The organism is Cupriavidus sp. SIMBA_020 (assembly GCF_046535395.1).
Lineage (GTDB): Bacteria > Pseudomonadota > Gammaproteobacteria > Burkholderiales > Burkholderiaceae > Cupriavidus > Cupriavidus campinensis.
The window spans coordinates 280,235-326,142 of the sequence record NZ_JAWRWU010000007.1; the positions used below are offsets into that span (position 1 = coordinate 280,235).

The following is a 45,908-nucleotide window of genomic DNA, read 5'->3' on the forward strand; positions in this document are numbered from 1 at the left end:
GGCGTGATCTTGATGCCGTACTTCTTGTCCAGGCCGAGCGTGGACGCCATGACCACCGAGGCGCAGTCCGTCAGCGGGATGAAGCCGATGCGGACTTCGGATTTCTCCGGGGCATCGGAGCCGGCCGCCCAGGCGCCGCTGCGCACCAGCGGATCTACCAGCGTCATCACGCCGGCCCCGGCGATGGTGGCCAGCACGCGGCGCCGGCTCTGGCTGGCTGGGGCTGCGTCGGGGATGACAGGGACCACGGCGGCGGGCAGGGGCTTGGCGTCTTTGAGGCGAGAGGGCATGGCGATGGCTCCGAAAAAAGAAAAAGGCGTCCCGACCCGCAGCCCGCCTTCGCCAGCTTGCAGTTCAGGACGCCGTTGTCCCGCCGCGCGTGCCATGGTCGGCAGCGCGGACGCGTTGTTCAGGTTGTGAGTTCGGGTGCTGCGAGCTTCGTGCTTCGGTACCACGCGGCCGTCGTTGGCCGTGCAGGCGATAACGCAAGCCACGTGCCAGCGCCGTTGCGGCGCACAAGCGCGCGGAAAAGTTGCCGGAAATCCCTATCGGGAGGCGGCGCGTGGCGGGTCCGCCCGGGGACGGTGCGGACGGTGGGCCGTGGCGGGGCATGGGGGATGGATAGGCCGGTGGCGGCCTGCGCGAACTAGTGCGGGCCGGCCCGCCCCGCAGCGCCACAGTTGTGCAATGCACCAGCCGCGTGCGGAGGGGCGGGCGCCGTGGCAACTGCCCGTCGCGACTGTATGCGGCCGTACGCATGGGTGTATGCTTTTGGCCTACCGCGCCCCGCCGGCGCGGATTCCATCAGAAAAACAGTCTGGAGAGTTTGGATGACCGAGTTCGTTTTCGAGCCGCAAGCCCCCGTTGGCGTCCCTGTGCGCGGCAGCCGCGCAAGCTTTCCCGTGCGCCGGGTCTATTGCGTGGGCCGCAACTATGCCGCCCATGCGCGTGAAATGGGCTCGGACCCGGATCGTGAACCGCCGTTCTTTTTCTGCAAGCCGTCCGACGCGGTGAGCTACGTGGCCGACGGCACCGAAGGCACCTTCCCGTACCCCCCGGGCACCAGCAACTGCCACTATGAAGTGGAGCTGGTGGTGGCCATCGGCAAAGGTGGCAAGGACATCCCGGTCGAGCAGGCCGCCAGCCACGTCTACGGTTACGCCCTCGGCCTGGACATGACGCGCCGCGACCTCCAGAACGAATCGAAGAAGACCGGCCGCCCCTGGGAGACCGGCAAGGCATTCGACAAGTCGGCGCCGATCGGCCCGATCCTGCCGGTGTCCGAGATCGGCCATCCGCAGAAGGGTGCGGTCACGCTGGCGGTGAACGGTGTGGAGAAGCAGCGCGGCGATCTGTCGGACCTGATCTGGTCGGTGCCCGAGATGGTGTCGTACCTCTCGAAATTGTTCGAATTGCAGCCCGGCGACCTGATCTACAGCGGCACGCCCGAAGGCGTGGGCCCGGTGGTGAAGGGCGACGTCATGCTGTGCCGCATCGAGGGTGTGGGCGAGCTGACCGTCAAGGTGGTCTGAGCCGATGCTGAAGCTCTACAGCTACTTCCGCAGCTCGGCGTCGTTCCGCGTGCGCATCGCGCTGGAACTGAAGGGCCTGCCGTACGAGTACGCGGGCGTGCACCTGCTCAAGGAAGGCGGCATGCAGCTGAAGCCCGAGTATCGCGCGCTCAACGCCGATGGCGTGGTGCCGACGCTCGTGGCCGACGGCAAGCCGCTGATCCAGTCGATGGCGATCATCGAATACCTGGACGAGACGCATCCCGAGCCGCCGCTGCTGCCGGCGAACGCGCTGGACCGCGCCATCGTGCGCGGACTGGCGCAGGAAATCGCCTGCGAGATCCATCCGCTGAACAACCTGCGCGTGCTGAAGTACCTCAAGCACACGCTGGGCGTGGCGGAGGAGGCGAAGGATGCGTGGTACCGGCACTGGATCGAGCAGGGCTTTGCCTCGCTCGAAGGCAACCTCCAGCAGATCGGCCGCGTGGGTCGGTACGCGTTTGGCGACACGCCGACGCTGATCGACCTGTGCCTGGTGCCGCAGGTGTTCAACGCGCACCGGTTCAACGTCGATCTGGACCGATATCCGCAGATCGCGCGCATTCACGCGGCCTGCATGGAACTGGAAGCCTTCCAGAAGGCCGCGCCGGCGGCGCAGCCGGATAGCGAGTAGTCGGCTTTTATCGGATGGTTCCGACGTTTGCAGGAAGCCCGGCAGCGATGCCGGGCTTTTTTGTTGCCGATTGGCCGGTTACGGGGCCAACGGCTTGCAGGCCGTACTACCTTGTCCGACGATACATCGCGTCAGGCGGTTGCTGACGCCGCCGGCCGTCCACTGAGCCATCACGTAGAGATAGTCACTGCTCCACAGGCCAGGCTGACCGGCCATGCCCGAGAGGCGCCCATCCGGCGTGAGCGTCGGCCGCCACGCTGTAGCGGGGCAGGATGCGCCACTTCTCGTCAGGCACACGAGGCTCCAGGTGACGGGGGCCGTGACATCGAGCGCGGGGGCGGTGCTGCGGACCGCAAGCTGGCCATCTTTGACCACGTATTGGCCGCTGGGAACGTCCACCCCGGACGCCGCCACGCTCGGCGTGGACAGGCCCACCGGTAAGTCGATGTCCACCTTGTCGCCCACCGGGTCTTCCACCGGCACCACCTTGAGCTGCATGACGCCACGCAGACCGGGTTTGTCCGGCGAGGTCGCGCGCAGCCAGAGCGACGGCACGGCGTAGCTTGCCCCGACGACGAGGTCCATCGTGTGATCGGGCGGGATGATGGGCGACACATCGGGCATGGTCAGCGTGCCGTCGGCGGCCATGGCAGCGCCCGGCGCCCACGGGGCGCAGTCGCTCACGCCGTAGTTGATGTCCATGCCGCACGAGAGCTCCCACTGCACCGACCGCAACGGATGGCCCGCATTGCCGAAGTAGGCCTGGAAGGCGTCGTCATGGAGGTTGTGGACCGGATAGGTCGGCAGGCTGTGCAGGCCGCTGTCATCGGTGTACGTGGTCAGGTCATCGCCGGTGCGGCCGCCTGCGCCATAGCGCCGTCCGGCGATGACGATCGACGGCGCTTCCAGCGTCACCCATGCCTGGCGCATGACCAGATGGTCGGCAGTGCTGCGCACGGTGATCAAGACCTGGCGGCCACCCGCATCCAGCGCGGCGTCGAGATTGGCGCCGCGCGGGGAGCGGTAGAGCCCGCTCGCCGAAATCGTGCCGACTGCCGGGTTGCCGCCGGGTACGCCATCGACCAGCCATTCCAGGGGCGTCGTGCCAAGGTTGCGGGTGGCGAGAGCGAACTGGATTGTCTTGCCGCCAGCCTTGTCGGCATCGAAGAACACCAGCGACGCGGTACCGGGCGTCAAGTCGATCTGGGGCAGCCCGGACAGGCGCACCACCACTTCGTTGGTCGCGCGCCATTGCAGCTTGTTCACGCTGGCGCCGCCGCCGAGATTGCCGATGCGGACCGAGAACCGGCCGTCGACCGCATCGTCCGGCACGGACACGGACGTGACCCCGCCGTCCAGCGTGATGACGGCCTGGCCGCTGGTGGCATAGCCACCGGGTGCCTCGGTGAACGTGGCAGTCAGGTACGCCGGGCCGGAAACCGGCGCGCCGGCTTCATCGAGCACCTTGATCCGCATGGCGCGGGTGGTCCGGAAGTAGTCGCAATTCCACCAGCTGAAATGATCCACGTCGGCTTGCATCGCCAGCCCGGTAGGGCTGTCGGCCGATGCGATCACCGTGCCCGCGATGCCGGTGGCCTGCTGCCACTGGCCAGTGTTGCTGTCCATGCTCCAGACCGGCACGGTATCGCCGGGCCTGAGCAGCTTGCCGTCCGGCGTGGTGGCGGCATAGAGCGGGACGGAGATCCGTGCGGTCTTGCCGGGCGCCAGTTGCAGCGGCTGGCCGTTCTGCGAGAACGAGAAATCGGCCATGCCCATGCTGACCATGATGCCGTCCACGCCCGCCTGGTTCAGGTAGGGCGTGCCCGGGAATCCATCCGGATTGCCGGCCGCGCTGTAGGGTGTGATGTCGATCTGCACGGTGCCGCTGACCGGCTGGCCGTCAGGGGTCAAGAACGACCCGGGGGCCACCGTGACGCTGGCGCCATCGCCGCCGGCAAAGGTGCCGCCGGACTGGAAGCCCGGCGCGGAGATGGCCGTGCCGACGGGCAGCAGCGTGGCCGCGATGCGTGCGTCGCGCGTGGCGGTCACCGGCACCACCTGCTCGACGTAGCCGGTCTTCGACAGCCGCACCACGGCATTGCCGGCGGGCACCGCGAGCGCGGCAAAGTCGCCGCTGGCCGAAGTGGCGCCCTGCGCGACCACGGCCTTGCCATCGGCATCGAACACCTTGACGGTGACATCGGCGGCATGGCCGTGGGGATTGTCCCCGCCGGCGGCCTGGTAGACCTGGCCCGACAGGGCGATGGTCTGGCGCGGCACGGGCGGCGGATCGACCTTGCCGGTGCCTCCGCCTCCGCCGCCATTGTCATCGCCGCCGCACGCCGCCATCAGCGTGGCGACGCAAAGCGATCCGAGCCAGGCGCGCATCCTGCGTGGCTTCAACGTTCCATTCATGGTTCTCGTCCTCAGGTGAGAAATGCCGGGGGCGAGCCATTGCAGCAGCCATCCCTGGGACGACGGTTGATGTCAGTCAACGTTGGCCACGCAGCTAGTCCGGCCCCTTCCGGCAGCCAAACGGGCCTGCCGGAGGGGCAAGTCGCAGCGAGGCGCTAGCGATAAAACGAGAATGGCGAGCCCGGGGGCTCGCCATGCTGGTTTTGCAGGGGAAGCTGGCCAAAGCCAGCCATGCTCACCCGAGTAGCGCTTCGGCGAATTCGTCCGCCTTGAATGGCTGAAGATCTTCCACTTTCTCGCCCACGCCGATGAAGTACACCGGCACCGGGCGCTGCCGGGCGATGGCGGCGAGGATGCCGCCCTTGGCCGTGCCGTCCAGCTTGGTCACGATCAGGCCGGTCAGGCCCAGCGCGTCGTCGAAGGCGCGGGTCTGGGACAGGGCGTTCTGCCCGGTGTTGGCGTCGATCACCAGCAGCACCTCGTGCGGGGCCGTCGGCATTGACTTGCCGATCACGCGCTTCACCTTCTTCAGTTCTTCCATCAGATGCAACTGCGTGGGCAGGCGCCCAGCGGTGTCCGCCATCACGATGTCGATCTTGCGCGCGCGCGCCGCGTTCACGGCATCGAAGATCACCGCCGCCGGGTCGCCGCCTTCCTGGGCAACCACGGTGACGTTGTTGCGCTCGCCCCAGATGGTCAGTTGCTCGCGTGCGGCGGCGCGGAAGGTGTCGCCGGCCGCCAGCAGCACCGACTGGTGGTAGGCCTGGAAGTGCTTGCAGAGCTTGCCGATGCTGGTGGTCTTGCCGGCGCCGTTCACGCCCGCGATCATCATCACCAGCGGCTGCTCGCGGCCCAGTTCCATGGTCTTCTCGAGCGGGCGCAGCAGGTCAGTCAGCAGCTCGCGCAGGGCGGTCTTCACGGCTTCGGCGGTCTCGAGGCGCTCGTTCTTCACGCGGCGGCGGAGTTCGCCGAGCAGGAACTCGGTGGCTTCGACACCAGCGTCGGCCATCAGCAGCGCGGTTTCGAGTTCCTCGAACAGGGCCTCGTCCACCTTGACGCCGACGAACAGCGTGCCGAGGTTCCGGCTCGTCTTCGACAACCCGGCACGCAGGCGCGTCATCCAGCCGCGCTTGGCCTCGGCGGTCTGGGCTGGCGGCGGCGTCAGTTCGAGTTCCTCGACAACCGGCGGGTCATAGGCGACCGGCGCCGGCGGCGGAGGCGGCACTTGGGCGGGAACCGGGACCGGCACGGGTACGGGCACCGGAGCAGGCGCCGGTGCGGGAGCCGGAGCCGGCGTGGGGGCTGGAACCGGGACGGGAACAGGGACTGGCACCGGAACCGGCACCGGCACGGGGACCGGAACCGGGGCAGGCGCAGGGGTTGGAGCAGGGGTTGGAGCAGGAACAGGCAAGGGCGCCGGCGCCGGGCTGGGCGACGGCTGGGGTTGGGGGACAGCGGTGGGCGAGGCCACCGGTGCCGGCGTGATGGCCGGCGCCGGCTCGGCAGCCGGCGGCTCGGCGGGCGCAGGGGCCGGCTCGGCCTTGCGCTTCTTCCAGAAACTAAACATTGGGAAAGGGGTCAATACCCCGGTAGAATCAATCGCCAAAATTCTAGCAGACGGGGTCGCATGAACCATTGCGCTGTCTTGTCCGGAGCGGGCGCCGCCCGAATCCGATCACTGTCCACCGCCCGCCTCTCGCGGCGCGTCCTTCCCACACTGGTTGCTGCTTTCGCCTTCTCCGGCCTGTCAGGATTGCCCGGATTTGGCGGATTCGCCGGATTTAGTGGCGCGGCAATGGCCCAGACCACCGCGCCCACGCCGCAGGGCCCGCCTTCCGGAGCGCGGACCGCTTCCGCGGTGGGCCAGCCCCAGGCGGGCACCACCGAATTCCAGCTTTCCAACGGCATGCGCGTGATCGTCAAGGAAGACCATCGCGCGCCCACCGTGGCGCACCAGATCTGGTACCGCACGGGCGGCATCGACGAGGTGAGCGGCACCACGGGCGTGGCCCACATGCTCGAACACATGATGTTCAAGGGCACGCCGAAGGTGCCGGTGGGCGAGTTCTCGCGCCAGATCGCCATGCTTGGCGGCCGCGAGAACGCCATGACCAACCGCGACTTCACGCTCTACTACCAGCAGATCGCCAAGCAGTACCTGCCGAAGATGATGGAGCTGGAGGCCGACCGCATGGCCAACCTCATCATCAAGAAGGACGAGTTCGATCGCGAGATGAAGGTCGTGATGGAAGAGCGCCGCCTGCGCACCGACGACTCCCCGCGCGGCACCGTCTACGAGCAGCTGCTGGCCACGGTCTACACCGCCGCCGCCTACCGGCATCCGGTGATCGGCTGGATGGACGACCTCGTCAACATGCGCGTGGAGGACGTGCAGGCCTGGTACAAGGCCTGGTACGTGCCGAACAACGCGCTGCTGGTGGTGACCGGCGACGTCAAGCCGGACGAGGTGCGCGCGCTGGCCGAACGCTACTACGGCAAGCTCAAGCCGCGCCCGCTGCCGCTGCGCAAGACCCAGCTCGAAGCCGCCCAGAAGGGCATCAAGCGCATCTGGGTCAAGGCGCCGGCCGAGAATCCGTACATGGTCATGGCCTACAAGGTGCCGCGCCTGCACGACGTGGAGAAGGACGTCGATCCGTACGCGCTGGAGGTGCTGTCCGCCGTGCTGAACGGCTACGACAACGCCCGCCTGACCCGCGAACTGGTGCGCGAGCAGCGTCTGGCCGATGACGTGAACGTGGGCTACGACAGCATCAACCGCGGCGAATCGCTGTTCGTGCTCGACGGCACCCCGGCCAACGGCCACACCACCGACGAGATCGAAAAGGCCCTGCGCGAGGAGATCCAGCGCATTGCGAAGAACGGCGTGTCCGAGGAAGAGCTGAAGCGCGTCAAGGCGCAGGTGGTGGCGGGCCAGATCTACAAGCGCGATTCGGTATTCGGGCAGGGCATGGAGATCGGCACGGCCGAGATCTCGGGCATCTCCTGGCGCCAGATCGACCGCATGCTCGACAAGATCAAGGAAGTCACGCCGGCCCAGGTGCAAGCCGTGGCGGCAAAGTATTTCAATGATGACAACCTGACCGTGGCCACGCTGGTGCCGCAACCAATCGACCCCAACAAGCCCAAGACCGCCGCCCCCGAAGGGCTGCGTCACTGAGGAGCCACGATGTCCTTGTCCGTCATGACGATTGCCTCGCCACGGATGGTGCGCCGGCTTGCGGCGGTGGCCTGCGGGGCGGTTGCCCTCCTGGCCGGCTCCGTGGCCCAGGCCGCACTGCCCATCGAGAACTGGACGGCCTCTACCGGCGCGAAGGTGTTCTTCGTGCCGAGCCCGTCGATCCCGATGCTCGATGTCAATATCGATTTCGACGCCGGCGGCCGCTACGACCCGCCCGGCAAGGCCGGACTGGCCACGCTGACCGCCGCGCTGCTCGACAAGGGCGCGGCCGCCCAGGACGGCCAGCCCGCGCGCAATGAAGCCCAGGTGGCCGATGCCTTTGCCGACACCGGCGCCGATTTTGGCGGCGCGGCCGGCGGCGACCGTGGCGGCATCGGGCTGCGCACGCTGACGGCCTCGCCGGAGCGTGAGCAGTCACTGCGGCTGGCCGGGCAGCTGATCAAGGCGCCGACCTATCCGGCAGCCGTGGTCGAGCGCGAGAAGCAGCGCCTGATCACCGCCATCCGCGAGGGCGACTCTCGCCCCGGCGTGATTGCCGACAAGACGCTGTCGAAGGCCGTGTATCCGAACCATCCGTACGGGGTGTCGGCCACGCCGGAATCGGTGGCGGCCATCTCGCGCGATGACCTGCTCAAGTTCTGGCGCGACAACTACACCGCCAAGCGCGCCGTGGTGACGCTGATCGGCGCCATCGACCGCAAGCAGGCCGAGCAGATCGCCGAGGACCTGACGCGCGGCCTGCCCGAAGGCGTGGCAGCGCCCAAGGTGCCGGACGTGCAGATGACGATTCCCGGCAGCGAGACGCGCATCCCCCATCCGGCGCAACAGGCCAGCGTGGCGATGGGCCAGCCGGCCATTGCGCGCGGCGATCCCGATTACTTCGCCCTGCTGGTTGGCAACTACGTGCTCGGCGGCGGCGGGTTCAGCTCGCGGCTGACCGACCAGGTGCGCGAGAAGCGCGGGCTGACCTACGGCGTGGACAGCTACTTCGCGCCGGCCAAGCAGCCCGGGCCGTTCGGCATCACGCTCCAGACCAAGAAGGAAAACACCGACGAGGCGCTGCGGCTGGTGCGCGAGATCCTGAAGCAGTACGTGCAGACCGGCCCGACCGACGCCGAACTGCGCGCCGCCAAGGACAACCTCGTCAATGGCTTCCCGCTGCGCATCGACAGCAACCGCAAGCTGCTGACCAATGTGGCGAACATCGGCTGGTATGGCCTGCCGCTCGACTACCTCGACACCTGGACGGCGCAGATCGGCAAGGTCACGCGCGAGCAGGTGCGGGCGGCGTTCCAGAAGCATGTGCATCCGGATGCCATGGCCACGGTCATCGTCGGCGGCCCGGCGCAGCCCTGAGTTGGCGCTAACTTGGCGCCAGGTTGGCGCTGCCTCGATCGTTGAGACGATTCTGATTGTGAAGCCGCGCAGCCGCCAGAGGGTGTGGCGGGGCGCGGCAGGCTCTACAATCACGGCATGAATTCGCGCACCAAACCATCGCCCGCACCGCGCGGGCGATCTGCATCTCCCTCCCCCCGCCAGGCGCCGGCGCAGGTCCGGATCATTGGCGGGCGCTGGAAGCGCTCGCTGCTGCCGGTCCTCGAGGCCGAAGGGCTGCGGCCCACGCCTGACCGCGTGCGGGAAACCCTGTTCAACTGGCTGGGCCAGGACATGTCGGGGATGACCTGCCTCGACCTGTTTGCCGGCTCCGGCGCACTTGGCTTCGAGGCGGCATCCCGTGGCGCGGCCGCCGTCACGCTGGTGGAGGCCAATCCGCGCGTGGCGCGCCAGTTGCGTGACAATCAGTACCGGTTCGACGCTGCACAGGTCAAGGTGATCCAGGGCGATGCCTTCGCCGTGGCCGCGCAGATGCCGGGCGCCAGCTTCGACGTGATCTTCCTGGACCCGCCGTTCGCCGAGGACTGGCTCGGGCCGGCGCTCGAGCATGCGGCACGGCTGTCGCGGCCGGGTGGGGCGGTCTATGTGGAGACCGACCACGCGCTGATCGGGCCCGATGCGCCAGTGCCGGCTTCGCTCGAGATCGTGCGGCAGGCCCGTGCGGGCGCGGTGTACTTCCACCTGCTCCAGCACAAGGTGCCGGGGCAGGGCGAGCCAGGGTAGTCGTACGACGAGTTGCCGCGCCGGGCAAGCGTTTGCGGGCGTGCTGCAATGCCGCAGAAAGCTCGTGGATGGCCTTCCAAATGCCGCATTTGGCGTTACACTACGCCGCTGTTGTTTGTTCAACGCTCGTCGCGCAGCCAGAATCCATCGATCGGCCACAAGGCCGGCAGCGGGCACCCCAAAGGAGGAAATATGGTCGTCGCGGTCTATCCCGGTACATTCGATCCCATGACCCGGGGACACGAGGATCTCGTCCGTCGCGCGTCGAATATCTTCGACGAGCTGGTGGTCGGCGTGGCGCATAGCCCCAACAAGCGCCCGTTCTTCTCGCTGGAGGAGCGCATCGGTATTGCGCGGGAGGTGCTCGGGCACTATCCCAACGTGCGCGTGGAAGGCTTCTCGGGCCTGCTCAAGGACTTCGTGCGCAAGAACAATGCGCGCGTGATCGTGCGCGGCCTGCGCGCGGTGTCAGACTTCGAGTACGAGTTCCAGATGGCCGGCATGAACCGCTACCTGCTGCCGGACGTGGAAACCATGTTCCTGACCCCCTCGGACCAGTACCAGTTCATCTCGGGCACCTTCGTGCGCGAGATTGCCGTGCTGGGCGGCGATGTCAGCAAGTTCGTCTTCCCCTCGGTGGAGCGCTGGCTGCAGGAGAAGATCGGCAAAGCGGAATAGAATGGAGCCTTCGAACCCGCCGACGCGGCCAGTCGGGCGCGGGCGGGTCGCAGGAAGGAAATATCATGGCGCTATTGATCACTGACGACTGCATCAACTGCGACGTTTGTGAGCCCGAGTGCCCGAACGAAGCGATTTCGATGGGGCCCGAGATCTACGAGATCGACCCCAACAAGTGCACCGAATGCGTCGGCCACTTCGACGAACCGCAATGCCAGCAGGTATGCCCGGTGGCTTGTATTCCGAAGGACCCGAACCGCGTGGAGTCCCACGAGGTGCTGATGCAACGCTATCGGCTGCTGACCGCCGCGCGGCATGCAGCTTGAGCATTATTCGGCACTCAGGCCACTTCGTTCCGGGTTGTCCGGCAAATAAGAAACCCCGCACTGCGGGGTTTCTTATTGTCTGCGGCCGGCGAGGCCGTTACATCGCCCCTTATTTGCCGGTGTGCAGTTCCATCATCGCGCGCTCGTTCTCGCCACGCGCCAGCAGGCCCAGCGGGCCGATGCTACGGTCGATGGCGGTGTCGATGGCTTCCTGCTCTTCCTTGCGTGGCGGCTTGAGCACATAGTTGACCACATCCTCGCGGCCCGCCCCGGCACCGCCCGGCGCATTGCGGGGATGGCCCACGCCAAGCCGCAGGCGCCAGTACTCCTGGGTGGTCAGGTGTGCGGCAATGTCCTTGAGACCGTTGTGGCCGCCCGCGCCGCCGCCGCGCTTGAGCTTGACCGCGCCCGCGGGCAGGTCCATCTCGTCGTGCGCGACCAGGATCTCGTCCGGCAGGATCTTGTAGAAGCGCGCCAGCGACACCACGGCGAGCCCGGAGCGGTTCATGAACGTGGACGGCTTGAGCAGCCAGATGTCCTGGTCCCAGAGCCGGGCGCGTCCGGCCAGGCCGTGGAAGCGGCCCTCTACGCGTAGCGTTGTGCCGCCCATGCGGGCGAGCTGGTCGACGAGCCAGAAGCCGGCGTTGTGCCGCGTGGCCTCGTATTCCGCCCCGGGATTGCCGAGGCCGACGATGAGCTTGATCATGCGATGAATCGGGAAGGTCGGGAGGGTCTGGCGCGAGACAGCATACGTCAAAACGCTGGCGAAAATCCCGCGCGAAAAAAAACCGCCGGCGAACCGGCGGTTTCTTCGATGCGGGAGAAGGCTTAGGCAGCCGGCGTTTCGCCAGCGGCTTCGCCACCTTCAGCAGCTTCGGACACACCGCCGGCCGGCAGCGAGATGCTGGCGATGGCGGGGTTGTCGTCACCGTGGGTGATGGCGGTCACGCCCTTCGGCAGCTTCACGTCCGACAGGTGCAGGGTCTGGCCCAGTTCAGCCTGGCCCAGATCCACTTCGATGAACTCGGGCAGGTCGGCCGGCAGGCACGACACTTCCAGGTCGTTCAGGATGTGGTTCACGATGCCGTGGCCCAGCTTCACGCCAGGAGCGGATTCCTGGTTCATGAAGTGCAGGGGCACCTTCACGTGGATCTTGTCGGTGGCCGACACACGCTGGAAATCAACGTGCAGCACCAGCGGCTTGAACGGGTGCATCTGGAACGCGCGCAGCAGCGCCTTCTCGGACGAACCGCCCACTTCCAGGTCCAGGATCGACGAGTGGAACGCTTCCTTCTTCAGGGCGTGCCACAGCGCGTTGTGATCCAGTTCGATCATCTTGGGCTCGGCGGCGCCGCCATAGATGATGCCGGGGGTCTTGCCGGAATTGCGCAGGCGGCGGCTCGCACCCGTTCCCTGTACGCTACGCTCGAAAGCGATGACTTTCATGGTGTACTCCAAATAGTAAGAAGGCTGTCCGCGACCAGACAGCCTCGACTGAAGCGGCACGACGAAAATGTTATGCCGCTTGAAGCACATTGGCCGCCAAACCTGGCAGCCAATGCGGTAAAGCCCAAAATTCTAGCAGGTATCGCTATGCAGCGGCTACCCAGCGCGCATCAGTGGTCGGCAAACAGCGACATGATCGAGTCGCCCTTCACGATCCGGGTGAAGGTCTCGGCCAGCAGCGGGGCGGTGGAGACCTGGCGGATCTTGCCGGACTGGCGTGCCTCGTCGGACAGCGGGATGGTGTCGCACACCACCACTTCGTCCAGCTCGGACGCCGCGATGCGGGCTGCGGCGCCGCCCGACAGCACCGGATGGGTACAGTAGGCGAAGACCTTCAGCGCGCCGCGCTCCTTGAGCACCTGGGCAGCCTTGCACAGCGTGCCGCCGGTGTCGATCATGTCGTCCATGATCACGCAGTTGCGGCCCGCCACTTCACCGATGATGTTCATCACCTCGGCCACATTGGCCTTGGGACGACGCTTGTCGATGATCGCGAGGTCGCAGTTCAGTTGCTTGGCCAGCGCACGGGCGCGGACCACGCCGCCAACATCGGGCGAGACGACGAGCAGGTCGCCGTAGTTCTTCTCGCGCAGGTCGCCAAGCAGCACGGGCGACGCGTAGATGTTGTCGACGGGAATATCGAAGAAGCCCTGGATCTGGTCGGCGTGCAGGTCCATCGTCAGGACGCGCTCCACACCGGCCACTTCGAGCATGTTGGCCACGATCTTGGCCGAGATGGCCACGCGCGCCGAGCGCGGGCGGCGATCCTGGCGGGCATAGCCGAAGTACGGCATGGCGGCGGTGATGCTGCGGGCCGAAGCACGCTTGAGGGCATCGACCATCACCATCAGTTCCATCAGGTTGTCGTTGGTCGGCGCGCAGGTGGACTGCAGCACGATGACGTGCTTGCCGCGAACGTTTTCCTGGATTTCGACCTGGACTTCGCCGTCGGAGAAACGGCCTACCAGCGCCTTGCCCAGCGGAATGCCGAGGTGCTGTACGACAGCCTCCGCGAGTTTGGGGTTGGCGTTGCCGGTAAATACCATCAAGCCTTCGCTGCTCATTCGGGGCACCTGTCTTGCTGCTGGGGGAGATTTTTGGGCCGCCGGCCAGTGCCGGCAGCCGATTCTGCGAGTGTTCGTCAGAACACTATAGGAAGTAATGGCAGGGGAGGAAGGATTCGAACCCTCGCATGCCGGAATCAAAATCCGGTGCCTTGACCAGCTTGGCGACTCCCCTACACAACCTTTATCGACCGTCGCGGCGCCAAACTGAAGCACCTCGCCAGACGAAAACTTGCTATGCGAACGTTGCGAGCGGGTGATGCGACAAACTACTCACACACCGGCCATCCCATTCCGATGGCACCTGTTCCACAACCTGCTGCGCAGTTTGCTGATCGTCGAAACGGGCAAACACGCAGGCTCCGGAACCGGTCATCCTTGCATGCGGACAGTATTGTCTCAGCCATTCAAGGGCTCGGGCAACTTCGCCGAATTTCGCTGTTGCTATCGCTTGCAGGTCGTTGCGACCGAAAGCGAATTTGTTTGTGCAAGCAGCGAAGTCCGTAATTATGGAGATAGGCGTATCCCTTGTCAAGCGTTCGTCCGAAAATATTGCAGCGGTGGGCACATGCTGGCGCGGGTGGATGACGACGAACCAGCTGGACGGCAAATCCACTGCGGTCAACTCCTCGCCCACCCCTTCCGCGAAGGCGTTCTGGCCGAAGACGAACACCGGCACATCGGCACCCAGCGAGAGGCCGATCCGCATTAGTTCGGCACGCGGCAGCCGCACGCCCCAGAGGTGGTTCAGCGCCAGCAGCGTGGTGGCGGCGTCGGACGATCCGCCGCCGATGCCACCGCCCATCGGCAGTTGCTTGTCGATGGCGATGTCCGCGCCGAACTGCGTGCCGCTGGCCTGCTGCAAGGCACGCGCCGCGCGCACCACAAGGTCGGTGTCGGCGGGCACGCCGGGGATGTCGGTGGTGCGGGCAATCACGCCGTCGTCGCGGCGGTGAAAGTGCAGGGTGTCCGACCAGTCGACCAGTTGGAATACGGTCTGGAGCGTGTGGTAGCCGTCCGGGCGGCGCCCGGTCACGTGCAGGAACAGGTTGAGCTTGGCCGGCGCCGGGCAGTCGCGCAGGTCCGGGGGCGGCAGCAAGGTCTCGGCGGTCATTGGCGCGCCTCCGGGTCGATCACGAGCCGCACGGTCAGCGGCGACGGGCCGCCATCGCGCGCCATGTCGATGCGGCGCGGCCGGGCGGTGGCCACGGTGGCGTCTTGCGGCGGTTCCTGCCAGTCCACATAGCGGACGGTCCAGCCGGCTTGCGTGAGGGTGTCCAGGCGCCCGCGCACGTCGCGCGTGGCGTTGGCCGGCGCGCCCGGTGCGGGGCGGCCGTGCAGCCAGTCGCGCATGCCCGAGACGGGCAGCGAGAAGCCCAGCGCCTGTTCCATCAGCGCGTCCACCTCCGGGGCGTTGCGCGGCGCTTCATTGGGCAGGTCGAGCGTGGCGCCCGAGGGTGTGGAAGTCACCACGGCCAGCGTCTGGCCCAGCGGCGAGACCAGGTCCAGCCGCACGTTGCGCCCCTGTTCCTCCCAGCGGAAGCTGCCCTGCACGCCTTCGTTGCGGCCATAGCGGGTGTAGTTGGCGGCGAAGCGGCCCGAGTAGTGCTCGCTGCGGGCGGTCTCGCTGGCGTCGAAGCCGCGCGAGGGCGCCACGCTGGCGCAGCCGGCCACCCAGAGCGGGGCGGCAAGGCAGAACAGGGCCAGGCGACGGGATCGGAGCATGGTCATGAGTCGTCGGTCGGAAAAATCGGGATGTATGACGATGAGTGGCGATGTGGGGCGATGTGTGGCAATGGCCGCCGGGGCGGCAGCCTGCGCACGACAGCGCCCGGCGCCTTCCATCGCACGGTATTGCATCGGATGGAAGGCCGCCCGGGCCGGTTGGCAGCTTACTTGGACAGCAGCACGTTCTGGTTGTAACGGCGCAGCGTGTCGATCAGGGTCTGGTTCTCGGGCTCCGCCTTGGCGGCCTCGGTCCAGGTGCGGCGCGCCTCGTCATGCTGGCCCAGTTGCCAGAGCACCTCGCCCAGATGCGCGCCGATTTCGGCCTCGGGCGCCTTCGAGTAGGCGTTGCGCAGCAACTCGGCGGCCGGTTGCAGCTCACCCTGGCGATACTTCACCCAGCCCAGGCTGTCCATGATGTAGGGATCGTCCGGGCCCAGTTCGGACGCGCGTTCCAGCAGCTTGCGGGCCTCCGCCAGCCGCTCGTTGCGGTCGGCCAGCGAGTAGCCGAGCGCGTTGTAGCCCTGCTTCTGCTCAGGCTGCATGGCAATGACCTTGCGCAGCCCGCGTTCCATGCTGTCGTAGCGCTTCTCGCGCTCGTCGAGCATCGCCAGTTCGTAGACCCAGTCGGCATTGTCCGGCTCCACGCGCACCCGTTCCTCCAGTGACTTGCGCGCGCGGTCGTAGGCCTTGGCGTCGATCAGCGTGGCGACTTCGGCCTGGCGGATCGCGGTCATGCGCTGGCCGCGCTGGCCAGGGTCGGCGATGTCCTCGGCATCGGCCAGCATGTCGCTGAACACGGCCTGGGCGTCGTCGAGCTTGCCCATGCGCGCCAGCAGCTGCGCGCGCTTGGCCTGGGCGGCCGGCGCCAGCCGGCTGTCCTCGATGCGGTCGAGCCACTGGATGGCCTGCGCATAGTCCTTCTTTTCCTCGGCGATCTGCGCCAGGTACTGGAAGGCGACGTCCGGATTGGCGGCCGGGGATTTCTCGGCCATGCGCAGGTATTCCTGCAGGTAGCGCTCGGCGTCGTCGTAGCTGCGCGCCTGGAGGCTGGTCAGGCCCAGCGCCAGCGGCACGCGCGGGTCGTTCGGGGCGACCTTGCGCAGCGCCTCGAACTCGGCGCGCGCGGCTTCCATGTCGTTCTTCTGCAGGTACAGCCGGGCCAGCGTGATATGGCCGTTGACCGAGGCCGGCGCCTTGGCCAGGAAGCGCTTGAGCAGGGCGATGGACTTGTCCGGCGCGCTTTCGGCCTGGAGTTCGGCGGCCATCAGCGCGGCGGCTTCGAGGTCGGGCTTGATGCGCAGCGCCTCGTCCAGCTCGGCCAGCGCGCCGGTGTTGTCGCCGGCTGCTTCCTTGGCGCGGGCGAGGGCCAGGTGCGTCTCGGCGAATTTGGTGTCGTTGGCGGTCACTCGCTGGAGCACGGCCACGGCGCCGGCCGGGTCGCTGGTGCGCGAGATCTGCTGCTGCATCTGCAGGATGGCTTCCGGGCGCTGGCCCGGGGGCGAGCTGGCCAGCTGCTGCACCAGCAGCGGCTCGGCCTCGTCCCAGCGGCCGTTCAGCACCAGCAGGGTGGAGAGCACCTGCCGCGCGGCGGGCGAGCTGGGCGCCAGTTCGGTCCAGAGCCGGGCGGCGTCCAGCGCCTGCTGCGAAATCCGCGCGTTGAACGCGATTTCCGTGGCGCGCTGGGCCAGGCGCGGGTCGCGCGTCTGGCGCGCGAGGTCCATGTAGGTGCGGTAGGCGGTGCCGACCAGGCCACGCTGGAGCGAGATCTCGGCCGCCAGCACCCGGTAGAGGATGTCTGGCGTCAGCGACACATTCGGCAGCGGCGTGCGCGGCGCGCGGGGCTTGGTCAGGGAGGCCGGCGGCGGCACCTCGATAGCTTCTTCATTGCCCTGCGCCAGCCGGGGCGGCGCGGCTTGCGCCACGGTGGCAAATGCGCCAAATGCAAGGCAGGCAGAGACGGCCAGCGCACGCGCATGGCGGCGCAAGCCGCTGGCGGGGCCTGCTGGCGCGGCGGGAAATGCAGTCATCGGAAAGAGGTCCGGGCGCATGGCCTGAAGGGACGAACGGAAGTCCGGCATGAAATCGATGCTCCGGGCGCGCGGGGGCGTAGGAATGGATGAGAGGCATTGTAGCCTGCCGCTACAATGCCCTGCTTGCCGCGAGGGGCCATTGCGTTTGGGAACCCGCACAGCGCGCTGCGCGCGCCACCGGTTCTTGCGAGATTGGAGCGCCGAACCGGGCAAGAGGTTCTGATGCGAAGGCCAAAGGAAGACGCGAAGGAGGTTTTGGGGCGATGCCGGAATTGCCGGAAGTGGAAGTCACGCGGCGCGGACTGCTGCCGCACGTGGTGGGGCGGCGTATTGTCGACGTGACGGTGCGTCACCGCGGCCTGCGCTGGCCGGTGGAGCCGGAACTGGAGGCGCGGCTGGCCGGGCGCGTGATCGGGCGCATCGAGCGGCGTGGCAAGTACTTGCTGCTCGAATGCCTGCCGGCGGCCGGCACCGGATGTGGCGCAGAGGGCATGGAAGGACTGGAGGACGACAGCGCCATCGGCTGGCTGCTGATTCACCTCGGCATGACCGGCACGCTGCGGGTCTATCCCGATGCACCACCCCCGGGCACGCACGATCACCTCGACCTGGTCCTGGCTGCGCCCGACAACCCCCCCGGCGCCTCCCCGGTGGTCCTGCGCTTCCGCGATCCCCGCCGTTTCGGGGCGATCATCTGGAGCCCCCTGCCCGAGGCCACCCTCGGAGAACATCCGCTGCTGCGCAAACTTGGCCTCGAGCCGTTCGATCCGCGCTTCGACGGCGCCTGGCTCCATCGCCATACGCGGGGCCGGTCCGTGGCGATCAAGACCGCGCTGCTGGCCGGCGAGATCGTGGTGGGCGTGGGCAATATCTATTGTTCGGAGAGCCTGTTCAGGGCCGGCATCCGGCCGACCACGGCGGCGGGCCGGCTCAGTGCCGCCCGCTGCGACAAGCTGGCCGTGGCCGTGCGCGAGACACTGGCCGAGGCCATCGCCCGGGGCGGCAGCACGCTGCGCGACTTCGTCGGCAGCGACGGCAGCAGCGGCTACTTCCAGCTGGACTGCTTCGTCTACGACCGGGCCGGCGAGCCATGTCGCGTTTGCGGCACCCCGATCCGCCAGATCGTGCAGGGCCAGCGCTCTACCTTCTACTGCCCGCATTGCCAGCACTGACGGGCGTTTCGGCGGCGTGGCGAGCGTGACGATCCAATGTCCATACATTGTCGTCCGGCAATGCCGATGGCTCCGCGCAACACTCTGTGACGGCGGCGCGCGCAAGGGGCGCGAATTCCACAAAATCCGACACAAACCATGTATCGTGTGCGCAGACATAAAAAGTTACAAAAAGCGCCGAATCTCCCACCAATGTGGCATTGATCCGGCGCGCGTCTCGTGGCGGGGTCCGAGGGTCAACGGGTAGCCTTGCGCGAGGCGGGTCGTACGAGTTCGAACCAATAAATCCGAGCCGAAACAGCGAACGCGCACAACTCCATGACGAGCCTCGCCCATCAATTCGAACAATATGGCGCCTGGAGAACCGGGGTCCTCAAGTCTCTCGCCGAATTCCAGTCGTGGCTGCAACAGTACGACCTTTATGACGCCACCGCGGATGACCGCGTCCAGCGCATTCAGAACGTTCTCAAGAGCGACCGCCTCAAGGTGGCGTTCATCGCCGAGTTCTCGCGCGGCAAGAGCGAGCTGATCAACGCCATTTTCTTTGCCGACTACGGCCGGCGCATCCTGCCGTCGTCGGCGGGCCGGACCACGATGTGTCCGACCGAACTGCGCTACGACGAGAACGAGCAGCCGTGCATCCGCCTGCTGCCGATCGAGACGCGCCTGCACGACGCCTCCACGGCCGATTTCATGGAGCCCGGCGCGTCCAACTCGCACTGGACCACGGTGCCGCTGGACCCGTCGTCGCCCGAGGGCATGCTGGCCGCGTTCCAGCACGTGGTGGAAACCACGCGCGTGACGCCGGCCGTGGCCGAGTCGCTCGGCCTCTATAACGAGAACGACCCGGACGCCGCGTGGTCGGTCGATGCCGATGGCATGGTCGAGATCTCGCGCTGGCGCCATGCGGTGATCAACTTCCCGCACCCGCTGCTGCGCCAGGGCCTGGTCATCCTCGACACGCCGGGCCTGAACGCGATCGGTACCGAGCCGGAGCTGACGCTGCGGCTGATCCCCGATGCGCACGTGGTGGTCTTCGTGCTGGCCGCCGACGCCGGCGTGACCAAGAGCGACCTCGAACTGTGGCGCAGCCACGTGGGCGCCGGCCATCGCCGGGGCTGCCTGGCCGTGCTGAACAAGATCGACGGGCTCTGGGACCCGCTCAAGTCGTCCCCGGAGATCGCCAGCGAGATTTCGCGGCAGGTCCGCTCGACGGCCCAGATCCTCGGCATCGAGGAGCGCCGCGTCTACCCGGTCTCGGCGCAGAAGGGCCTGGTCGCCAAGGTCACCCACGACCAGCCGATGCTGGTGCGCAGCAACCTGCCGCAGTTCGAGCACGTGCTGTCCGACCAGCTGATTCCGCAGCGGCGCGAAATCGTGTCCGATCAGGTGCAGCGCCTGGTGCAGGACATGTCGCGCGGTGCCCAGCAGTTGCTGCAAAGCCGCCGCCGGGACATCGTCGAGCAATTGTTCGAGCTGCGCGGCCTGCGCGGCAAGAACCACGCGATGGTCAAGCACATGCTGCTGCGCGTGCAGGGCGAGAAAGAGGAATTCGAGCAGAGCATCTCGAAGTTCCAGGCGTTGCGCCTGGTCTTCGGCCGCCACAGCGCGGACATCATCAAGAGCCTGCAGTTGCGCGACGTGCGCCGCACCATGCGTGACGCCCGGGAGCAGATGAAGGAGCGCTTCTTCTCGCGCGGCCTGCGCGAGGACATGGAGGCGCTGTTCGGCCAGCTGACCGGCCTGATCCACGATGCCGACCAGAAGATCGCCGGCCTGCATCAGCTGGTGGACAGCATGTATCGCCGTTTCAACGCCGAGCACGGCTTCACGCTGCCGGCGCCGATGCAGTTCGTCACGGCGCGCTACGCGGTGGAGCTGCAGGAAACGCTGCAACTGGTGAACAACCACTTCGGCACGGTGAACATGCTCACCCGCTCGCGGCCGCAGCTGGTGCAAAACGCATTCGCAACGATGGCGAGCCGGGTTCTGGAGAATTTCCGAGACCTGAACCGCGACATCGAGATCTGGCTGAAGTCCGTGATGACGCCGCTCGAGGCGCAGGTGCGCGAGCATCAGAAGCAACTGCGCCGCCGGGTGGATTCGATCGAACGCATCCACGAGGCCACCGACACGCTGGAGAGCCGCATCGCCGAACTCGAACAGGTGCTCAACGGCCTGGACGAGCGCAGCAACAAGATCGAGGCGTTTGCCAAGGTTCTCGTCGAACCGCCAGTCGAGCAGGGCGTGCGCGCGGCCTGACCGGGCACCGCATCGCGGTATCATGTGGCGCCGCCTTCGAGCGGCGCTTTTCTTTTCCCCATCGCCGCAATGCCCCGCAAGTCAGCCGCCGCCCCCACACTTCCAGCCAGCCCCGACATTGCCGTGCCCGACGACTTCGGCGCCCGCGTGGTGACGTGGCAGCGCACGCATGGCCGGCACGACCTGCCGTGGCAGAACACGCGCGACCCGTACCGGATCTGGCTGTCCGAGATCATGCTCCAGCAGACCCAGGTGGCGGCGGTGATCGAGTACTTCCAGCGCTTTGTGACCGCGCTGCCCACCGTGGCCACGCTGGCCGCCGCGCCGGCTGACGCCGTCATGGCGCTCTGGGCCGGCCTGGGCTACTACTCGCGGGCGCGCAACCTGCACCGCTGTGCGAAGGCGGTCATGGGCGAGCACGGCGGCGTGTTCCCGACCGATCCGGCCGTGCTGGTCACGCTGCCCGGCATCGGCCGCTCGACGGCGGCGGCCATCGCCGCGTTCAGCGCCGGCGTGCGCTCGCCCATCCTCGACGGCAACGTGAAACGCGTGTTCGCGCGCGTGTTCGGCATCCCCGGCTATCCGGGCGAGCGGGCCATCGAAACGCGGATGTGGGCGCTGGCCGAGCGCGCCTTGCCGCCCGCCGGCCCGCATCAGGCCGAAGACATGGTGGCCTACACGCAAGGCTTGATGGACCTGGGCGCGACGATCTGCTCGCGTGGCAAGCCGGCCTGCCTGGCCGATGCGGCGGCCTGCCCGCTGTCCGACCAATGCGTGGCCCGCCGTGAGGGCCTGACCGGCACGCTGCCGACGCCGAAGCCGCGCGCCGCGATTCCCGAGCGCAGCACGGTCATGCTGATCATCCGCCACGGCCGCGACGTTCTCGTCAATCTACGACCCGACAGTGGCATTTGGGGCGGCCTGTGGAGCCTGCCCGAAATGCCCGTCGACACGGTGCCCTTCGATGCGGACGCCGCCGAGGACGCCGCGCGCGAAGTCGCCCGGCAATTCGGCGTGCCGACGTCCGCGACGCTGGCCGGCGAGCTGACGCATGTGTTCACACACTTCCGCCTGTTGATCCGCGCGGTGCGGGTGGACCTTGGCGCGCTGGCGCTGCACAGCGGCGCGGACGACGGCGTCAGCCGACGCTGGTTGTCGCTCGACGACCTCGACGCGCTAGGCACGCCCGCACCGGTGCGGCGGCTGCTCGAAGATCAGGCGCGCGGCGGCTTGTTCTAGGAAAACTCAGGAAATGGCGAGGGGCGTCAGACGATGTGATGCTGGCGCATGTAGCGGTGGACGATCTCGATGCGCATGCCGGCATCGGGCAGCGCCATCAGCATCTGCTTGGCTTTGAGTGGCACCGGCAGCAACTCGCAGAGCCGGTTGGCGACCCAGCTCGGGTCGTCCCAGAGATACGGCTCGTTGAAGGGCAGGCGCGATTTGTCGGCCTGCTCGGCATGGATGGCGCTGACGATGCGCCGCAGCGCCGACAGGCATTCGCCGAGCAATTCGAGCTTGCAGTCGATCTCGTCGGGCGGCAGCAACGCCACCCGGGCCACGATCAGGCCGTCATCACGCGTGCTGTGGGAAAGGATCTGGAAGCGTTGCCGGCCGCGCGCCTCGATCAGCAGCACGCCCAGTTGTTCCATATTGCAGTCGACGATATCGGCCAGGCAGCCCACGTCTTCGGGCACGGTGGGCTGGTCCGGCTGCGCCACCTCGTTGCCACTCGCGATCAGGCAGACGCCGAACGGCGTGCGGTCGCGCATGCAGTTGCGCACCATGTCCACATAGCGCGCCTCGAACACGCGCAGCGGCAGGCGGCCATCGGGAAACAGTACCGTGTGGAGCGGAAACAGCGGCAGCGCGTCCAGATCAGGCGCGGGATGCGTCGAATGACCAGTGTCTGGTGGATGTGACGACATGCGATGCCGACTCCGGTTCCACTGCCAGGGAGGGACGTTGCGCGTCAGCCTGCCGGGGCAAGCTCGCGGTGTCTGACCAGCACATTACCATGTGCCCGGAAGTAGTTGGCAAGTCTTTCGGCGATAAACACCGAGCGGTGCTGACCGCCCGTGCAGCCAATCGCCACGGTCAGGTAGCTGCGGTTATCGGCAATGAAACTCGGCAGCCACTTCTCCACGTAGGCGCGGATGTCCTCGGCCATCGCCAGCACCATCGGCTGGCTTTGCAGGAAGTCGATTACCGGCACGTCGCGGCCCGTGAGCGGGCGCAGCGCGAGGTCGTAGTAGGGGTTGGGCAGCGAGCGGACGTCGAAGACCATGTCCGCGTCACTCGGCACGCCATGCTTGAAGCCGAACGATTCAAACAGCAGGGTGAGTTGCTGGCTGTCGCCCCGGATCAATTCCTTGATCCAGCTGCGCAGCGTGTTGGTACGGACGTTGCTGGTGTCGATGCGGTGCGCCGATTCGGCCAGCGGGCTCAGCAATTCGCGCTCCATCTCGATGGCTTCGATCAGCGAGGTGTCGTGCGGTGCCGCATCGGCATTGGCGCTGCCGGGCAGGGCGGGTGCCTCGGCCACGCGCCCGGAGAGCGGGTGACGGCGGCGTGTCTCGGAGTATCGCTGCACCAGCGCGTCGGTGTTGGCGGTCAGGAACAGCACCTGCACCTGGTGGCCGGCGGCGGCGAGCTGGCGCACGGTGTCCGGCAGCCGCGCCAGCGACTCGCGACTGCGAATGTCGGTGGCCACGCCGAGGTGGGTGTAGCCCTGCTCGGCCAGGTAGCTGGTCAGCTCGGGCAGGAATTGTGCCGGGAGGTTGTCGACGCAGTAGTAGCCTGCATCTTCCAGGACATTGAGGGCGACAGACTTGCCGGAGCCGGAGATTCCGGTGATGAGGAGGATCCGCATAGCCCTGCAAGGATAGCACCGGGTGATGGCTGCGTCATGACACCCGGCGCACAAAAAGTGACGATCAGGCCGCAGGCTTGGACAGGCAGTCGCTCATGAACTTCTTGTAGTCGTCGCCCTTCTTGCCCTTGCCCTGCTTGCTGCAGGCGGACATCTTGTCCTGCTGGGTCTTGGGTTCCGCGGCGGCGGCCGGCTTGTTGGAGAGGCAGTCGCTCATGAACGCCTTGCGTTCGTCGCCCTTCTTGCCGGTGGCCTGCGCGTTGCAGGCCTTCATCTTGTCCTGTTGGGCGTTGGCGGCCTTGTCGCCGGCCGCGGCGGGGGCCGAGGCACTCTGGGCAAACGCGCCCGTGGCAAGCAGCGGGGTCACCAGCACACACATCGCGATCAGCTTCTTCATGCTTCTCTCCTTGGCTGTGGAAACACTACGAATGGGTCCGATCCTTTGGCTCGATGCCCATTACAGCACAAACGATGGAGTGCCGGGGCGCGTTGACGCGCCCCCGCGTCAGAGCAGGCGGCCCTGGCCGCGCGAGACCACGTCCGCCTGCATGGCGGCGCGCTGGCGGTCCATGAAATCGCGCAGGGTGTCGATGCCGCGCAGGCGCAGTATCGTGTTGCGCACGGCCGCCTCCACCAGCACGGCAAGGTTGCGGCCGGCCGCAACCTGGATTTTCACCATGTGGATCGGCAGGCCCAGGACATCGAGATATTGCGAGTCCAGCGGCAGGCGCTCGAACTCGCCGTCGTTGCGGCGCACCAGCTGCACCACCAGCTTGAGCTTCATCTTCCGCCGCACGGCCGTCTCGCCGAAGATCGTCTTGATGTCGAGCAGGCCCAGGCCGCGCACTTCCAGCAGGTTCTGCAGCAGCGGTGGGCAGCGGCCCTCGATGAAGTCGGGCCCAAGTCGCACGAAATCGACGGCATCGTCGGCCACCAGGCCATGGCCGCGCGAAATCAGTTCCAGGCCCAGTTCGCTCTTGCCCAGGCCGGATTCGCCCATGATCAGCACGCCCATGCCGAGGATGTCGAGGAACACGCCGTGCATCGTCACGCGCGGGGCGGAGATGCGTGACAGGTAGAGCCGCAGGTGGTCGATCACGGCCGCCGACGACACCGGCGTGGTGAACAGCGGCGTGGACGAGCGCGTGCAGCGCAGCTCCAGGTCCGGCGGCGGCTCCATGCCATCGGCCACGACGAGGAACGGCGGCTCGAGCAGGATCAGCTCGCCCATCTGGCGCTTGCGCGGCTCATCGTCGAGCCGCTGGTAATACAGGATTTCCGGCTTGCCGAGCACCTGGATCCGGTTCGGGTGGATCAGGTTCAAGTGGCCGACGAGGTCCGCCGCCGAGGTGGCTTCACGGGCGAATTCCACGTCGAAGGCCCGGTCGGCGCCTTCCAGGCCGGCGACCCACGAGAGCTTGATGTCGGCTGCGTTGTCGTCGAAGATCGACTGCGAGGTGACGCCGGTGAGTTCCATGCGCGTATGACTTTCGGGGGCAGACAGGCCGTTTCAGGCGGCCGTTGGGGCGGGAGTCAGGGATGCCACTGCGTCAGCAGATCATGCACCGCTTCCGACGTGGGTAGCGTGGCGAGGCCCTCGCGCATCTCGCGGTCCGAGAGCAGCTGGGCGATTTCCGACAGGATTTCCAGATGTTGTTGCGTGGCCTGTTCCGGCACGAGCAGGAAGATCAACAGCGACACCGGCTTGCCGTCCGGCGATTCGAACGGGATGGGCTCGGCCAGGCGCATGAAGCCGGCCAGCGGCTGCTTGAGGCCCTTGATGCGGCCGTGCGGAATGGCCACGCCGGCGCCCAGGCCCGTGGAACCCAGCGATTCGCGCGCGAACAGGTTATCGGTCACGGTAGCGCGGGCCACGCCATGGTTGTTCTCGAACAGGAGCCCGGCTTGCTCGAAGACCCGCTTCTTGCTGGTGACGGTGACGTCGAGATGGATGTTGCCGGGTGGCAGCAATTTGGCCAAACGATTCATGGGCGATGCGCGAGAAGTCAGGTTAGCGGGCCGGGGCGCGAAGGCCGTCCCGCCGGATACGGGGCGAAGCTAGGGTACCGAGAACTTGTCTGGGACGCCCGCATTGGAGCGTCCGGCCATTATAGAGCAGGGCTCCACCGCGATTTTGCGATGCAGCGCCGGGGTCGCGGCGGTGCCACGACGTGCCGGCCGGCTTGCCCACCCGGGGTGTCCCGGGGCCGTCCTGTCGTTATTTGTATGGCGGAGCATACACCGTGGCGGGCGGCTTGCGAACACTTGTTCCCATTTTGACCGCTCCCGGGGGCCCCGGGTCGCCCTCGGGCGTGGCAATAAGGTAACGAAACATTCCAGGTGCCCGCACCGTCACCGCCATGGCGCGCGAGCATCAAAAAAGCCGCGCTGATTGCGCGGCTTGAGCTCTTCTTTTCAGTCCTCTGCAGGGTTGGCAACCGCTCTGCTTCCGGTTGCCTGCAGGTCTACTGCTGCGTCAGTTGCTGGGCGGCCATCTGGTACTTCACCGCCTCGCGATCATGGCCCTGTACGCGGTCCTTGTAGCGGATGACCTGGCGGTCGAGCTTGTCGACCAGACAGTCGATCGCCGCATACAGATCTTCATGATGCGCTTCGACGAAGATGTCCTTCCCCTTCAGATGCAGATTGATTTCCGCGTACTGGCGCCGGTCCTTCTCCTTGTGGTTGTCCACCGATAGCAGCACGCTCACGCCGATGACCTGATCGAAATGCCTGACAATTCGCTCCAGTTTCGTTTCCACATACTCACGCAGCGGGGGCGTGATGTCGAGGTGGTGTCCACTGATCTTGAAGTTCATAGCGCTTCTCCTTCTGAAAGAGCCGCACCAGGCAGGCGGTTGCGGCTCGGCTACAAAGTCTTGCGGAGATTCACTGCGGGGATCTTGAGCGCTTCGCGGTATTTGGCCACCGTGCGGCGTGCGACCACGAAGCCTTGCTCACCCAGCAGTTCGGCGATCCGGCTGTCGGAAAGGGGATTCCTGGGGTCTTCGGCTCCTATCAGTTGCTTGATCAGCGCGCGGATTGCCGTGGAAGAGGCCGCGCCGCCAGTCTCCGTGGAGACGTGGCTCCCAAAGAAGTACTTCAACTCGAAAGTACCCATGGGCGTGGCCATGTATTTATTCGTGGTGACCCGGGAAATGGTCGACTCATGTAAACCGAGTGTATCGGCTATTTCCCGCAAAACCAAGGGGCGCATCGCGATTTCGCCATGCGTGAAAAAGTTCTTTTGACGTTCGACAATGGCCTGAGAAACACGCAGGATCGTGTCGAATCGTTGCTGGATGTTCTTGATAAGCCACCGCGCCTCCTGAAGCTTCTGCTGCAGGCCCGCCGTCCCCGATTCGCCCTTCGCGCCGCGCAGAATCTGCGCATACATGTCGTTGATGCGCAGCCGTGGCATGACGTCCGGATTGAGCGCCGCGATCCACCCGCTGCCGCTCTTGCGCACGAACACGTCGGGCACCACGAAGTCGGCCTCGGGACGGTTGAACGCATGCCCCGGATACGGCGCCAGCGAGCGAATCAGTTCGTGAGCCGCCTTCAGTGCTATTTCGTCCACCTGGAGCGCTTTCTTTAGCCGTGTGTAGTCGCGCACGGCCAACAATTCCAGGTGATGGTTGACGATGGTCAGCGCCAGGTCGCGGTGCGGGTGCTTCAGGCGCCGCAATTGCAGGCTGAGGCACTCGGCGGCATTGCGCGCGCCCACGCCGGGCGGGTCGAAGCTCTGCAGCAGGGTCAGGATCGCGTGGACTTCGTCGATCTCGAATTCGAGTTCCTCGGGCAGTTCGGTGCAGATTTCCTCGAGCGAGGCGCTCAGGTAGCCGTCATCGTCGAGCGACTCGACCAGAAAGATGGCGAGGCCCTTGTCGCGCACCGAGATCTTCAGCGGGGCCAGCTGCTCCATCAGGTGCTCGCGCAGCGTGGGTTCGGCGTCGCGCAGCTGCATCGGCGTCTTTTCGTCCTCGTCGCCCTGCGGGCGGCGGGCAAAGTCGTCGAGGCTCCAGTCGCTGCCGTAGTCCTCGCTGCCGTTGTCGTTGTAGTTGTCGTCCTCGCCGCTGGATGCCCCGTCGCTGCGCGCGTCGCCGTTGGGCTGCGGCTCGGAGGAGGCCGGCGCCGGGGCGCTCTGGAGGTTGACCGAGCCATCGGCGGACACCCGCAGCGGGCTTTCGATCCAGTCGTTTTCGCGTTCGAGCAGGGGGTTTTCGGTGAGCGCCTGTTCCACTTCCTGCTGGAGTTCAAGCGTCGAGAGCTGCAACAATCGAATCGACTGTTGCAGCTGTGGGGTCAATGCCAGATGTTGCGAGAGACGAAGCTGAAGCGACGGTTTCATGCGACCTATTCTATGCGCATCCTTCCGACTATGGAACGGAAATTGCTATCGCCTATCGCTCTGGCTTCCTGATCGACCCCGGCTGTCGCCGTGGAGGCCGGGAGAAACGCGGCCGCGCGCGGCGGCCGATGGGTCACATGCGGAAGTTTTCGCCCAGGTAGACGCGTCGCACGGACTCGTTGGCGATGATTTCCTCAGGCTGGCCGGCAGCCAGCACCGTGCCTTCGCTGATGATGTAGGCGTGGTCGCAGATGCCGAGCGTCTCGCGCACGTTGTGGTCCGTAATCAGCACGCCGATATTGCGCGCCTTCAGGAAGCTGACGATGCGCTGGATTTCGCCCACGGCGATGGGGTCCACGCCGGCGAATGGCTCATCCAGCAGGATGAAGCGCGGCGCGGAGGCCAGCGCCCGGGCAATTTCCACGCGGCGGCGCTCGCCGCCGGAGAGCGAGAGCGCCGGGTTGTTGCGCAGGTGGGCGATCTGCAGGTCGTCCAGCAGCGAATCGAGGCGCCGTTCGATCTCCGCCTTCGGCAGCGACTTGCCGTTCTCGATCTGCAGCTCCAGCACGGCGCGGATGTTTTCCTCGACGTTGAGCTTGCGGAAGACCGAGGCCTCCTGCGGCAGGTAGGACAGGCCCATGCGGGCGCGCTCGTGGATCGGCAGGCCGCTGATGTGCTGGTCGTCCAGCACGATGTCGCCCTCGTCCAGCGCCACCAGGCCCACGATCATGTAGAACGATGTGGTCTTGCCGGCGCCGTTCGGGCCGAGCAGGCCCACCACCTCGCCGCTCTTCACGTCCAGCGAGACGTCCTTGACCACGGTGCGCGATCCGTAGCGCTTCTTCAGGTGGCGCACGACCAGCGTGCTGCTGTCGGTACGGGCGGCCGACGGGGCTGCGGCGGCGTTCGGGGCGAGCGTGGCGGAGTCGTTCATCAGGTCAATGCATGCGTGACGCGGCGGGCGCGTCCGGGTTCAGGGCTTGCCGGGCGCGGGCGCCGGCTTCAGTTCCAGCGGCGGCGGCGCGGCGGCGCCGCTGGCCTGGTCCGCGCGCGGCGAGAGCACGGCGCGCACGCGGCCGGACGGATTGCCGGTGGAGGTGTTGTTGTCGCCGCCCGCGGCCGTGTAGTACTCGTTGCGGCTGTCGTAGGTGATCACGGCGCCACGGATCTCGTCGACGGTCTTGGCGCCGGCGATCCGCGCCGCACGGGCATGGCCAATCAGCTTCGACATTTCCTGCTTGCCGTCGTACTCGATGCGGTCGCCCCAGCCGTCGATGTATTCGTCCACGCCGTCGCGCTTCTGCCGGATATACGCCTGGCGGCCCGGGTTGGCCGTGGCCACCGCGTACTGGTAGCCCTCGGGGTCGGTGCGGATCTGCGCGGCATCAGACTTCAGCACCATCGTGCCCTTGGTCAGCACCACGTTGCCGGTCAGCGTATAGATCTGCTTCACATCGTCGTAGCTGGCGTTGTTGGCCTCCAGCACCAGCGGCTTGTCCTTGTCGGCACGCTCCGCCAGGGCCGGCTGGGCCAGGGTCGCGCCAAGTGCGGCGATTGCCACCGCCAGGGCGGGCACGATGCGGCGACAGGACAACGTCGTCAGGGATGGGGTCATGGTGGTCAGCTGAGAGAATGACGGGCGATCCGTTGCCGGCGCCTGGCGTGCTTGTTGTTGTGCTTACTGCGTGGTCCGGGCCTGCCCCGACGGCGGATTCATGACGATGGTGCCGCGTACGTTGCCGAGCAATTGTACTTCGCGGGTGACATTGTTGAAGACCAGCCCGTTGGCGGTCATCACCGACGGCCCGCGCGTGAGCTGTACCGCTTTATCGGTCTTGACGATGTCGTCATTGACCAGCAACTGGAAATATTGCGACGCGGCGGTCATGCGCGGGTCCTTCGCCACATCGACGCCGGGCTGCCGCACCAGGAAGGCATTGCCGTACAGGTCGATCACGGAGCCCTCGGCGTTCATCACGCCCCGGTCCGCGTTGACCGTGACCGGGGGGCGGTCCGGCTGGTAGGCGCGCATGGCCGGCGTGGTCACCTCGTAGGTCTGGTCGTCCTCGAAATGGATCATCTTCACGCCGGTGAAGCGCATCTTGGTGGCGCCGGTGGTGTCCAGCTCCGTGGCCGAGAAGCGGTCCATGTAGTAGTCCGCCTCATGGCGCTTGGCGCGGTTCTGCGCGGCCTCGTCCTCATGGGGCGAGTTGATCTGCACCAGCCAGAACGTGCTGCCGGCCACCATCGCCATCAGCAGCAACGGCAGCAGCCGCATGACCAGACCGGAGATCCTGCCGAAGAAGTCCCGCATCGCCGGCCCCGTTCAGATGACCTTGGCGCGGGTCAGGTCATGGATGTGGAGCGCGCCCACGAGCTTGCCGTCGCCATCCACCACCAGCAGCTGGTTGATGCGGTTCGCCTCCATGATCTGCACGGCCTCCACGGCCAGATGGTCCTGGTTCACCACGTGGGGGTTGCGGTGCATGACCTCGCCGATGGGCACGGTGCGCCAGTCGCGCGGGGTTTCCAGCAGGCGGCGCAGGTCGCCATCGGTGAACACGCCGATGGCGTGGCCGTCCGGGTCCACCACGGCCGTCATGGCCAGGCCCTTGCGGGTGATTTCCATCAGTGCCTGGGCCAGCGGGGTGTTTTCACGCACCTCGGGCACGCCGTTGCCGGTGCGCATGACGTCGCGCACGTGGGTCAGCAGCTTGCGGCCCAGCGCGCCGCCCGGGTGCGAGCGGGCGAAGTCTTCCTCGCCAAAGCCGCGTGCGTCCAGCACGGCCACGGCCAGGGCGTCGCCCAGCGCCAGCGCCGCCGTGGTGCTGGCGGTCGGGGCCAGGTTCAGCGGGCAGGCCTCCTGGGCCACGGCGCCGTCCAGATGGGCGTCGGACAGCTTGGCGAGGTTCGATTCCGGGTTCCCGGTGACCGAGATCAGCCCGGCGCCGATGCGCTTGACGATCGGGACGATCGACAGCAGCTCGGCCGTCTCGCCGGAATTGGAGAACGCGATCAGCACGTCGTCGCGCGTGATCATGCCCAGGTCGCCGTGGCTGGCCTCGGCCGGGTGCACGAAGAACGACGGCGTGCCCGTGGAAGCCAGCGTGGCCGCCACCTTGCGGCCGATGTGGCCGGACTTGCCGATGCCGGACACGACCACGCGTCCGGTGCAGCCCAGGATCATCTGGACCGCCTTGGTAAACGCGGGCGTCAGTCGGTCAGCCAGCGCGGAAACGGCGTCGGCTTCGATCTTGAGGGTGTGGCGGGCGAGCTTAAGTGCTCGTTCCGCATCGAAATTGGCTATCATGGCGACGAAGTATACCAACGAATGCGATGGCGACCGGCCCGGCTTTTTTGGCCACGGGGTCCCGGCGACCGCCGCTTGCCGTGTTTCCCCGGCTAGGCACCGATGCCGGGACGGCGCGCGTGCCCGGCCGGCTCGTTCCAGATTCTGCCCAAGTCTTCCCTAAGCCCGCCGAATGCATTCTCCGCTGGAACTGACCCTCGTGCTGCTGGCCGCCGCCGTTTTCGGCGTGGTGGCTTTCCGCATGCTGCAACTGCCACCCATGCTGGGCTACCTGGCGGTTGGCATCCTGATCGGTCCCCACGCGCTCGCGCTGGCCAGCGATTCCGCCCAGACCAAGTACCTGGCCGAATTCGGCGTGGTCTTCCTGATGTTCTCGATCGGGCTCGAGTTCAACCTGGGCAAGCTCCGCTCGATGAAACGGCTCGTGTTCGGGCTGGGCGGCTCCCAGGTGGTGCTGACGATGGGGTTCGTGGTGGCGGCCGGCTGGGCGCTCTCGGCCTGGACTGGCCTGTCCTGGCAGGCCTCGGTGGCGCTGGGCGGGGCGCTGGCCATGTCCTCGACGGCCATCGTCTCCAAGATGCTTTCCGAGCGCATGGAGCTGGAGGCCGAGCACGGCCGCAACATCATCAGCGTGCTGCTGTTCCAGGATCTGGCCGTGGTGCCGCTGCTGATCATCATCCCGGCGCTCTCGCGCGACCCCGGGGAGCTGGCGGCGGCCCTGGGCTTGGCCACGGTCAAGATCGTGGTGGCCCTCGGCCTGATCTTCTTCGTCGGGCAGCGGCTGATGAGCCGCTGGTTCCACGTGGTGGCGGCGCGGCGCTCGCAGGAACTGTTCATGCTGAACCTGCTGCTGGTCACGCTCGGCATGGCCGCGCTGACCGAGCGGCTGGGCCTGTCGATGGCGCTCGGCGCGTTCTTGGCGGGCATGCTGATCTCGGAAACGCCCTACCGGCACCAGGTGGAGGAGGACATCAAGCCGTTCCGCGACGTGCTGCTGGGGCTGTTCTTCGTCACCATCGGCATGCTGCTGAACATCAGCGTGGTGATTGCGCACATCTGGCTGGTGCTGGGGCTGCTGTTCGTGCCGATCCTGTTCAAGCTGGTGCTGATCACGGTGCTGGCGCGGCTGTTCGGCTCGCGGCAGGGTGTGGCCATCCGTACCGGTCTGGGGCTGGCGCAGGCGGGCGAGTTCGGCTTCGTGCTGCTGAACCAGATCGACGGGATCGGGCTGGTGGATCCGGTGCTGATCCAGGTCATCCTGGCCTCGATGCTGCTGTCGATGCTGGCGGCGCCGTTCCTGATCCAGTACAGCGACGCCATCGTGCTGCGCTTTGCCGCCAACGAATGGCTGATGCAGTCGCTCAACATGACCCGCATCGCCGCCCAGAGCCTGCAGACCGAGAAGCACGCGATCATCTGCGGATTTGGCCGGAGCGGGCAGAACCTGGCGCATATGCTCGAGCGCGAGGGCATCAACTACGTGGCGCTGGACCTCGACCCGGACCGCGTGCGCGAGGCCGCCGGGGCTGGCGACACCGTGGTCTATGGCGATGCCGGCCGCCGCGAGGCGCTGATCGCCGCCGGTATCCACCGCGCCGCCGCGCTGATTGTGACGTATGCCAACACGCCGTCGGCGCTGCGGGTGCTGCACCACGTGCAGGAGCTGGCGCCCGCGCTGCCCGTGATCGTGCGGACCGTGGACGATTCCGAGCTGGACACGCTCCAGAAGGCCGGCGCCACCGAGGTGGTGCCGGAGATCATCGAGGGCAGCCTGATGCTGGCCTCGCACGCGCTGGTGCTGCTGGGCGTGCCGATGCGCCGCGTGGTGCGCGGCGTGCAGCAGGCCCGCGACGCGCGCTACAGCCTGCTGCGCGGCTACTTCCACGGCCGGGACGACGAGGAGGACATGATCGAGCGCGACACCGTGCGGCTCCATTCGGTCTCGCTCGGCCCCGAGCACACGGCCGTGGGCCGCCGGCTGGGCGCGCTGGGGCTGGAGCGGATCGGGGTGGAGGTGACGGCGGTGCGCCGGCGCGGCATCCGCGCGTTCGATCCGCAGCCCGAGACCGTGCTGGAACCGGGCGATATCGTGGTGCTGCGCGGTACGCCGGAGGCGCTGGAGTCTGCCGAGGAACGGCTGCAGCGGGACTGAGCGCCTCTATATAGAGAGAGGCTCAGGAATGCAGGGGAGAGCCTTCGGCGCCCCAGGACGGCGGCAGGCCGTCGAGCACCGCGCGGGCGTCAAGTGATCGGATCGGCACGTGACTATCGGCCGGAATCCGCCCCTCGCCCTGCAGCATCAGGTAGCGCAAGCAGCACACGCGCAGGAATGACGCGAAATTGGCCGACAGCGACGCCTCGCCGCGATGCTCGGCCAGTTCGTCATGGAGCCGGGTCAGCAACTGGTTGACCGTCATCGCGTCGCGCTGCGCCAGCTCTTCCAGCACTTCCCAGAACAGGTTTTCCAGGCGGATGCTGGTGGCCACGCCGTGCAGCCGCAGCGAGCGGGACTGGGTCTGGTAGGAATCCGGATTGGCCCGGACGAATATCTCGCACATCGGCATGCCTCCTGCGACGGCGGCGCCGGGGGCTGGCGCCGCGTTCGGAAGGCTCTACTGTACGTCGACTGGGTGGCTACTGGGTGATCCGGGTCCCGAGCACGGTCAGGAACTGGGCCAGCCACGCCGGATGGGCCGGCCACGCCGGCGCGGTGACGAGGTTGCCGTCGGTATGGGCCTGATCGACCGGAATATCGGCATACTTGCCGCCCGCCAGCCGCACTTCGGGCGCGCAGGCCGGGTAGGCGGAGCAGGTGCGGCCTTCGAGCACGCCGGCCGCGGCGAGCAGCTGGGCGCCGTGGCAGACCGCCGCGATGGGTTTGTTCGCCGTGGCGAAGTGGCGCACGATTTCCAGCACGCGGTCGTTCAGGCGCAGGTATTCGGGCGCGCGGCCGCCCGGAATGACGATGGCGTCATACGTAGCCGGGTCGACATCGGCAAACGTCGCGTTCAGCGTGAAATTGTGGCCGCGCTTCTCGGTGTAGGTCTGGTCGCCCTCGAAGTCGTGGATGGCCGTGGCGCAGTGGTCGCCGGCCTTCTTGTCCGGGCAGACCGCGTGGACCACGTGGCCCACCATCTGAAGTGCCTGGAAGGGCACCATGGTTTCGTAGTCTTCGGCGAAGTCGCCAACCAGCATCAGAATTTTCTTGGCCATTGCAGTCTCCTGTATGGTTACGGGTGTCCGGAGCCGGTCCAGGCCGGCCGGGCCATTGTGCGGCGGCCCTGCGCGGGGCGGGTGGTAGCCCGTTACCGCAGGCGGCACGCGATTTCCATTTCGACGCAAATCCCCATGGCAGATTCCCTCATCCAGTCCCCCGACCTCGGCGACGTCACCGGTTACCTGCGTGACCGCATCCGCACCGTGCCGGACTGGCCCCAGCCCGGCGTGATGTTCCGCGACATCACCCCGCTGCTGCAGAACCCCAAGACCCTGCGCGTGCTGATCGACGTGTTCGTGCACCGCTACATGGACCAGGAGCTGGACCTCGTGGCCGGCATCGACGCGCGCGGCTTCATCCTCGGCTCGATCATCGCGTACGAGCTGAACCTGGGCTTCGTGCCGATCCGCAAGAAGGGCAAGCTGCCGTTCCAGACCGTGGCCGAGGAGTACGAACTCGAGTACGGCAGCGCCACCGTGGAGATCCACGCCGACGCCTGCAAGCCCGGCGACCGCGTGTTGCTGATCGACGACCTGATCGCCACCGGCGGCACCATGATGGCCGGCCGCAAGCTGCTGGAGCGCCTGGGCGCGACGGTAGTGGAGGGCGCGGCGATCGTCGACCTGCCCGAACTCGGCGGCTCGAAGCTGCTGCACAAGAGCGGCCTGCCGCTGTTCACGGTCTGCAATTTCGAGGGCCACTGAGCCCTGCGGCCCGCCCCCCGCCGTTGTTTTTCCCGCCATTCCCCGCCATTCCCCTCCATTGCCGGGTCCGGGGGCGCGGCGCATAATGCCCCCTTGACAACAACATGATGACCGGGCGGAGCCTCGATAGTTGACATCGGCACCGGTCACGAAGGAATAAGGACGCGCAATGGGCGTACTTCTCCATCTTCTATCTGGCGTGGCGCTCCTGGTCTGGGGCACCAACATCGTCAAGGTCGGCATCCTGCGCGTGTATGGCGCCAATCTGCGCCATGTGCTGTCGGTCAGCGTGTCGAACCGCTTCACGGCCTTCGCGGCCGGGCTCGGCGTGACCGGGCTTGTGCAGAGCAGCAACGCCACCGCCGTCATCGTCAGTTCGTTCGTGGGCCAGGGCCTGATTGCCGTGGCGCCCGCGCTCGCCATCATGCTCGGCGCCAACGTCGGCACGGCGCTGATGGTGCAGGTGTTCTCGATGGACCTGTCGTGGCTCTCGCCGCTGCTGATCTTCGTCGGCGTGATTCTCCACCTGAGCTGGAAGGGCAGCCGGCCCGGGCATGTGGGTCGGGTGCTGATCGGGCTCGGGCTGATCACCCTCGCGCTGGAACTGATCTCGATCGCCACGCGCCCCGTGGTGCAGGCCGCCGGCGTGAAGGTGCTGTTCAGCACGCTGACTGGCGATGCCGCGCTCGACATGCTGATTGGCGCGGTGCTGACCATCCTCTGCTATTCGAGCCTGGCCGTGGTGCTGTTCTGCGGCGCGCTGGCGTCGGCAGGCGTGGTGTCGATCCATGTGGCGCTGGCGCTGGTGCTTGGCGCCAACCTGGGCTCCGGGATCTCGGCGCTGCTGACCACCTCGGGCAACAACCAGCCGGGCAAGCGCGTGACGCTGGGCAACCTGCTGTCGCGGCTGCTCGGGTGCGTGATCGCGCTGCCGCTGCTGAACCAGGCCGAGGAACTGCTGGCGCTGGTCAGCACGGACCCGCAGCGGCTCATCGTCAATTTCCATCTGCTGTTCAACGTGGCGCTGGCCGTGCTGCTGCTGGGCGCCACGGCGCCCCTGGCGCGGATCTGCGAGGCCATCCTGCCCGGCCGCAACACCGGCGACAGCCAGGTCACGCCGCGCCACCTCGACCCCGCCGCGCTGCCCACGCCCACGCTGGCGCTGTCCAACGCCGCGCGCGAGGTGCTGCGCATCGGCGACCGCATCGAGCAGATGCTGGACAACATGTTGCGCGTGCTGCGCACCAACGACGCCAAGCTGGCCACCGCCACCTGCCGCATCGACAACGAGGTGGACGACCTCTACACGGCCATCAAGCTCTACCTGACCCAGATCAGCACCGAGGCGCTGGACGAACACGATGGCCAGCGCTGGACCGAGATCATCTCGCTGACCATCAACCTCGAACATGCGGGCGACCTGATCGAACGGGTGATCCTGGACGCCAAGGAGAAGAAGATCGCCCATAACCTGGCGTTCTCCGAAGCCGGCATGCAGGAGATCACCGAGATGCATGGCCGACTGGTGGCGAACCTGCGCCTGGGTTTGTCGGTGTTCCTGAACGGGGATATCCGCAGCGCCCAGCAGCTGATGGGCGAGAAGGCCAACTTCCGCGAATTGGAGCGGAAGTATGCGCGGACGCACTTGCAGCGCGTGGCGGTGCAGACGACGGAGAGCATCGAGACCAGCTCGCTCCACCTGGACGTCATCAGCGAAATGAAGCGCCTCAACTCGCTGTTCTGCGCCACGGCCTACCCGGTGCTGGAGCAGGCCGGGCTGATGAACCGCAGCCGGATGAAGGAAGACCCGCCCGCGGGCGTGACCGGCGTGCCAGAGGCCCAGGCGCGGTAGCCTGTTGACGGCTCAATGTAGCAATTAGGAAACATTCGCCACGGAATCCAACAAACGAGAACGATTCGCATTTAATATGCGTCACTTCCGCTGCATTTGCATAGGTCGTGATGTCTTCCCGCCGCTCCGTTGTTCCGTTCGTTGTCTTCGCTGTTCCCGCCGCCGCCCTTTCCCTCCCGCTCCAAGCGGCTCAGGCCGCCGAGCCGGTGACCGAGTTGCCCTCGGTCACCGTCAGCGCGGCGGGTGACGGCGCCGTGGATGTCGGATTTGCCACGCGGCGCCCCGCCGGGGTCACCAAGTCCGGCGAATCGGCCGCCGATGCCGCGCAGTCGATCACCGTCATCACGCGCGACCTGCTCGACAGCCAGCAGGCGCAGAACCTCTCCGATGCGCTCCAGAACTCCGCCGGCGTCGTGACCAACGTCTACGGCCGGCGCGGCTGGGACGACTTCGTGATCCGTGGCCAGCGCGCCTCGGAATCGATTTTTGCCGATGGCCTGCTCGTCGACAGCAACAACCGCGTTGCGCAGGAGCTGTTCGGCGCGGAGCGCGTGGAAGTGCTCAAGGGGCCGGCCTCGGTGCTGTTCGGCGCCGTGCAGCCGGGCGGGCTGGTCAATATCGTCAGCAAGCGCCCGCGCCCGGAACTGTTCGGCGAACTCGGCCTGACCGTGGGCAACTACGGCTTCCGCCAGGTGACCGCCGACGTGGGCACGCCGCTGGCGAAGGACAGCAAGGCCGCGTTCCGCCTCAACGCGCTGGCGATGGACAGCGACGATCCGACCGACGACGTCTGGTACCGCAACCGCTGGATTGCGCCGTCGCTGACGCTCGACTTCGGCACGCGCACCGATTTCACGATCCTGGCCAGCCACAACGAGCGCCACTACGTGCGCCAGCAGGGCCTGCCGGTGAACGGCACGCTGGTCAGCAACCGTAACGGCGTGGTGCCGGATTCGCGCTTTATCGGCGAGCCCGGCGCGCAGCCCTACGACGGCGAGCAGAACCGCATCGGCTATGCGCTGACGCACCGCTTCGATTCTGGCTGGACCGTGAACCAGAACCTGCGCTACCAGACCTCCTCCCTGACCGGCACCCTCGTCACGGCCGGGACGATGGCGGTCAACAGCCAGTTGCTGAACCGCGGCGCCACGCAGCAGGACTTCTCGGGCGATGCCTTTGGCGTGGATACCAACGCGCAGCGCACGTTCCGGTTCACCGGGCACGAACACCAGCTCACCTTCGGCATCGACTACCGCCGCACCCGGGAAGACCGCCTGCAGAAGACCTGCCGGGTGGCGGCGCTGAACGTCTACAACCCGGTCTATGGCGCGGCGATCAACTGCCCGGCCAGCTACGGCACCGATGCCACCGACACGCTGCACGCGCTCGGCTTCTACCTGCGCGATCAGGTCCGCGTGGCCCAGCGCTGGATCGTGACCGGCGGCGTGCGCTACGAAACCGCGCGCACCAGCACCACGGACCGCGTGGCCGCCGCCCGTACCGACAACGACAACCGCGCCGTCACCGGCAGCGCGGCGGTCATGTATGAACTGACGCCGTGGGCGCGCCCCTACGTCAGCTATGCCACCTCGTTCCTGCCAAATGCCGGTACCGACGTGAACGGCGCGACGTTCCAGCCCGAGCGCGGCCGGCAGGTGGAAGCAGGGGTGAAGTTCGACACGCCGGGCCAGGCCGGCCTGGTGACGCTGGCGCTGTTCGAGTTGACGCGCAACAACGTGCTCAGCTCGGATCCAGTGAACACCGGCTTCAGCGTGGCCGTGGGCCAGCAGCGCTCGCGCGGGGTAGAACTGGAGGTGACGCAGGACTTCGGCAACGGCCTGAGCCTGTCCGGCGCGTATGCCTATATTGCGAGCGAGGTGACGGAGGACACCACGGCGGCCAACGTCGGCCAGCCGCTCAACGCCGTGCCGCGCCACAGCTTCTCGGTCTGGAGCCAGTACCGCTTCCGCGGCGCGCTGGCCGGCTGGTACGTGGGGGCCGGCATGCGCGGCGAGAGCGCCAAGCGCGGCTACAGCTTCAGCTATACCGTGCCCGGCTACGCAGTGGCGGACCTCGGCGTCGGCTACATCGCCAATCACTGGCGCGCGGCGTTCAACGTCAAGAACGTGTTCGACAAGGCCTACTACGCGGGTGGCCTCAACAACAACGTGCTCCCGGTGGGCAACCCGCGCGTGGCGATGTTCAACCTGACGCTGAACTACTGAGCCCCCGGGGGCCCTGACTACCCCCGCTTCAGCAGCGGGGCGAGGTACTTGCCGGTGAAGCTGGCGCGGCTCTTGGCCACGGTCTCGGGCGAGCCCTTGGCGATGACCTGCCCGCCGCCGGCGCCGCCTTCGGGGCCCATGTCCAGCAGCCAGTCGGCGGTCTTGATGACGTCGAGGTTGTGTTCGATGATCACCACCGTGTTGCCCTGGTCGCGCAGCTTGTGGATGACCTTGAGCAGCAGCTCGATGTCATGGAAGTGCAGGCCCGTGGTCGGCTCGTCCAGGATGTAGAGCGTGCGGCCGGTGTCGCGCTTGGACAGTTCGAGCGACAGCTTCACCCGCTGCGCCTCCCCGCCGGACAGCGTGGTGGCCGACTGGCCCAGCCGGATGTAGCCAAGCCCCACATCGAGCAGCGTCTGCAGCTTGCGCCGCACCACCGGCACGGCGCTGAAGAATTCGTAGGCCTGCTCCACGGTCAGGTCCAGCACCTCGGAAATGCTCTTGCCCTTGTAGAGGACTTCCAGCGTCTCGCGGTTATAGCGCTGGCCGTGGCAGACATCGCACGGCACATAGACGTCGGGCAGGAAGTGCATCTCCACCTTGATCACGCCGTCGCCCTGGCAGGACTCGCAGCGGCCTCCCTTCACATTGAACGAGAACCGGCCCGGGTCGTAGCCGCGCTCCTTGGCCGACGGCACGCCCGCGAACAGCTCGCGGATCGGCGTGAACAGGCCGGTGTACGTGGCGGGGTTCGAGCGCGGCGTGCGGCCGATCGGGCTCTGGTCGACGTTGATGACCTTGTCGAAGTGCTCCAGCCCCTCGATATGGTCGTGCGCCGCCGGCTCGGCCGTGCTGCCGTAGAGGTGGCGCGCCACGGCGTGGTACAGCGTGTCGTTGATCAGCGTGGACTTGCCCGAGCCAGAGACCCCGGTGATGCAGGTCAGCAGCCCCACCGGAATCTCGGCGGTCACGTTGCGCAGGTTGTTGCCGGTGGCGTTGACGATGCGTAGCAGCCGTTCCTCGTCCGGGGTGGCGCGCGTCTTGGGCACCTCGATACGGCGCTTGCCGGACAGGTACTGGCCCGTCAGCGAGCCCGGCGCCGCCTCGATCTGCGGCGGCGTGCCTTCGGCCACGATCATCCCGCCATGCACGCCGGCGCCGGGGCCGATGTCCACCACGTAGTCGCAGGCGCGGATCATGTCCTCGTCGTGCTCCACCACCAGCACCGAGTTGCCGATGTCGCGCAGATGCTTGAGCGTGCCGATCAGGCGGTCGTTATCGCGCTGGTGCAGGCCGATGGATGGCTCATCGAGCACATACATCACGCCGGTCAGCCCGGAACCGATCTGGGAGGCCAGCCGGATGCGCTGGGCCTCGCCGCCCGAGAGCGTGTCGGCGCTGCGCTCCAGGGACAGGTAATCCAGCCCTACGTTGTTCAGGAAGTTCAGCCGGGCGGTGATTTCCTTGACGATCTTGTCGGCGATCTCGCGCTTGGCGCCGTGCAGGTTCAGGGTCAGGAACCACGTCAGCGCGTCGCGCAGCGGCCAGCCGTTGACCTCGTAGATGGCCCGCGCCTGGTCGTCCTCGCCCACCTTCACGTGGCGCGCCTCGGTGCGCAGCCGGGTGCCCTCGCAGGCCGGGCAGGGCTGGTTGTTCTGGTACTTGGCCAGTTCCTCGCGCACCGCCGCCGAATCGGTCTCGCGGTAGCGGCGCTCCAGGTTCGGGATGATCCCCTCGAACACGTGGGCGCGCACCGTGGTGCGGCCTTTCTCGTTGATATACGTGAACGGAATCTCTACCTCGCCCGAGCCGTGCAGCACCACCTGCTGGACGTTGGCGGGCAGGTCTTCGAACGCGGTGTCGGTGTCGAAGTCGTAGAACGCCGCCAGGCTTTGCAGCATCTGGAAGTAGAACTGGTTGCGGCGGTCCCAGCCCTTGATGGCGCCCGAGGCCAGGGATAGGTTGGGGAAGGCCACCACGCGTTTCGGATCGAAGAAGGTGATCTGGCCCAGCCCGTCGCAGCTCTGGCAGGCGCCCATCGGGTTGTTGAACGAGAACAGCCGCGGCTCCAGTTCCTGGAGGGAATACGAGCAGATCGGGCAGGCAAAGCGCGAGCTGAACACGTGCTCATGCCCGGTATCCATCTCCAGCGCGATGGCGCGGCCGTCGGCCAGCCGCAGCGCGGTTTCGAACGATTCGGCCAGACGCTGCTTGAGGTCGGCGCGCACCTTCACGCGGTCCACCACCACCTCGATGCTGTGTTTCTCGGTCTTCTTGAGCTTGGGCAGCGAGTCGATGTCGTAGACCTTGGCCTCGGCCTCATGGGCCGTGCCGCCGCCCGAGCGCACGCGGAAGCGCACGAAGCCCTGGGCCTGCATCGAATCGAACAAGTCTGAATGCTCGCCCTTGCGGTCCGCCACCACGGGCGCCAGGATCATCAGCTTGGTGTCCTCGGGCAGGGCGAGCGCGGCATCCACCATCTGGGAGACGCTCTGCGCCTGGAGCGCGATGTGGTGGTCCGGGCAGTAGGGCGTGCCGGCGCGGGCGAACAGCAGGCGCAGGTAGTCGTGGATCTCGGTGACCGTGCCCACGGTGGAACGCGGGTTGTGGCTGGTGGCCTTCTGCTCGATCGAGATGGCCGGGGAGAGGCCCTCGATCAGGTCGACATCGGGCTTCTCCATCAACTGCAGGAACTGGCGGGCGTAGGCGGACAGCGATTCGACGTAGCGGCGCTGGCCCTCGGCATAGAGCGTGTCGAACGCCAGCGACGACTTGCCGGACCCCGACAGCCCCGTGATCACGATGAGCTTGTTGCGCGGCAGGTCGAGGTTGATGTTCTTCAGGTTGTGGGTACGCGCCCCACGGATCTTGATTTCTTCCATATACCGATTAGTTGCCCAGCCAGGCCGCCGCTGCCGCCGGGGCGGACAGGTCGGTCTCACGGAATGTTCAAAGTGCCTTGCACGACGCCTGAAGCGCCGCCCAGACCGGGGCGCCAGGGGGCCGTTCGGCCGCCGCGTGACCCGGAAAGCGCGGGGAAGCAAACCTGCTAATATACCGAACTTCGGTTTCCCGGGTTGCCCGTTGGCCATCCGGCATGCGGACGGGTGCCACATGGCCCGCCATCCGGATGCTTCGCATCGACCGAGCCAGAATTCCATTCACGAGCGCAATGCCGTCGATTCCTTCTTCTCCCCAGCCCGCCAATCTCGCCGACCCGGCCGCCCAGACGGCGCCCGTGCGCGACCGCATGACCAAAAGCGAGTTGCGTGCCAGTCTCTCGCTGGCGAGCATCTTCGCGCTGCGCATGCTGGGCCTGTTCCTGATCCTGCCGGTGTTCGCCGAGTACGCGCGCGGCCTGCCCGACGGGCACGACGCTCAGCGCATCGGCCTGGCCATGGGCATCTACGGCCTGATGCAGGCTTTCCTCCATATTCCGCTGGGCTGGCTGTCCGACCGCGTCGGCCGCAAGCCGGTGATGGTGGCCGGGCTGCTGCTGTTTGTGGCCGGCGCGCTGGTGGCGGCCTTCTCGGACACCCTGGCCGGCATCACCATCGGCCGGGCGATGCAGGGCATGGGCGCCATCTCGGCGGCCATCACGGCCTGCATTGCCGACCTGACGCGCGAGCGCCATCGCACCAAGGCCATGGCGATGGTCGGCGGCAGCATCGGGCTGACCTTCGCGCTGTCCCTGGTGATTGCCTCGCCACTGCTGAAGAGCATCGGCATGTCCGGCATCTTCTGGCTGATGGCAGTGCTGGGCGTGCTGGCCATCGGCGTGACGCTGTTCCTGGTGCCGGCCCCGCCGCCGCCGCACCCGGTGCGCATGCCGTTCCGGCAGGTGCTGCTGAATGCGGACCTGATCCGCATGAATGTGGGCGTGCTGGCGCTGCACGCCAGCCAGGTGGCGATGTTCATGGTCGTGCCGGCCATGCTGGCCGATGCCGGCATGCCGCTGGACCAGCACTGGAAGGTCTACCTGCCCGTGGTACTGGTTTCCTTCGTCCTGATGCTGGGGCCGATGATGGCCGCCGAGCGCTATGGCCGGGTGCGCCCGGTGCTGCTGGCATCGGTGGCGCTGATGACCGTGGTGCAGCTGATGTTCGCAGCGGTACAGGGCCTGTGGCCGATAGCGGGTGTACTGCTGTTGTTCTTTGTGGCATTCAACGTGCTGGAAGCCATGCAGCCGTCGCTGGTGTCGCGCTACGCGGCGGCCGGGCGCGGCGCGGCGCTGGGCGTTTACAACACTACCCAGGCGATGGGCCTGTTCCTGGGCGGCGTGGTGGGCGGCTGGCTGCTCAAGCACGAGGGGCGCAGTGCGGTATTCCTCGGCTGTGCGGCCGTGCTGGTGCTCTGGCTTATAATCGCGTGGAGCATGAAGGCGCCACCGGCCCGCGGGCAGGAGGGTGCGTCGGCAGTGGCGGGTTAGACACACTTGTTGTCATATCCGTAGCAGTCCGAAACGCTTTTTCGTCTTAACGGGGTTAGCATCTACACGCGCCCGACCGGCCATCCGGGGGGCGCGTGATGTCGTTTACCGTGTTGTCGTTTACGTCCTGTGACGGACGACCCACCAGCAAATCAGTCATGCCGTGCCGCCGCAGGGAAGCGGGGCGCGGTTCTTGGAGAACATTTACATGGCATCGGTCAACAAAGTCATTCTCGTCGGTAACCTGGGCGCCGACCCGGAAACCCGCTACATGCCCAGCGGCGACGCCGTGACGAACATCCGCCTGGCGACGACCGATCGCTACAAGGACAAGCAGTCCGGCGATTTCAAGGAAGCCACCGAGTGGCACCGCATCGCCTTCTTCGGCAAGCTGGCCGAGATCGCCGGCCAGTACCTGAAGAAGGGCTCGTCGGTCTACATCGAAGGCCGCATCCGCACGCGCAAGTGGACGGACCAGGCCGGCCAGGACAAGTACAGCACCGAAATCGTCGCGGACCAGATGCAGATGCTGGGCGGCCGCGCGTCGGGCGGCGGTGAGGAAGGCAGCTTCGGCGGCGGTGGCGGCGGCTACAGCCGCGAAGCCCAGGGCGGCGCCGGCGGTGGCGGTGGTGGTGGCTACGGCGGCGGCCGTGCCCAGGGCGGCGCCCAGGGTGGCGGCGCGCAGGGAGGCGGTCAGGGCGGCGGTCAGGGCGGCGGTCAGCGCCGGCCGCAGCAAAGCCCGTCGAACGGGTTTGAAGATATGGATGACGATATTCCCTTCTGAGCGTCTGTCAGCCGTCTTTGCAATAAAAAACCCCGCAATTACGCGGGGTTTTTTATTGCGCGGCGTTGGCGTGTGCCAGCCCGGGCGATTACTGTGCCGATCCCGCCGCCGCCGTGCCCGCCACCTTCGGTGCTGCCGGGGCGGGCTGGTCCACGAAGAACGCGCCGCGCAGTTGCGACGTGGCCGCGCGGGTGCCTTCGTCTACGGCGCCCATCAGGTTTTCGTATTCCGGCGCCTGGTCCCAGTCGCCCTTGGCGGCGTTGCGGTTCTCGACCTTTTCATACCATTCAAGCTTGTTGGTCGACAGGTCCACCAACTGCCCGGTCAGGGAGATATAGGCCGTCGGCGGGGTTAGCGGCAGGAAGCCGTAGTAGCTGCGGACCGTGCCCAGCGAGGCGGCGCTCACCAGCAGCAGCTTGTCCGCCTTGTACTTGCGGGCCAGCGGGCGGTAGTCGCGCAGTGCCACGCCATCGCCCGAGCCCTCCGTGAACTTGCCGAGGGACTCCGTATCGATCGGCTCCTCGATCATCACAACCTTGATCTGGCGCGATTCCAGGCCCTGGACGAATTCCTTGGGCAGCCCGCTCACCTTCGAGAAATCCTGCTTCTGCAGGCGGTCGACGATGGCCTTGGCGTTGGCCCGGTTGATGGCGTAGTCCAGGATGCCCTGTGCGCCCAGCATGACCTGGTTCGGCTCGGGCAGCTTCTCGAGGGCGACCGCGACGGTCTTCTCCTTGTTCTCGAACAGCGCGCTGGTGGCCGGAATCGGCTTCTGCACCACTGCGCAACCCGCGAGGGCGGTAACGGCCAGCAGCAGCCCGGCGAGATAACGACGACCCATGGTTTCTCCTTTTTTTATCGGATGAGGGAAAGACATGTGTCGATAACGTCCCGTATGGCCGGACTTTGAGCCCCGGGAAGTGGGGTAGACATGCCCCAGGGCTCACGCGGCGGGCGGACGGATCTTATTTCAAAAAATTTGAATAAGTGTGTGAGACTTCAGCGGCTTTAAGGCACTTATCGGCACGTATAGTTCATCCCATCGCAGCGCCACACCAAAACAACGGCGAACAGCGCGATGCAATAAAACTGAATGAAACAACCTTTACTTACCGGAGAAACCACCATGTCGAACGCCAACAACGCCAAGCTGCAAGTCCTGACGCCGCGCAACAGCCAGCTGATCATCATCGACCACCAGCCGCAGATGGCCTTCGGTGTGCAGTCGATGGACCGCCAGACCATGAAGAACAACGTGGTTGGCCTGGCCAAGGCGGCCAAGATCTTCGATGTGCCGACGACGATCACCACGGTGGAGTCCGACTCGTTCTCCGGTTACACCTACCCCGAAATCCTCGACGTGTTCCCGGGCCAGCAGACCCTGGAGCGCACCTCGATGAACTCGTGGGACGACCAGAAGGTGCGCGACGCACTGGCCGCCAACGGCCGCAAGAAGATCGTCGTGGCCGGCCTGTGGACCGA

Annotated in this window: 41 protein-coding genes and 1 tRNA gene (1 of these 42 cut by a window edge); 17 read left to right on the forward strand and 25 right to left on the reverse strand. The window is 66.8% G+C overall.

Annotated elements, in window-relative coordinates; all coding sequences use genetic code 11:
- A protein-coding gene (locus SB751_RS16235; RefSeq protein WP_144198931.1) for a CmpA/NrtA family ABC transporter substrate-binding protein crosses the window boundary here: on the reverse strand, window positions 1–290 show its 5' end (the start). 1,018 nt of this gene lie to the left of the window's left edge; 290 of the gene's 1,308 nt are visible here — the first part of the coding sequence; its start codon is at window positions 288–290; its stop codon lies off the left edge, out of view.
- 540 nt (window positions 291–830) lie between these two features.
- Between SB751_RS16235 and SB751_RS16240 the strand changes: the two genes are divergently transcribed.
- Window positions 831–1,532 (forward strand): fumarylacetoacetate hydrolase family protein, encoded by a 702-nt coding sequence (locus SB751_RS16240; RefSeq protein ID WP_149136789.1) that lies wholly within the window; start codon window positions 831–833, stop codon window positions 1,530–1,532.
- 7 nt (window positions 1,533–1,539) lie between these two features.
- A complete protein-coding gene (gene maiA, locus SB751_RS16245; RefSeq protein WP_187645187.1) occupies window positions 1,540–2,184 on the forward strand; it encodes a maleylacetoacetate isomerase in 645 nt (214 codons plus the stop codon).
- Window positions 2,185–2,262: 78 nt separating this feature from the next.
- On the opposite strand, the gene SB751_RS16250 is transcribed toward maiA, so the two are convergent.
- Window positions 2,263–4,599, reverse strand: coding sequence for a carboxypeptidase-like regulatory domain-containing protein (locus SB751_RS16250; RefSeq protein WP_410748224.1), 2,337 nt, complete (start codon window positions 4,597–4,599; stop codon window positions 2,263–2,265).
- 235 nt (window positions 4,600–4,834) lie between these two features.
- Window positions 4,835–6,166, reverse strand: coding sequence for a signal recognition particle-docking protein FtsY (ftsY, locus tag SB751_RS16255; RefSeq protein WP_377731807.1), 1,332 nt, complete (start codon window positions 6,164–6,166; stop codon window positions 4,835–4,837).
- A gap of 60 nt (window positions 6,167–6,226) precedes the next feature.
- Between ftsY and SB751_RS16260 the strand changes: the two genes are divergently transcribed.
- From SB751_RS16260 to SB751_RS16280, 5 genes are all read left to right on the forward strand, one after another.
- On the forward strand, window positions 6,227–7,777 hold the full coding sequence (locus tag SB751_RS16260; protein WP_144198923.1) for a M16 family metallopeptidase: 1,551 nt from the start codon (window positions 6,227–6,229) through the stop codon (window positions 7,775–7,777).
- A gap of 9 nt (window positions 7,778–7,786) precedes the next feature.
- The gene (locus SB751_RS16265) at window positions 7,787–9,154 is read left to right on the forward strand and encodes a M16 family metallopeptidase (protein ID WP_144198921.1); all 1,368 of its coding nucleotides are present in this window, start codon (window positions 7,787–7,789) and stop codon (window positions 9,152–9,154) included.
- A gap of 117 nt (window positions 9,155–9,271) precedes the next feature.
- Window positions 9,272–9,916: a 16S rRNA (guanine(966)-N(2))-methyltransferase RsmD gene (gene rsmD, locus SB751_RS16270; RefSeq protein ID WP_186296875.1), complete on the forward strand. Its 645-nt coding sequence runs from the start codon at window positions 9,272–9,274 to the stop codon at window positions 9,914–9,916.
- 192 nt (window positions 9,917–10,108) lie between these two features.
- Window positions 10,109–10,594: a pantetheine-phosphate adenylyltransferase gene (coaD, locus tag SB751_RS16275; RefSeq protein ID WP_011515175.1), complete on the forward strand. Its 486-nt coding sequence runs from the start codon at window positions 10,109–10,111 to the stop codon at window positions 10,592–10,594.
- Between the two features lie 65 nt (window positions 10,595–10,659).
- Window positions 10,660–10,920 (forward strand): YfhL family 4Fe-4S dicluster ferredoxin, encoded by a 261-nt coding sequence (locus SB751_RS16280; RefSeq protein ID WP_144198919.1) that lies wholly within the window; start codon window positions 10,660–10,662, stop codon window positions 10,918–10,920.
- A gap of 109 nt (window positions 10,921–11,029) precedes the next feature.
- Here the strand turns inward: SB751_RS16280 and pth are convergent, their stop codons facing one another.
- The 7 genes from pth to SB751_RS16315 form a co-directional block, all read right to left on the reverse strand.
- Window positions 11,030–11,626, reverse strand: a complete 597-nt coding sequence (gene pth / locus SB751_RS16285) for an aminoacyl-tRNA hydrolase (protein ID WP_144198917.1) — start codon at window positions 11,624–11,626, stop codon at window positions 11,030–11,032.
- Between the two features lie 122 nt (window positions 11,627–11,748).
- Window positions 11,749–12,366, reverse strand: a complete 618-nt coding sequence (locus tag SB751_RS16290; protein WP_144198915.1) for a 50S ribosomal protein L25/general stress protein Ctc — start codon at window positions 12,364–12,366, stop codon at window positions 11,749–11,751.
- Between the two features lie 170 nt (window positions 12,367–12,536).
- Window positions 12,537–13,490, reverse strand: a complete 954-nt coding sequence (locus tag SB751_RS16295) for a ribose-phosphate pyrophosphokinase (protein WP_092291674.1) — start codon at window positions 13,488–13,490, stop codon at window positions 12,537–12,539.
- A gap of 98 nt (window positions 13,491–13,588) precedes the next feature.
- Window positions 13,589–13,665 (reverse strand) — tRNA-Gln (locus SB751_RS16300).
- A 60-nt stretch (window positions 13,666–13,725) separates the two neighbouring features.
- Window positions 13,726–14,604, reverse strand: coding sequence for a 4-(cytidine 5'-diphospho)-2-C-methyl-D-erythritol kinase (gene ispE / locus SB751_RS16305; RefSeq protein ID WP_144198913.1), 879 nt, complete (start codon window positions 14,602–14,604; stop codon window positions 13,726–13,728).
- Complete coding sequence (locus tag SB751_RS16310; RefSeq protein WP_144198911.1) at window positions 14,601–15,215, reverse strand: outer membrane lipoprotein LolB; 615 nt, start codon at window positions 15,213–15,215, stop codon at window positions 14,601–14,603. The genes ispE and SB751_RS16310 overlap by 4 nt, the downstream gene beginning before the upstream one ends.
- A 167-nt stretch (window positions 15,216–15,382) precedes the next feature.
- Window positions 15,383–17,296 (reverse strand): tetratricopeptide repeat protein, encoded by a 1,914-nt coding sequence (locus tag SB751_RS16315; RefSeq protein ID WP_410748225.1) that lies wholly within the window; start codon window positions 17,294–17,296, stop codon window positions 15,383–15,385.
- 215 nt (window positions 17,297–17,511) lie between these two features.
- On the opposite strand from SB751_RS16315, the gene mutM reads away from it, so the two are divergent.
- From mutM to mutY, 3 genes are all read left to right on the forward strand, one after another.
- Window positions 17,512–18,420: a bifunctional DNA-formamidopyrimidine glycosylase/DNA-(apurinic or apyrimidinic site) lyase gene (gene mutM, locus SB751_RS16320; RefSeq protein ID WP_144198907.1), complete on the forward strand. Its 909-nt coding sequence runs from the start codon at window positions 17,512–17,514 to the stop codon at window positions 18,418–18,420.
- 318 nt (window positions 18,421–18,738) lie between these two features.
- Window positions 18,739–20,682, forward strand: a complete 1,944-nt coding sequence (locus tag SB751_RS16325; protein WP_144198905.1) for a dynamin family protein — start codon at window positions 18,739–18,741, stop codon at window positions 20,680–20,682.
- Between the two features lie 69 nt (window positions 20,683–20,751).
- A complete protein-coding gene (mutY, locus tag SB751_RS16330) occupies window positions 20,752–21,921 on the forward strand; it encodes an A/G-specific adenine glycosylase (protein ID WP_410748226.1) in 1,170 nt (389 codons plus the stop codon).
- Between the two features lie 26 nt (window positions 21,922–21,947).
- Here the strand turns inward: mutY and SB751_RS16335 are convergent, their stop codons facing one another.
- The 11 genes from SB751_RS16335 to SB751_RS16385 form a co-directional block, all read right to left on the reverse strand.
- Window positions 21,948–22,610 carry an LON peptidase substrate-binding domain-containing protein gene (locus tag SB751_RS16335; RefSeq protein WP_144198901.1) on the reverse strand — a complete coding sequence of 221 codons (663 nt, stop codon included), beginning with the start codon at window positions 22,608–22,610 and terminating at the stop codon, window positions 21,948–21,950.
- A 44-nt stretch (window positions 22,611–22,654) separates the two neighbouring features.
- Window positions 22,655–23,554, reverse strand: a complete 900-nt coding sequence (gene rapZ / locus SB751_RS16340) for an RNase adapter RapZ (RefSeq protein WP_144198898.1) — start codon at window positions 23,552–23,554, stop codon at window positions 22,655–22,657.
- A gap of 64 nt (window positions 23,555–23,618) precedes the next feature.
- Window positions 23,619–23,951, reverse strand: a complete 333-nt coding sequence (locus tag SB751_RS16345) for a PsiF family protein (protein WP_144198896.1) — start codon at window positions 23,949–23,951, stop codon at window positions 23,619–23,621.
- Between the two features lie 108 nt (window positions 23,952–24,059).
- Window positions 24,060–25,031: an HPr(Ser) kinase/phosphatase gene (hprK, locus tag SB751_RS16350; protein ID WP_008650955.1), complete on the reverse strand. Its 972-nt coding sequence runs from the start codon at window positions 25,029–25,031 to the stop codon at window positions 24,060–24,062.
- Window positions 25,032–25,087: 56 nt separating this feature from the next.
- Entirely contained in the window at window positions 25,088–25,543 is a 456-nt protein-coding gene (locus SB751_RS16355) for a PTS sugar transporter subunit IIA (RefSeq protein WP_092291690.1), read from the reverse strand.
- A 476-nt stretch (window positions 25,544–26,019) separates the two neighbouring features.
- On the reverse strand, window positions 26,020–26,373 hold the full coding sequence (gene hpf, locus SB751_RS16360; RefSeq protein ID WP_092291692.1) for a ribosome hibernation-promoting factor, HPF/YfiA family: 354 nt from the start codon (window positions 26,371–26,373) through the stop codon (window positions 26,020–26,022).
- Window positions 26,374–26,423: 50 nt separating this feature from the next.
- Window positions 26,424–27,905 (reverse strand): RNA polymerase factor sigma-54, encoded by a 1,482-nt coding sequence (locus tag SB751_RS16365; protein WP_144198894.1) that lies wholly within the window; start codon window positions 27,903–27,905, stop codon window positions 26,424–26,426.
- Window positions 27,906–28,038: 133 nt separating this feature from the next.
- A complete protein-coding gene (gene lptB / locus SB751_RS16370) occupies window positions 28,039–28,839 on the reverse strand; it encodes an LPS export ABC transporter ATP-binding protein (RefSeq protein ID WP_144198891.1) in 801 nt (266 codons plus the stop codon).
- 39 nt (window positions 28,840–28,878) lie between these two features.
- Window positions 28,879–29,520 (reverse strand): lipopolysaccharide transport periplasmic protein LptA, encoded by a 642-nt coding sequence (gene lptA / locus SB751_RS16375; RefSeq protein ID WP_144198889.1) that lies wholly within the window; start codon window positions 29,518–29,520, stop codon window positions 28,879–28,881.
- A gap of 63 nt (window positions 29,521–29,583) precedes the next feature.
- On the reverse strand, window positions 29,584–30,219 hold the full coding sequence (gene lptC / locus SB751_RS16380; protein ID WP_144198887.1) for an LPS export ABC transporter periplasmic protein LptC: 636 nt from the start codon (window positions 30,217–30,219) through the stop codon (window positions 29,584–29,586).
- Between the two features lie 12 nt (window positions 30,220–30,231).
- Window positions 30,232–31,215 (reverse strand): SIS domain-containing protein, encoded by a 984-nt coding sequence (locus SB751_RS16385; protein ID WP_144198885.1) that lies wholly within the window; start codon window positions 31,213–31,215, stop codon window positions 30,232–30,234.
- Between the two features lie 172 nt (window positions 31,216–31,387).
- Here SB751_RS16385 and SB751_RS16390 point away from each other — a divergent pair, with 172 nt between their 5' ends.
- Window positions 31,388–33,367, forward strand: coding sequence for a monovalent cation:proton antiporter family protein (locus SB751_RS16390; RefSeq protein WP_144198883.1), 1,980 nt, complete (start codon window positions 31,388–31,390; stop codon window positions 33,365–33,367).
- A 22-nt stretch (window positions 33,368–33,389) separates the two neighbouring features.
- Here SB751_RS16390 and SB751_RS16395 read toward each other — a convergent pair whose 3' ends face one another.
- The gene (locus SB751_RS16395; protein ID WP_144198881.1) at window positions 33,390–33,773 is read right to left on the reverse strand and encodes a ribbon-helix-helix domain-containing protein; all 384 of its coding nucleotides are present in this window, start codon (window positions 33,771–33,773) and stop codon (window positions 33,390–33,392) included.
- A gap of 76 nt (window positions 33,774–33,849) precedes the next feature.
- Entirely contained in the window at window positions 33,850–34,428 is a 579-nt protein-coding gene (locus SB751_RS16400; RefSeq protein WP_144198879.1) for a DJ-1/PfpI family protein, read from the reverse strand.
- Between the two features lie 135 nt (window positions 34,429–34,563).
- Here SB751_RS16400 and SB751_RS16405 point away from each other — a divergent pair, with 135 nt between their 5' ends.
- From SB751_RS16405 to SB751_RS16415, 3 genes are all read left to right on the forward strand, one after another.
- Window positions 34,564–35,136 (forward strand): adenine phosphoribosyltransferase, encoded by a 573-nt coding sequence (locus SB751_RS16405; RefSeq protein WP_144198877.1) that lies wholly within the window; start codon window positions 34,564–34,566, stop codon window positions 35,134–35,136.
- Between the two features lie 169 nt (window positions 35,137–35,305).
- Window positions 35,306–36,988, forward strand: a complete 1,683-nt coding sequence (locus tag SB751_RS16410) for a Na/Pi cotransporter family protein (protein ID WP_144198875.1) — start codon at window positions 35,306–35,308, stop codon at window positions 36,986–36,988.
- A 110-nt stretch (window positions 36,989–37,098) separates the two neighbouring features.
- Window positions 37,099–39,213 (forward strand): TonB-dependent siderophore receptor, encoded by a 2,115-nt coding sequence (locus tag SB751_RS16415; protein ID WP_144198873.1) that lies wholly within the window; start codon window positions 37,099–37,101, stop codon window positions 39,211–39,213.
- 17 nt (window positions 39,214–39,230) lie between these two features.
- Here SB751_RS16415 and uvrA read toward each other — a convergent pair whose 3' ends face one another.
- Window positions 39,231–42,095, reverse strand: coding sequence for an excinuclease ABC subunit UvrA (uvrA, locus tag SB751_RS16420; RefSeq protein ID WP_144198871.1), 2,865 nt, complete (start codon window positions 42,093–42,095; stop codon window positions 39,231–39,233).
- A 290-nt stretch (window positions 42,096–42,385) separates the two neighbouring features.
- Here uvrA and SB751_RS16425 point away from each other — a divergent pair, with 290 nt between their 5' ends.
- Both SB751_RS16425 and SB751_RS16430 read left to right on the forward strand, forming a co-directional pair.
- Window positions 42,386–43,642, forward strand: a complete 1,257-nt coding sequence (locus SB751_RS16425) for an MFS transporter (RefSeq protein WP_144198869.1) — start codon at window positions 42,386–42,388, stop codon at window positions 43,640–43,642.
- A 208-nt stretch (window positions 43,643–43,850) separates the two neighbouring features.
- On the forward strand, window positions 43,851–44,426 hold the full coding sequence (locus SB751_RS16430) for a single-stranded DNA-binding protein (RefSeq protein ID WP_144198867.1): 576 nt from the start codon (window positions 43,851–43,853) through the stop codon (window positions 44,424–44,426).
- An 88-nt stretch (window positions 44,427–44,514) separates the two neighbouring features.
- Here SB751_RS16430 and SB751_RS16435 read toward each other — a convergent pair whose 3' ends face one another.
- Window positions 44,515–45,267 carry a hypothetical protein gene (locus SB751_RS16435; RefSeq protein ID WP_144198865.1) on the reverse strand — a complete coding sequence of 251 codons (753 nt, stop codon included), beginning with the start codon at window positions 45,265–45,267 and terminating at the stop codon, window positions 44,515–44,517.
- A 285-nt stretch (window positions 45,268–45,552) separates the two neighbouring features.
- Here SB751_RS16435 and SB751_RS16440 point away from each other — a divergent pair.
- Window positions 45,553–45,908 (forward strand): isochorismatase family protein (locus SB751_RS16440; protein WP_410748227.1); only part of this gene is annotated, 356 nt, incomplete at its 3' end.

What these genes read in the sequence shown, in the direction of transcription:
- SB751_RS16435 (WP_144198865.1), bottom strand. Translation starts at nt 45,267, where the DNA reads ATGGGTCGTCGTTATCTCGCCGGGCTGCTGCTGGCCGTTACCGCCCTC.
- SB751_RS16295 (WP_092291674.1), bottom strand. Translation starts at nt 13,490, where the DNA reads ATGAGCAGCGAAGGCTTGATGGTATTTACCGGCAACGCCAACCCCAAA.
- SB751_RS16415 (WP_144198873.1), top strand. Translation starts at nt 37,099, where the DNA reads ATGTCTTCCCGCCGCTCCGTTGTTCCGTTCGTTGTCTTCGCTGTTCCC.
- SB751_RS16310 (WP_144198911.1), bottom strand. Translation starts at nt 15,215, where the DNA reads ATGCTCCGATCCCGTCGCCTGGCCCTGTTCTGCCTTGCCGCCCCGCTC.
- lptA (WP_144198889.1), bottom strand. Translation starts at nt 29,520, where the DNA reads ATGACCCCATCCCTGACGACGTTGTCCTGTCGCCGCATCGTGCCCGCC.
- SB751_RS16335 (WP_144198901.1), bottom strand. Translation starts at nt 22,610, where the DNA reads ATGTCGTCACATCCACCAGACACTGGTCATTCGACGCATCCCGCGCCT.
- SB751_RS16425 (WP_144198869.1), top strand. Translation starts at nt 42,386, where the DNA reads ATGCCGTCGATTCCTTCTTCTCCCCAGCCCGCCAATCTCGCCGACCCG.
- SB751_RS16400 (WP_144198879.1), bottom strand. Translation starts at nt 34,428, where the DNA reads ATGGCCAAGAAAATTCTGATGCTGGTTGGCGACTTCGCCGAAGACTAC.
- rapZ (WP_144198898.1), bottom strand. Translation starts at nt 23,554, where the DNA reads ATGCGGATCCTCCTCATCACCGGAATCTCCGGCTCCGGCAAGTCTGTC.
- lptC (WP_144198887.1), bottom strand. Translation starts at nt 30,219, where the DNA reads ATGCGGGACTTCTTCGGCAGGATCTCCGGTCTGGTCATGCGGCTGCTG.
- uvrA (WP_144198871.1), bottom strand. Translation starts at nt 42,095, where the DNA reads ATGGAAGAAATCAAGATCCGTGGGGCGCGTACCCACAACCTGAAGAAC.
- SB751_RS16260 (WP_144198923.1), top strand. Translation starts at nt 6,227, where the DNA reads ATGAACCATTGCGCTGTCTTGTCCGGAGCGGGCGCCGCCCGAATCCGA.
- mutY (WP_410748226.1), top strand. Translation starts at nt 20,752, where the DNA reads ATGCCCCGCAAGTCAGCCGCCGCCCCCACACTTCCAGCCAGCCCCGAC.
- ftsY (WP_377731807.1), bottom strand. Translation starts at nt 6,166, where the DNA reads ATGTTTAGTTTCTGGAAGAAGCGCAAGGCCGAGCCGGCCCCTGCGCCC.
- mutM (WP_144198907.1), top strand. Translation starts at nt 17,512, where the DNA reads ATGCCGGAATTGCCGGAAGTGGAAGTCACGCGGCGCGGACTGCTGCCG.
- SB751_RS16385 (WP_144198885.1), bottom strand. Translation starts at nt 31,215, where the DNA reads ATGATAGCCAATTTCGATGCGGAACGAGCACTTAAGCTCGCCCGCCAC.
- SB751_RS16280 (WP_144198919.1), top strand. Translation starts at nt 10,660, where the DNA reads ATGGCGCTATTGATCACTGACGACTGCATCAACTGCGACGTTTGTGAG.
- SB751_RS16345 (WP_144198896.1), bottom strand. Translation starts at nt 23,951, where the DNA reads ATGAAGAAGCTGATCGCGATGTGTGTGCTGGTGACCCCGCTGCTTGCC.
- SB751_RS16265 (WP_144198921.1), top strand. Translation starts at nt 7,787, where the DNA reads ATGTCCTTGTCCGTCATGACGATTGCCTCGCCACGGATGGTGCGCCGG.
- coaD (WP_011515175.1), top strand. Translation starts at nt 10,109, where the DNA reads ATGGTCGTCGCGGTCTATCCCGGTACATTCGATCCCATGACCCGGGGA.
- ispE (WP_144198913.1), bottom strand. Translation starts at nt 14,604, where the DNA reads ATGACCGCCGAGACCTTGCTGCCGCCCCCGGACCTGCGCGACTGCCCG.
- SB751_RS16325 (WP_144198905.1), top strand. Translation starts at nt 18,739, where the DNA reads ATGACGAGCCTCGCCCATCAATTCGAACAATATGGCGCCTGGAGAACC.
- SB751_RS16365 (WP_144198894.1), bottom strand. Translation starts at nt 27,905, where the DNA reads ATGAAACCGTCGCTTCAGCTTCGTCTCTCGCAACATCTGGCATTGACC.
- SB751_RS16430 (WP_144198867.1), top strand. Translation starts at nt 43,851, where the DNA reads ATGGCATCGGTCAACAAAGTCATTCTCGTCGGTAACCTGGGCGCCGAC.
- SB751_RS16290 (WP_144198915.1), bottom strand. Translation starts at nt 12,366, where the DNA reads ATGAAAGTCATCGCTTTCGAGCGTAGCGTACAGGGAACGGGTGCGAGC.
- SB751_RS16395 (WP_144198881.1), bottom strand. Translation starts at nt 33,773, where the DNA reads ATGTGCGAGATATTCGTCCGGGCCAATCCGGATTCCTACCAGACCCAG.
- SB751_RS16390 (WP_144198883.1), top strand. Translation starts at nt 31,388, where the DNA reads ATGCATTCTCCGCTGGAACTGACCCTCGTGCTGCTGGCCGCCGCCGTT.
- lptB (WP_144198891.1), bottom strand. Translation starts at nt 28,839, where the DNA reads ATGAACGACTCCGCCACGCTCGCCCCGAACGCCGCCGCAGCCCCGTCG.
- rsmD (WP_186296875.1), top strand. Translation starts at nt 9,272, where the DNA reads ATGAATTCGCGCACCAAACCATCGCCCGCACCGCGCGGGCGATCTGCA.
- SB751_RS16315 (WP_410748225.1), bottom strand. Translation starts at nt 17,296, where the DNA reads ATGCCGGACTTCCGTTCGTCCCTTCAGGCCATGCGCCCGGACCTCTTT.
- hpf (WP_092291692.1), bottom strand. Translation starts at nt 26,373, where the DNA reads ATGAACTTCAAGATCAGTGGACACCACCTCGACATCACGCCCCCGCTG.
- pth (WP_144198917.1), bottom strand. Translation starts at nt 11,626, where the DNA reads ATGATCAAGCTCATCGTCGGCCTCGGCAATCCCGGGGCGGAATACGAG.
- SB751_RS16240 (WP_149136789.1), top strand. Translation starts at nt 831, where the DNA reads ATGACCGAGTTCGTTTTCGAGCCGCAAGCCCCCGTTGGCGTCCCTGTG.
- SB751_RS16405 (WP_144198877.1), top strand. Translation starts at nt 34,564, where the DNA reads ATGGCAGATTCCCTCATCCAGTCCCCCGACCTCGGCGACGTCACCGGT.
- SB751_RS16355 (WP_092291690.1), bottom strand. Translation starts at nt 25,543, where the DNA reads ATGAATCGTTTGGCCAAATTGCTGCCACCCGGCAACATCCATCTCGAC.
- hprK (WP_008650955.1), bottom strand. Translation starts at nt 25,031, where the DNA reads ATGGAACTCACCGGCGTCACCTCGCAGTCGATCTTCGACGACAACGCA.
- SB751_RS16410 (WP_144198875.1), top strand. Translation starts at nt 35,306, where the DNA reads ATGGGCGTACTTCTCCATCTTCTATCTGGCGTGGCGCTCCTGGTCTGG.
- SB751_RS16250 (WP_410748224.1), bottom strand. Translation starts at nt 4,599, where the DNA reads ATGAATGGAACGTTGAAGCCACGCAGGATGCGCGCCTGGCTCGGATCG.